Below are 56,411 nucleotides of genomic sequence, written 5' to 3' on the forward strand. Positions count from 1 at the left end.
CCGCCCAGATCGCCGTCATGGGCGCCTCGGGTGCGGTCGGGTTCGTCTACCGCAGCCAGCTCAAGGACGCGGCCGCCAAGGGCGAGGACGTCGACGCACTGCGTCTGCAGCTGCAGGAGGAGTACGAGGACACCCTCGTCAACCCGTATGTCGCGGCCGCCCGCGGATACGTGGACGCGGTGATTCCGCCGAGCCACACCCGCGGTCAGATCGCCACCGCGCTCAAGCTGCTCGAGCGCAAGATGGTCAACCTGCCGCCCAAGAAGCACGGCAACATCCCCCTGTGACACCAGCGGTCAGTTCCGAGAGCGAGAATTCCGTGAGCGAAGACTCCACCAAGTCCGAGCGTCCGTTCCTGACGGTCGTCGGCGGCAATCCGACCGACGAGGACCTCGCCGTGCTGGTGACCGTCCTCGCGGGCGCGGGTTCGGGTGGCGGCGCCGCCGAACCCGAGACCCGCGACAACTGGGGCCATCCGATCGACCGGCTGCGTCCCCAGTGGGGCGGCCCGGGAAGCTACACCAACCTGCGCTACTGAGCGTGACTCCCACATCCGAGATCGGGCCGGGTCCGACCGGCCCGATCTTCGTACTCGGGTCGGCTTCCCCGGCCCGGCTTCGCATCCTGCGGGCGGCAGGCGTCGAGCCGGTCGTGCGGGTGTCGGATGTCGACGAGGATGAGCTCCTCGCCGCACTCCCCGATTCCACGCCGGCCGATGTGGTGGTCGCCGAACTCGCCCGCGCGAAGGCGGAAGCCGTTGCGGCACTTCCGGAGATCGCCGAACTCGCCGGGTCCGGCAGCCCCGTGGCCGTCATCGGCTGCGACTCGATGCTCCATCTCGGCGGCCGGCTCCTCGGCAAACCCCACACCCCCGAACGAGCCGTCGCGCAGTGGTCGGACATGCGCGGTCGCAGCGCCGACCTGCTGACCGGTCACCACCTGATCCGCGTCGACCGGCCCGCGACCGCCGGCGGGACGAGCTCCACCACGATCCATTTCGCCGACGCCGACGACCACGTCGTCGAGCGGTATGTCGCCAGCGGTGAACCCCTGCAGGTGGCCGGCGCCTTCACCCTCGACGGTCTGGGTGGCTGGCTGGTCGAGCGCATCGAGGGCGACCCGTCGTCGGTCATCGGTATCGGCCTGCCGCTGGTCCGCACCCTCCTACGGGACGTGGGCCTGTCGGTCACCGACTTCTGGCGCCACTGACCACGGCTCCCTGCGGTGAGGCATCAATCCCCTCCGCTCCCTGAGCTGAGGAGCGCCCGGAGCTTGCGGAGGGCGCGTCAACCCCCTCCGCTCCCTGAGGAGCGCCCGGAGCTTGCGGAGGGCGCGTCACGAAGGGTCACTCCACCTCGAAGAACTCCGGCCAGTACCGCTCGATGCAGTCGACCGGCTGACCCTGGCGGTTGAACTGCGGGCCGGTCAGTCCGACCGTCAACGCCACCGCACGTTCGCGCGCCGAGCCGTGTCCGGAGGCGCCACCGGTGTCGCCGATGATCGGCAGCAGTGTCGCGACCTGCAGGATCTCCCGCGCGCCGAGCGCATCACGCTGGTAGGCGGTTGCACCCCAGTTCGCGGCCAGGCAGTCGGCGATGAGCTCGCTGTTCTTGCCGGCCGGGAGACGGCTGTCGGGGATGTCGAACGCCTCGGCCATCCGGAACACGACGTTGTGGCCGTATTCGTGCGCGACCACGATCGCCGCGGTGAAGTCGCCGACGATCGGCGACGGCACCCCGAAGACGTTGCCGTCCCAGATGGCCGCGAAGGTGTCGACCGGGAGCACGATGCTGCCCTCGGTCGGGGTGCCCTCCCCGTTCGGTTCGGTGTCCACTCCACAGAAGAACGCGTTGGCCTCGTCGGACGGGATCGGTACCGGGTTCGAATCCTCGTCGCCGGCAATGCACTCCGTGGCGAAGGAGCTGCCGGACTCGATCAGCACGCGTCCCGGTGCCGGGTCGCCCCAACCCAGTTCGTCGAACCACCCACCCCATGTCTGGTCGAGGTCGTCGAGGAGCGTGGTGAGGTAGTCGGGCACCGCGGTGTCCACGTTGGCCGGGGTGACCCCGCTGGTCATGAGTTCCGCGGTCGGCGTCGGCAACTCCGGGCAGTCGTCGGGCCGGCACTGCGCCGCGTCGGCGTCGCCGGTCGGGTCCGCTGAGCGCGACGGCGTCGGACTCGGTGCGCTCCTCGTCGACGCGGACGACGGACGGGACTCCCCGGAATCCTCGGACGGGATGAGTGCGCATCCGCTTCCGACTGTCAGTGTCACCACGGCGGCCAGAGCGACCGCCCACCGCATCGCGAGGGGCCCGCGTCGATCGATCATTCGGCGAACGTAGCAGGCGGGACCCGCTTCACCTGGGGTTTGTCGTCTGATCGAAGCACGGTCCGGCCGATGCCCTACGCTTTATCAGCGGGACCGCAGATGGTCCGCGCGTGATCCACGCGGAACGTCCGAACAGCGAGCTGGAGAGCACCGTGAGCGTTGACACCGACCCGAATCCGGCCTTCGCCGACTACGCCCACCCCGAGCGGCTGGTGACGACCCAGTGGCTGTCGGCGCATCTCGGCGCCAAAGGACTCAAGATCATCGAGTCCGACGAGGATGTGCTGCTGTACGACATCGGCCACATCCCGACCGCTCAGAAGATCGACTGGCACCTTCATCTCAACGACCCGGTCACGCGCGACTACATCAACGGCGAGCAGTTCGCGGAACTGATGCGCAGCAAGGGAATCGAACGCGACGACACCGTCGTGGTCTACGGCGACAAGAGCAACTGGTGGGCCGCCTACGCGCTGTGGGTCTTCACCTTGTTCGGCCACGAGGACGTCCGCCTGCTCGACGGTGGCCGCGACGCCTGGATGGCCGAAGACCGTGACACCTCCTTCGACGTCCCCGATTACCCGCGGTCGGACTACCCGGTGGTCGAGCGCGACGACGCCAAGATCCGCGCGTTCGCGCCGCAGGTCCTGGAGGCCCTGGGCACCGAGCCCCTCGTCGACGTCCGTTCCCCGCAGGAGTACACCGGCGAGCGCACGCACATGCCGGACTACCCGGAGGAGGGCGCGCTGCGCGGCGGGCACATCCCGACCGCCATCTCGATCCCGTGGGCGAAGTCCGCTGCCCCCGACGGGCGTTTCCGCAGCCGCGCCGAACTCGACGAGATCTACGCCGGGCTCGACCCGAAGACACCCACGATCGCCTACTGCCGCATCGGTGAGCGGTCGAGCCACACCTGGTTCGTGCTGACACATCTGCTGGGGCACACCGCGGTCCGCAACTACGACGGATCGTGGACCGAGTGGGGCAACACGGTGCGCGTGCCGATCGCCGTCGGCGAGGAGCCGGGCGCCGTTCCCGGCACCGAGTGAACCCGACCGCACGATGAGTCTGCCTCCAGCCCTGGCCGAGATCGTCGACGACTTCGGCGCACTCGGCGACTCCGACAAGGTCACGCTCCTGCTCGAGTTCGCCGGCGAATTGCCGGACATACCGGCGCATCTCGAGCAGGATGCGATGGAACCGGTACCCGAGTGCCAGTCGCCGGTCTTCCTGTCCGTCGACGCCGCGGACCCGTCATCGGTGCGGCTGTATTTCAGCGCTCCGCGCGAGGCGCCGACGACCCGCGGTTTCGCCGCCATCCTGCATCAGGGGCTCGACACCGCGTCGGCGCGCGAAATCCTCGACGTGCCATCGGATTTCTATTACGACCTGGGACTCGGCAGCGCCGTGAGTCCGCTGCGCCTGCGGGGTATGGCGGGCATGCTGGGCCGCATCAAGGCGCAGGTTCGCGCCCAGGTGCCCGACACCCCCGGGGCATGAAGTTCATCCAGATCCGCGACGAACCCATCGCGCCCGGCGGTCTCGTCGAGTGGACGCCGTATGTGCCGGGCGGACTGGGCAATTGGGACTACGACTCGCGCCTGACCTCGCACAATCACGAGCAGCATCTGCGGGCGGCGTTCGAGTACCGGGTCCGCACGCGTCGCGAAGGCGGCCGTGAGGCCTGGCTCGGGTTGAGCATCGAGTTCGACGAGCCGCTGTCGATCCCGGCCATCCGGTCGGTGCTGACCCAGTGGATCGACCGGCACGAGGTGCTGCGTAGTCACGTCGTCATCAAGGGCTCCGGCCTGCAGCGGCTGACCACCGCGCCGGGGACCGTGAAACTCAAGATGGGCCGGGTCGGCTGGTACGCCGAGTCGGGTCCGCTCGTGGAGCAACTGGCGGGCTCGTTCGATCGAGCCACCGCGCCGCTGCACTGGCCGGCCTACCGGTTCGCGACGGTCGGACGCGAACGCTCGTTCACGCTCCTCTTCGCCGCCGATCACTCGCTGGTCGACGGGTACTCGCTGATCATGGCCCAGCAGGAGCTGGTGTCGATGTACCGGGCGGCGCGGGAGCATCGCGGCGCGAATCTGCCCGAGGTCGGCAGTTATGTCGACTTCAGCGCCGAGGAACGCCGGCTCGCCGACCAGACCGGGCGCGATCATCCGGCCGTCGGCCTGTGGTCGGAGTTCCTGGCCGCCGGCAACGGTGACATGCCCGGCCTGCACACGGCCGATCCGGCCACCGGCCACCGCACCCCTGACGATGCCGCCCCCGACGATGCCGACACAGACGCGGCACTCCCCCAGGAGTCCCTGTGGGGTGTGGTCGCCGACGACGCGACGGCCAACCGGTTCACCGCGATCTGCTCGGAGGCCGGCGGCACGCTGACCGCCGGAGTGCTGGCGGCCTTCGCCGTCGTGCACCACGAACTGACCGGCGATCGGCAGTTCCGGTGTGTGCTGCCGCGACACACGCGCGACGACGCCCGCTGGCTGACCTCCCTCGGCTGGTTCGTCGGGGTCGCCCCCTTCTGTCTGGACATGTCCGACTCCCCGACGTTCGACCAGGCCGTCGTCCGATCCACCGCCGCGCTCAAGCACGGGCGTCAGGGCGCTTCGCTGCCGTTCCTGCGGGTGGCCGACCTGATCGGGCACGAGGGCGGCCCGCGGTTCGTCATCTCGTTCATCGACACGCGCTATGCACCGGGCGCCGGGGCCGCCGACGCGGGGCGTGCGAAGGTCCTCCGCAGTCACAGCTACTCGCCCGACGAGGTGTACATCTGGATCAACCGCACCCCGTCGGGGCTGCGGTACTCCGCCCGGTTCCCGCGCGAGTCGCCGCTGCGTGAGCTCGGCGTCGCCGCCTCGGCGAACACCCCGGGTGCACAACATGAGGGAAACGTCACATTTCCCGACGCCGAGGCCCGTTCCGAAGACGGTTGGGCGATCGACCCGACAGGTGGTCCCGTCCACGCCTACCTGCGTGCTTTCGCCGAACTGGTCCGACGCCTCGGTGATGCGAGCACGTTCTCTCCGGCGTTGTGACCCAGGGCTCCACCGAACGATTGCTCGGTGGGCTAGGGTATTGCCCGGAAGGTCGCGACACCTGCACCGCGAAGGTGTCGCATCGCCCTCGCCGTCCGCATCCCGGCCGGTGACGGCGGGCCGCCAGACTTGACCGACGTCCGCCAAACGTGTCGCGTGCGCTACCGCGTCGTGCACCTGAGTACGAGTAAGGCCCAGGAGAACAAGTGCCCAGTACCTCTGCGAACACTCCGTCCGCAATCAGCAAGGTCCTCATCGCCAACCGTGGCGAAATCGCTGTCCGCGTGATCCGCGCCGCCCGGGATGCAGGCATCGCGAGCGTCGCGGTGTACGCCGAGCCCGACGCGAACGCACTGTTCGTCAAACTCGCCGACGAGGCTTTCGCACTGGGCGGGCAGACATCGGCGGAGTCGTACCTGGTCTTCGACAAGATCCTCGACGCGGCCAAGAAGTCCGGCGCCGACGCGATCCACCCGGGTTACGGCTTCCTGTCGGAGAACGGCGACTTCGCGCAGGCCGTCATCGACGCCGGGCTGATCTGGATCGGTCCGTCCCCGCAGTCGATCCGAGACCTCGGCGACAAGGTGACCGCGCGCCACATCGCGCTCAAGGCCGACGCTCCGATGGCCCCCGGCACCAAGGATCCGGTGAAGGACGCCGAGGAGGTCGTCGCCTTCGCCCAGGAGCACGGCGTGCCGGTCGCCATCAAGGCGGCGTTCGGCGGCGGTGGACGTGGCATGAAGGTCGCGTACACGATCGAGGAGATCCCGCACCTGTTCGAGTCGGCCACCCGCGAGGCCGTCGCGGCGTTCGGTCGCGGCGAGTGCTTCGTCGAGCGCTACCTCGACAAGGCCCGCCACGTCGAGGCCCAGGTCATCGCCGACCAGCACGGCAACGTCATCGTCGCCGGCACCCGCGACTGCTCGCTGCAGCGTCGATTCCAGAAGCTTGTCGAGGAGGCCCCGGCCCCGTTCCTGACCGACGAGCAGCGCACCAAGATCCACGAGTCCGCCAAGGCCATCTGCCGCGAGGCCGGCTACTACGGCGCCGGCACGGTCGAGTTCCTGGTCGGCAGCGACGGGCTGGTCTCGTTCCTCGAGGTCAACACCCGCCTGCAGGTGGAGCACCCGGTCACCGAGGAGACCGCGGGCATCGACCTGGTGCGTCAGCAGTTCCGCATCGCCAACGGCGAGAAGCTGGAGATCACCGAGGACCCGACGCCGCGCGGCCACGCCTTCGAGTTCCGCATCAACGGTGAGGACGCCGGCCGCAACTTCCTGCCCGCCCCGGGACCGATCTCGGTCTACAAGGAGCCGACCGGCCCCGGCGTCCGCGTCGACTCCGGCGTCGTCGAGGGTGACGTCATCGGCGGCCAATTCGACTCGATGCTGGCCAAGCTGATCGTCACCGGCGAGACCCGCGAGCAGGCGCTGGAGCGTTCGCGTCGTGCACTGGCCGAGTTCGAGGTCGAGGGCCTGGCGACGGTCATCCCGTTCCACCGGCACATCGTCTCCAACCCCGCCTTCATCGGCGACGGTGAGAAGTTCGACGTCTACACCAAGTGGATCGAGACCGATTGGGACAACCCGATCGAGCCGTACACCGGCGGCGAGCCCATCGAAGACGACGAGGCCGCCCCGCGGCAGAACGTCGTCGTCGAGGTCGGCGGCCGTCGCGTCGAGGTGTCGCTGCCCGGCGATCTCGCCCTCGGTGGCGGTGGCGGCTCGGCCAACGGCGTCGTCCGCAAGAAGCCGAAGGCACGTTCGCGCAAGAAGGGCGGCGGCGCAGCCGTTTCCGGCGATGCCGTGGCCGCTCCGATGCAGGGCACCGTCGTCAAGGTCGCCGTGGAGGAGGGCCAGGAGGTCGCCGCCGGTGATCTGGTCGTCGTCCTCGAGGCCATGAAGATGGAGAACCCGGTTACCGCCCACAAGGACGGCGTCGTCACCGGCCTCACCATCGAGGCCGGCGCTGCCGTCACCCAGGGCACGGTGCTGCTCGAGCTGAAGTGACTTCCGCCGCTCCCTGAGGAGCCCCGGAGCTCGCGGAGGGGCGGGGCCTCCCCTGCTCCCTGAGGAGCCCCGGAGCTCGCGGAGGTGCGGGGCCTCCCCTACTCCCTGAGGAGCCCCGGAGCTCGCGGAGGTGCGGGGCCTCCCCTGCTCCCTGAGGAGCCCCGGAGCTCGCGGAGGGGCGGGGCCTCCCCTGCTCCCTGAGGAGCCCCGGAGCTTGCGGAGGTGCGGGGCCTCCCCTGCTCCCTGAGGAGCCCCGGAGCTCGCGGAGGTGCGGGGCCTCCCCTGCTCCCTGAGGAGCCCCGGAGCTCGCGGAGGTGCGGGGCCTCCCCTGCTCCCTGAGGAGCCCCGGAGCTTGCGGAGGGGCGTCACGAAGGGTCAACGCGACAACAACACGATGCAACCAGTCGAGATCAACGCCGGGACGTGGTATCTGCGTGCGCTTCGTGCGGACGAGCGGATCACCGACGTCCCGGCGTTGTCTCATCTCGAGGTCGACGACCCCGCCGCGTACGTCGCTGCGGCCCAGCGTGACTGGGAGTCGGAGACACAATTCGTCTGGGCGATCTGCATCCCCACCACCGGTGAGTTCATCGCCCTGATCGGGGTCACGCCGGACGGCTCGTCGGGCCGCCTGTGGGGCCAGGCCCGCGACGGCTACGACGAGGCGCTCGACGCCGCCGTCGGTCCGGTCTCGAGGTTTGCCGAGGGTGCGCTCGGGCTGGTTGTCGGGCAAACGCTGTCGCGCGGGATCGGCTGAGACGCGGAGTCAGCACACGACCATTCGTCGTACCCGGGGCGATCTTCGTCCATTCGGCGATCTGCGCGCCGCTTCAGATGACCCAGGTCTTGCTCACCACCGAACGTTTACGGTCAGCGATCTCCGCAGGTCGTCTTGACCCAGGAAAGGTCGTACCGGGTTTCTCCTCGGTTGCCGCAGAATTCGCATACGGTGCGTGACTCGTCGGTTGTCGCGTCGACCAGGAGCTCGCAAAGGCTCCAAGTGAAATCGTCGACCGAGTCTCCGTAATTGAGGTAGCAGCGCAGAACTCCGAACTTCTCCTTGATCTGCGCGTAGGTGAAGTCGTCGGTGACGGCTGAGAGCCGGCGATGGAGGCGAACCAAGAGTGGATACCAGCCGGCGTTCACGGAGCAGTCGACTGCCGGGGGCGCCATCGCGGCGGGGAGTCGGACGGGTTCGGGCGCCATCAGGCGACGCCTCGCTCGGCCTCCGCGGGCCCCTCGGAATCCACGTCCGTCAGTGCGCTCATCGAGTCGATCGCAGACCATCGATGGCGGTGTCGACGGAACGGCACATCTCGCCGATCTTGCGCACGAACCCCGCGCGGGCACCGGCCTCGGCCGAATCACCGGTTTCTGCGCGGGCTTTCGAGTTCATCATGTCGCTTCCTCTCTGTTCGACCAACTTGACGTGTCGGCTTCCGTCACCAGAATGCGACGCCGCACCGACATCCACCACAACGATCGCCGTACGATTGCGACGAGTCACCCCACGATTGATGTCACTGGTCCCGAGTAGGTTCTCGGCGTAGGAATGGACGACCGGGACAGAACGTCAGGGAGGAGGTGACCGCGTTGGGCACGTTGACGACCGATCACTGGATCGATTCGTCCTGCGAAAGCTCCGACCGGTTCACTCGGATCATCACCGAGTTGCAGAAGCAGTCGTTGCTCCCGCACTCGACATACGCGGAAGCAACGAGAGCATTCGCGTGGGAGTTGGTCGACCGGCGCGATCGGATCGCCGCCGAGTTGTGGGACTGCCGGACATCGGGAGTTTCTGTGCCGGATGGGAAGACGGCGCTCTGCTTGGCATCCGGAGCGCTCTACGACGCCGAGCAAGTGGTTGTCGACGAACTCGTCTCGCGAATCCCGGCGAGAGCAGTTCATGAGCGGATGAACTCTGCCGCTTACCTGGCAGCGGACATCGACGCTGCGACAGCCGATGTCGCAGCGATCGACACGCATGAATCCGTCGGTCGAGCAACGCAACACGTTGCCACCTATACCGAACTGCTCGGCGATCCCGCCGACTACGCCGGAATCGACCCCATCGAGGATGTGGCGATTCCACCCCAGATCGAATGGACCGAAGCCGACCGCAAGGCCGCGCTCGACAGGGCCGTCAGTACGTACGCCATCGCCCCTGGCGAGTGGTACTCAATCGAATGGCCGCCAACCGAGGGCTCCCTGTGGGACCCCGGATACCTCGTCACCTCGGACTGGGAGCCATGCGACGAACACGCCGACGATCCGGACAGTGATGCAGCGCTGGACTGTGTTCGATGCGAAGACTCGGTCACCACGGAGGTCGAAGAGATGGCCGTCTGGAAGTTCACGACCAGAGTGACCCATCACCGAATCGGGTTCGACGGCAATGGTTTCCTGATCGTCGATCGGGTGGCGGAGGAGATCGACCCGGCGTTCGAGGTACACGAGATCACGCAGGACCCACGCCTGATCCGCATCGGCCTGCCACGCGGACATCGCTGACCTCGATCTGAGGATGACCTATCGGTGCGTCGTGGATGCATCAGCGGATGTTCGAAGGAGAAACAAAATCCACCCTTGACTCGAACATATATTCGAGTACTCTGGTGTCATGTCATCAGGGGCGGGGGACGGATCCAGTACATCGGTGGACCCATCACAGCATTCGGTAGAACCACGACTGCGCCCTGACCACGAACTCTCCGCTTCTGAACTCGTCGAGGTCCTGAATCACTGCGCCGGCTTGGCAGCAGCGTCCGCGCATCGAATGATGGTCGTGGCCAGTCTCATCCACGACGAACGCGAGATGGACTACGCACAGCGGCGCGCCGAGACGCACAGCGGCGAACTCGACTCCATCGAAGCCTTCGAGCACCTGTCCGCACGAGTAGCCGCTGGCGAGAACCCCTACGAGCAGTTCGGGCCCAACGGTCTCGAACAGGCCATCGCCGAAGTCGGTGCCACCCTCACCGTGACACCGGCCGAGGCGAAAGACCTCATCGAAGCCGGCGACGCACTGCGCTACCGACTCTCCTTCACCGGACACGCACTCGCGTGCGGTCGAATCGACAAGCGCCGCTTCCTCATCGCTCTCAAGCGCACCGACCTCATCACCGACGACGAAGAGATGCAGACCGTCGACGCCCATCTCGCCGAAGCGATCTTCGCCCGCGCACCGATGTCGACGGCCCGGTTCACCGCCATGGTCGATTCCATCGTCGCCAAGTGGGCGCCCGACGCGATCCGCCGCCGCAAGGAGCGAGTGAAATCCGACCGCAAGGTGACCATCACCCCCGACCGCTTCACACCCGGGCAGTCCCGGATCTCCGGCACGCTGCCCAATGCTGATGCCGCCGAGTTCGACGCACGCCTGACGGCGATGGCCACCGCCGTACATTCCGGTGACCCGCGGATGTTGGCCAATCGCCGAGTCGACGCCCTCAAAGCGCTCGCTCGCGGTGAAGCCGCCATCACGTGCCTATGCGACGACTGCCGACCTGCCGCAACCGAACCCGACACAGCACCAGACTCCGACGCCACGACAGTGGGGTCCGTAGAGCCGCCTGCACCAACTGCTGCGATGGTGGAGGCGGACACCATCGTCGACCCGTCAGCCGACGTCGTTGTCGATGACCCGGCCGAGCCGGCCGCCTCGGCGTCGGATTCGGCTGCGCCGCGCGCGACCTTTCACATCGTGGTGAACCTGTCGACCCTGATCGGTCTCGACGACGACCCCGCATTCCTCGACCGCCACGGCGTCATCGACGCCGACACCGCCCGAACACTCCTCGCCGAAGCCCGCCGCACCTACATCCATCCCACTCCTGCCGCACCCGACGGTTCACCGGCTCCCGACGCGGACAGTTCGACGACGCGGTACACCCCGTCGAAGAAGCTGCAGGCCCTGGTTCGTGCCGGCGAACTGTGCTGCACCTTCCCGGGCTGCAACGCGCCGGTCTGGCAGATCGACCTCGACCACACCGAACCCTTCGACCACACCGACCCGCGGCGCGGCGGCCCGACCGATGCACGTAACCTCAAACCGCTGTGCCGGTTCCATCACCGCATCAAGACCTTCACCAGCTGGCAGGACCACCAAGACGAATTCCAGACCGCGTGGTTCACCACACCCACCGGACACATGTTCGTCGGCAACGCCTTCAGCGGACGCGACCTGTTCAACAAGCTCTTCCCCAGACGGTCACCCGATCACCCCGCCCGCGACAGACTCAACACGCAGCGCGACAACGATTTCCGACGTCACCAACGCGCCGAGAAGCGCTGGAACGACGCCAACCCGCCACCCTTCTAGACACCGCCACCGCCCATTTCGCCGGTCAGGAACACTCTGACAAGGCGGGTGACGTCATGCGACGAATCTCGATCCGCGCGACTCGCCCGCTCTTCACCGCGATGTCGATGACGGCGAGCGGGTGTCCGCCCGGTGCGATCACATGAACCACCCGGTCACCCAGCCACATCGGCGTACTCGCCCGGATGCGGTCGACGAACAACCTGGTCTCCTCTGCGACCGCCCGGGCGCCTCGGACCACGGTCGGTGTGCCCGGCGGGACCAGTGACCGGTCAGCGACACGGACGCAATCATCAGCCAGCAGCGCGACCATCGCATCGAGATCGCCGCCGCGCGCCGCGGCCAAGAAGGCGTCCACGACCCGGGTCGCGGCGGCCGACGGAAGCTCGGATTTCGACTCGGAGTCCAGCTGCGTCAACGCGATCCGGCCGCGTGCCCGGCTCGCATGCTTCTTCGCACCGTCCACGCTGGTGCCGAGGATCGTTGCGACCTCACCGAACGGAACCGCAAAGAGGTCATGCAGCACATAGGCCACGCGTTGCGACGGCGTCAACCGATCGAGGACCACCATCAGCGCGCGCGACACATCTTCGCGCTGCAGGTGGAGCTCGTCGGCCGCGACCGCCTCCGCGGGGAGGGCATCGGCGAACAGCGGATCTTCCTGTCGTCTGCCGCGGGCGCGCAACTGATCGAGACACACCCGGGTGAGTGTTGTCGTCAACCATGCGGCAGGGTTGCGGATCTCGGTGCCGTCGACACGCACCGAGTTGAGCCACGTGCTCTGCACGGCGTCCTCGGCGTCGTGGATGGAGCCGAGCATCCGGAACGCCATGGCGGTCAGCTGCGGTCGTAGATTTTCGAACTCTGAGGTCGGTACCACCGGATGTCACCTTTTCGTAGGGCAGGACGTCGGTACGGATGAGAGCACCACACTCACATCCGACCTTCCGACAACCCACCTCCGAGGAGGACACACATGTCGACCGTACCGACCCGGCCATCGCGCGGCGGAACCCGACCGGCGAAGGGCTCCCGGCGATGACCACCGCCCTGTTCGTCGCCACGATCGTCTGCATCGTGGCCAATGCCGGTATCGCCGTCGCCGACTTCGCCCGCGCCGACTTCGTGCTGGCCAATTCGGCCGAGGTCCACGTCCCACCTCGGTTCCTGCCCCACCTCGCGACACTCAAGGCCGCCGGAGCAACAGGGCTTGTCCTCGGGTTGACGATCGAACCCTGGATCGGCGTCGCCGCCGGAACCGGGCTCACTCTGTTCTTCGTCGGCGCGGTCATCGCCCATGTGCGGGCCCGCGTCTTCTACAACATCGCGTTCCCGGGCGCCTTCCTGCTCCTCGGCGTGGCGGCTACGGTCTACATGATCCGGCTGACCACAGGCGCGTGACCCGTCACCGGCGTCGAACGCCTCAGCCCATCAACACCGACGCCGACGGGTAGCTCTCGGCGAATCCGTCGGGAAGCGGCGCGATGAAGACGTTCTCGGTGCGGGTACGAGTGATCAGCCACCGGCCGTCGTGCTTGCGGAAGGCGTTGTTCAGTCGACTCGACCGCAACAGGGCCGAGCCGTCGCCGAAGAGCCACGGCTGCATGTGAATCCACTGTCCCTCGGCGTCATCGCCGTCGACATGGAGCTGCTCCGACGTCAGGTAGTGCGCGTTGAGCACCAGTGCCGGGTCCCGCTTCGCACTCCAGAAGCGCTGGAAGTGTTCGCGGATCGCCTGCTTGCCCTCGGCACGCCCGAACTGTCCGTCGTAGTACTCGCCGACGCCCTCCCACACCGCGTCGTCGGTGTAGAGGTCCAGGATGCGCTCGATGCGCTCGGCGTCGTCGGCGAGACCGGGTTCGGGACACGGGGTGTCACAGAGGAACATGTATCGAGCCTGGATTCGCCGGATCTCGGCTTCGGCCTCCAGGGTCTCGACCCGCGCGACGAGCGCCGAGATCCTGGCATCGACATCGCTCATCGTCCGAGCACCTCGACCACCGCACGCGCCTCCGAGATCCAGGCCTCGACCTCAGAGCCGTTCACGCCCAGCGGCAACTGCGACAACCGGAGCGTCATCGAGTAGCCGCCGCGTGCGTCCCGGATCGGCAGGACGACGGAACCGACGTCATAGGACTGATCGGGTCGCACCTCGCGGAGGCGATAGTCCACGGCCGACTTCCCGATGGACTCGCAGATCTCGCGTTCCTGCGACGGCGTCAACCGGCCCCGCTCATAGGATTTCGTCGCCTCCCGCATCTCCTCGTACGCAGTCGACGAGGCATCGGGCAGGAAGGACACCAGGTATCCGTGCCGCCGCACGAAGTCGAGACGGTCGCGATGTACCTGCCGCACTTCATCATCGGCATGCCGGAGCTTCGCCAGCCACCGCTCCCGGGTCTCGTCGTCCTGGTCGAACACGTACGTGTCCCCGATGGGCGGCACCATCGGGATGCGGTACGCGAGGCCTTCCTCACGGTCGACGCCCGGCGCGGTGGCCGACAACACGACGGCCATCTCGTCGCGGCTGACCGCGGTGAGGACCGACACCTCGCAGCCGACGGACGTCGCCAATGCCTCCACCTGCGGGCGCGCCGCGTGCGCGGCATGGATCGTCGGCAGGATCTCGTGGTCCATTCGGGCCATCAGCGACGTCGACACGAAGCTGCCGTAACCACCCTGGAAGAAGATCAGCGGCGACACCGGGTTGGTCACGGCCAGATCCCGCACCTCACAGAGCGTTATCCAGTGATCACCCGCTTCGACGACGTTGCTGATGCGGGTGTCGATCCAGGCCACCGAGTCCGCGAGAACCGGATCGCCCGACGGCGAGGGAAACCAGTCGATACCCGCGAGCTTGTCCTCCCAGCGCTGCGCGATGGTGAGGACGACGTCCTCCTGTTCACCGCCGAGGATGTTGATGCACAGCGACTCGCAGGCCCGCATCTTCTCGAAGGTGCGCGAGGTCTTCATCGGCATGAAGGACACCAACGGCGGGTCCATCGACACCGAACTGAAAGTCCCGACGACCATGGCCAGCACGGAGCCGTCGTCACCGCGTCCCGTCACCACGACCACGCCGGTGGGATAGTGCCCCATCACATTTCGGAAGATGCCTGGGTCGATGGCACTGATCACGTTGTCGGACATGTCTTCTCCTGGGATCGAATCGTCGCGGTGGTCGTGCACTCAGGCGGACCGGGCCTCGACCGGCTCCTGGACGTAACGCTTCTGCAGAATGGCACCGAGTCGCTCCGGCCGGAGGAAGGCGATGCACAGAGCGCCGCCGACCAGCAGGACGATGCCGGTGATCGTGAACGCCTGGTGCACGCCGGCCGCCATGTTGCCGGCCATCTCCGCGCTGGGCTTCTCACCCTTCGGCGGCGACACATACCCCGCGTCGGTCATGAGCCAGCCGACCAGGATCGGCGAGATGACCGCGCCGAACGACGCCACGCCTCCGAGGGTGGCCATGAGGATCGGTCGCTGCCGGGCGCCGACCGCATAACCGATCGCGGTGGCGGTCATCGGGAACGCCAGGCTGCATCCACCGGCGAGGCACAGCAGCGCGACCGCGGTGATCCCCGACGACGCCTGGATGGCGATGAAGCACAACCCGGCCAGGACCGCGGCGCAGCCGAACGGGACGGCGATTGCCCGATGTGCCGAACTCCCCCGGTGCAGCATCCGGTGCCCGAGCGCACCCAGTCCGAGCAGGACGAGCGCGCCGACCACCCACGGCACGGTGGTCACCGCACCGACCTCACCGAGCGACAGCCCGACCACGGTGCCCAGGTACTGGGGCAGCCAGGTCGTCAGGAAGCCCTGCACCCAGAAGTTCGACGCCCCGCCGATCACGGCGGAGATGAACGCCAGGCTCAGCAGCGCACGCCAGATCTTGACCGGCTTCTGCTCGTCGACCGCGGAGGTCGCGACCTCCTTCGCATCGGCAACCGTCTCGTCGGTGTCGAGTGCCGGCTCGTCCGGCGACGAGGCCTTCTTGGGACGGTAGGGACCGTCCGCGCCGATCGCCCACCAGGCGATCACCCACACCAGGCCGATGATGCCCAGAACACCGAACGCCCAGCGCCAACCCCACACGGCGATGACCCAGGCTAGCAGCGGCGCCGCGAAGACAGGACCCAGCGTGGAGCCGGCGGCGATCAGGTTCGACGGCAGCGCACGACGGGTGGGCGAGAACCAGGTGTGCGCGGAGGTGAGCGACATGGCGGTCGCGGGTCCCTCGGCGCCGCCGAGGATGATCCGCGTCACCAGCAGGATGGCGGCTCCGCCGCCGAGCAGCATCGGGAACTGCAGCACCGCCCAGGTGACGCCCATCGCGAACAGGATCCACTTCACCGAGATCTTCGACGCCAAGAACCCGGTGACGACCGAGACGATCGCGTACAGGAAGAAGAAGGCACTGCCGATGAATCCGAATTCCGTTGCGGTCAAGCCGAGTTCGGGCATCGCGTCGGCCGAGACCAGGCCGAGCACCGCTTTGTCGGCGAAGGCGATGATCTGGAACAGCACGAGCATGCCGGTGACGATCCAGGCCCGTCTCGACATGCGGCCGAAGTCGATTCGTCGATCGGGGGCGGTCGGCGACGACGGCGTCGTCGTCACCATGGTTTCTCTGAGGCTCATTGGGTTTCCTTGGACTGGCGGGCGCGAAGACACCGGGCTGTCGGGGGCTGGCACCGACGTTATTGCCACCCGTCCCTACGGGGATACGAGGGAAATCTTTACTGTCGCCGCGATGCGCGAGAGGGCAGACTGGTCCCAGCACATGAAGGAGGAACGGTGAGCTCGGCCTACTGGAAACAGCCCATCAGTGAGCAGGCGACCGCGGTCCACGAGAAGGTGGTGTCGGCGGAAATCCTCGCGGAACAGGTCCGTGAGGAGATCGTCCGCACCGACACCGATCTGCGCGCGTGGGTCGAGCTGTCCCCGACCATCGTCGACGACGCCCGCCGCCAGGATGCGATGCCGGGTCGCCGGCCCCTGCGAGGCGTCTCGCTCGGGGTCAAGGACCTCATCGACGTCGAGGGCCTGCCGACCCGTGCCGGTTCACCCGTCACGTCGTCGTCGCCGGCAGCGTCGGACGCGCCCTGTGTCAGTCGTTTTCGCGATCTGGGCGCGGTGATCCAGGGCAAGACGGTCACTACCGAGTTCGGCTACTTCTCGCCTGGGCCGACGCGCAATCCGCACCACCCCGGGCACACGCCGGGCGGGTCGTCGAGCGGTTCGGCGGCCGCCGTCGGCGCGGGCGTCATCCCGGTGGCGCTGGGTACGCAGACCGCCGGCTCGTTGACCCGGCCGGCCGCCTACTGCGGCGCCGCGGGCATGGTCCTCGCGCACGGCTCGACGGATCTGTCCGGCGTCACCGGACTCTCGGAGTCGCTGGACTCGCTGGGCATCCTCACCCGCGACATCGCCGACCTGCAGTACGTGTACACAGCTTTCACCGGCCGCTCGCCGATCGTTCCCGGTCGCTCCACCGTCCGGACCGTGGTGGTGTGGGGCGGCAGCGACCTGCACCCGATCGACCCGGCGATGGCGGACCTGGTCGACCGGCTGCCGGACCTGCTCGAGCGAGCCGACGTCGAGACCCGCGTTCTCGAATACGACGATCATGTCCGCACCCTGGCCGACGACCACGTGACCGTCATGTCCCATGAGGCGTCCGAGACGCTGGACGATGTCGTCCGGGACCATGCGGCCGCGCTCAGCCCCGCGCTGCTCGACCTCGTCGACGCCGGCCGCGCGGTCCGGCCCGCCGACCACGCGGCCGCCCTCATCCGCCGCGACCGCTCCCGGGATCTGCTGGCCGAGACGCTCGGCGATCACACGGTGATCGTCGGTCCCGCCGCACCCGGACCGGCACCGAGCGGCCTCGCCGCGACCGGGTCGCCGGTCCTGAGCCGACCGTGGCAGCTGCTCGGCTGCCCGGTTGTCGTCGTGCCGGGGGCGGCCACGGACTCCGGGATGCCCCTCGGACTACAGGTGATCGGATTGCCGGGGCGGGAATCGGCCCTGTTCGAGGTCGCCGCGGTGCTCGAGAACGAGCTCCGGCCCCATCCGGTCGTCCCGGCCTGATCCGGTTGCGAGAGAGAAGATCTGCATGACAATCAAACCCCGTCCGGAGACGCACCACCGGATGTTCCTCACGTGCTACGAGGACACCTTCAACTACGGCTGGCACCATGTCGACCTGTTCGTGCACGACGAGTACGGCCGGGAGGTCAACTGGGTGCACTGGACCGTCGAGGCCGACGGCCCGGAGGCGGCCGACGAGTCGGTCCGGCGCGAGGAACCCTGGCTGAACCGGACCTCCGAGTGGCGCCACCAGGTGAGTGCCGTCGGGATGAACTACTGGACGGCCGACGCGGCGTGGACGTGACCGCATCGGATGCGACCGCGACGGTGTACGTCGTCGACGACGACCCGGAACTCTGCGAATCGGTCGACTGGCTGCTCGGCAGCATCGGGATCTCGCCGCGGATCTGCCACAGCGCCGACGACTTCCTCGCGCAGTACTCCGGGGACACCCCCGCGTGCATCGTGCTCGACGTCCGCATGCCGACGATGAGCGGCCCGCGGCTGCAGGAGAAGCTCAACGAGTTCGCACCGCACGTCGCCATCATCTTCGTCTCCGCGCACGGAGACATCCGGATGTCGGTGTCCACCCTGCAGGCCGGCGCGATGGACTTCCTGGAGAAGCCCTACGACCCGCAGCGGCTGCTCGACGCCGTCCAGGCGGGGATGGAGAAGGCGGTCGAGCGCTTCCGCACCCACGCGCAGAAGCGGTGGGTGGAATCGAAGGTCGCGTTGCTGACCCCGCGGGAACGCGAGATCCTCGCGCTGGTCGTCGAAGGTCTACCCAGCCAGAACATCGCCCGCCGCCTCGACATGAGCGTCAAGACGGTGGACGTGCACCGTGCCCGGATCAAGAGCAAGACCGATGCCGACAGCATCAGCACGCTGGTCCGGGACATCCTGCGGTTCGACGTCGAGGTGCCGACCAACCCCTAGGGAAACGGCACAGGGGTTGGTCGGCGAGCTCGGGTCAGTAGTAGTCGAGCACGATCTTCTCGCCGGTGGTCCGCGAGACACAGACCGCCATCACCTCTCCGGACTCTCGCTCGGCCTTGGTCAGCACGTTGTCGCGGTGCTCGGGCTCACCGGAGAGGACCTGCATGATGCAGGTACCGCAAATGCCCTCCTGACACGAGGTGTCGACGTCGCAGCCGTTCTCCTCGAGGACCTCGACAATGCTCCGGTCGGCCGGGACGCGATAGGTCTCGCCGTCGAGTTCGACGTCGAAGGGCGTGTTCTCCGACGCATCCGGCTGATCGGTGGCGTGGAAGTTCTCGAAGTGGACCGCGTCGACCGGGATGAACTGTTCCGCCAGTTCGCGGACCTTGGTCATGAACCCGTCCGGGCCGCAGACATAGACATGCGAGCCCTGCGGCGCCGATTCCAGCGCGGCGGACAGGATCGGACCATGGGCCTCACGACCGACGCCGACATGCGCGTGCAGCTTGTCCGGGCAACGCTCCCGCAGCAGCGGCAGGAACGCCGCGTCATCGACCGTCCGGGCGAAGTAGTGCAGTTCGAAGCTGATCCCGTGCACGTCCATGTAGCGCGCCATGCTGAGCATCGGGGTGATCCCGATGCCGGCCGCCACCAGGACGTGATGCGTTGCCGTGTAATCGATCCCGAGCAGGTTCCGCGGCTCGCTGATCTGCAGCCGGTCGCCGACGCGCAGTTCGTGCAGAGCGGCCGAACCACCTCGGGACTGATCCTCGCGCTTGACGGCCACGGCGAAGGACTCCCGCCCGTCGGGCCGGCTGCACAGCGAGTACTGGCGGGTGATGGCGGTCGGCCCGACGACATCGATGTGCGCTCCGGGCGTGTACTCCCCCATCGTCGAGCCGTCGGGCCTCGACAGGTAGATGGTCTTGATGCTCGGGGTCTCCTGGACGATCGCGGAGACGACGACGTCGGTGAGGGCCATGGCGGTGCTCCTGGTGGTGGCGAATGGTTCTCGAGGTGCGATCAGCGGACGAAGAGCCCGCCGTTGACGTCCCAGCACGCACCCGTGACGAAGAAGGCGTTCTCGGCGGTCAGCAGGCCGACCATGTCCCCGATGAACTCGGGGCTGCCCAGCTTCCCGACGGGGATGCCGGCGATCACGGCGTCGAGTTTCTCCGGCGGCACGGTCGCCTTCACGACGGGCAGGTCGTGGGGCCCGGGCGCGATCGCGTTGACCGTGACGCCCTTGGCCGCAAGCTCTTTGGCGAAGATCTTGGTGACCGTCAGGATCGCACCCTTGGACGTGGCATAGTGCGCGCCGGTGGCGGTGCCGCCGTTCTGACCGGCCAGCGACGCCATGTTGACGATGCGGCCGTACCCCTCGTCGGCCATCGCGGCCCCGAAGACCTGGCAGCCGAAGAAGATGCTGTTGACGTTCGTGTTCAGCACGCGGGTGAAATCCGGCTCGTCGAGCGTCATGAGCTCCGCCGCCTGGGTCAGTGCCGCGTTGTTGACGACGATCGTCGGTGTACCCCAGACGGATTGCACATGCGCCAGCGCGTCGACGAAACCCTGCCGGTGCGCGACGTCGAGGACGGCCGCCCGTGCGGTCGACCCGTCGGGCGAGAGTTCTTCGGCGATGCGCTGGGCCGGATCGAGGGCGATGTCGGTGAGCAGGACGCGGTGACCGTCCCGGTGCAGCCGGCGGGCGACGTGCGAGCCCATGCCGCCGGCGGCACCGGTGACGACCGCGATCCCCTTGTTCGTCGAAGTCATGTCCAGGTCCGTCCTCACACCAGATACCCGGAGGCGCTGACCGCGTCCTCGCTGTCGATGAGGCGGGCGACCTTCAGGCTGATCCGGTCGTTCCCGTCGGAACCGAGGCTGATGGTGTGGGTGAGCTCGGCGCCGATCGTCGAGAAGGCGTCGCGCTTGAACGCGTTGAGGATCTGCGCGGACCGCAGGATGACGGTGTCGTCGCTGACGTCGGACACGGTGAACCGCGAGATGACCCGGACCGTGCGGGCGGCGGCGACCGCCGACGGTGCGTAACCCTGCATCATCCGTTCGACGCGCAGGCGCCGCATCCGCTGGTCGTCGTACACCATGTTCAGCGACGAGTCGAAATCGTCGGTGTCGGGATCGATCGGGATGACGTAGTGCGCGTCATCGGTGTAGAGGGCCTCCCACGCCGGATAGTCCTTGGCGTCGAGGAGTTCGGCCTCCTTCCACACGAGCGCGATCGCGCGCAGGACGCGCGGGTCGTTGAAACTGTGCAGTTCAGTCATCGCTCATCATCCTCTTCCACATGGCGTAGGACTCGCGCATCCCCGTCTCGTCGGTGACATGCGATGTGGGCCAACCCTCTTCGGTCGTGTACTCGCGGTTCTCCCCGCGGTTGACCAGGATCGGCATGTTCGGGTTGCCACCGGCGCCGATCTGGACGCGATCCCATCCCTCGGCGTCGTCGGGGCTGCCGAAACCGAAAGGGCCCTGGAAGTGCTCGTGGATCCGCAGGCGCTCGCGGTTGATGCTCTCCGGCCCGCCGTCCATGCCGATCGCCATGTGCCACACCTCGGTCACGTCCACGCTGATCGGGATGAGAACCCGGAAGAACGACGACGACATGGCGATGTTCGGGAACATGTTGAGGTTGAACCCACAACCGTGCATCGAGCGCATGTAGCGACGGATGCGTTCGGGACTCTCCCCCGCCTCGACGAGTTCGTCGACGAGATGCTGGAACCGCGGCTGGACCTCCTCGGAGCCGTCGTCGATGTCGAGGTCCGCGTGCGCGGCCGCCATGATCGCGACGCTGTGACCGTTGCCGAGTGCGTGCGTCTCGGCGGCCGGGTCGTCCATGAACGACATCATGTTGGCGGTCTCGGCGTCGACGGAGGCCATCCACGACTTGTGCACCATCGGGAAGTGGTAACCGTCGGTGGTGTTCTCGAGCTGGATCTTCCAGTTGCCCTTGAACCGGAACTTGTGACTGCCGAGGACCTTCGTGGGGAATCCGTTGGACTGCTTGAGGAATCGCTCCATCCAGATCTTCGCGTCACCCAGGTGGTCCTCGAGCGGCTCGATCTCGGTGTTGAACGTCGCGAAGATCATGCCGAGATAGCTCTCGGTGCGCAGCTTCTGCAGGGGGAAGTCGTTCTTCTCGACGACGCCCTCGTAACCGTCCGGGTACGGGATGCCGCGCAGTCGACCGTCCAGGGTGTAGGACCAGTTGTGGTACGGGCAGGTGAACCCGTTGGCCTTGCCGCTGCGCTGATCGCACACCGTCGCGCCGCGATGCCGGCACCGGTTGAGCAGGGTGTTGAAGTTGCCCTTGCGATCCCGGGTCACGATGACCGGTTGATCGCCGACCTGGGTGGTCTTGAACGAGCCCGCCTCGGGGACCTCGCTCTCGTGCGCGACCCACACCCAGGTGCGGTAGAAGATCTTGCGCATCTCCTCGGCGAAGATGTCGGGATCGGTGTACAGCTGACCGGCGACGCGGTCCTTCTCGGCGAGGTCCGCGAAGCCGCGGGTCGGCCGCTCGATGGTGGTCATCGATGTTCCTTCGTGTGTCGACCGCGCCGGGGCGCGGAAAGGGGCTGTCGGTGCGCGAGAGTTCAGGAGGCGGTGCTCATGAGGGGACGTCGTCGCGGATCGTGAGGGCTCGGCCCATCCGCGCCTCGACCTTGAAGTACTTCCAGAGCGCATGCTCACCGACCATGATGGTGCGCAACAGATTGCAGGCCGCCCGGACGGTCGGCTGGTCGCGCACGTCGGCGAGGACGTAGAACGTCCACGGCCAGCCGTCGGACGGCCCGACCATGTGGGCGTCGTCGTCGAAGGTCCCGATGATCTCGACACCGTCGAGGTTCTTCAAGCTCGTGAGGAACTCCATCGTCGCCTCCCACACCGGACCGATGTCGGACTTGGGCAGGTCGAAGAAGTTCTGGTTGTTACCGACGCAGAACAGCGTGCGCAACGGTTCGTCGGACATGAGTGATGCTCTCCTCGCGGTCGTGACGTCTGGGCTGGATGGCGGGTGGGTCAGGGGAAGCTGGGGATACCGGCCTCGAGGCCGAGGAGAAGCGCACCGGCGGCCTCGTAGGTGTTGGTCTGCAACATCGCGTGCTGCGCGGGCACCAGCGCATCCTGCAGGAACCGCTGCAGCGGATGCGTCTCGTAGATGGCCCCGGTTCCGGCGAGGTCGAACACCTGCAGCACGACGCTGCGCCCGACGTGTGCGGCGTGGGTGGCACTCAACCGCAACAGGGCCTGATCGTCGGTCGAGATGTGCTGTCCCGCGATGGCCTTGGCCCACACCCGGTCGGTGCTGTCGTAGAAGAACGCACGCGCCGAACGCAATTCGGCCTCGGCGACCGCCAGGCCGCTCTTGTACGCCGGCCGGTTGCCCTTGCTGGCACCCCCGGTGATCGAGGTCCGCGCCGCACCGACCTCGATCGCGTAGTCGAGCGCGCCCCGGGCCGCGCCGAGGGTCACCACCGCCAGGACCTGCGCGGCGTAGGCCAGCGCCGGGTACCGGGTCAGGGGTTCGTCGATCTGCGGGGCGCCGCCTCGCACGAAGGTCATCTCCTCGGGCACGAACACGCGGTCGGCGCGGATGGCATGGGAGCCGGTCGCCTTCATCCCGGCGACATCCCAGTTGTCGACGATTTCGACCTCGGCCGGGTCGACCAGCGCCGTCAGCGGTTTGCCGCCGGTCTCGGGTCCGCCGGCCAGACCGATCCCGAGGAGGTCGGCGCCGCGACATCCGCTGGCGAACTGCCAGACCCCCGAGCACAGGTAGCCGCCGTCGACCCGCTGTGCCTCCTGCATGGGGAACAGCCCGCCCGCGTAGGCGACATCGGGACCGTGCGCGTAGATCTTCTGCTGGGTCTCGGCCGGCAGCGCGGCGAAGTACACCAGCGACGATCCGAAACTGGACACCCACCCGGTGGCGGGGTCGACGGCGGAGATGCGTTCGACCAGCGACATGAAATCCGACGGTGCCATCGGCTCGCCACCGAACGCCGCCGGCGTCGAGGCCCGGTACATGCCGGCGCGCTTCAGCAACGCGATGAAGTCGGCGGGCACGTAGCGCTGCGAGTTGAACTCGTCCCGACGATCCCGGAGCACGTCGAGCGCGTGGTCGAACGCGGCGTCGCGCGCCGCCCCCGCCGGTTCCGCACACACCCGTTCGGTCAGGCTCTCCGCGGTCATCATTGTCTCCGTTCGGAATCGACTCTCGATCTCGAGTCCGACACTATGGACGCGGGACCCGACGCGGTATCGGGATTTCCCGCGTCGCGGGTAAGCAATTCCTTACTTGCGTGTCCTCACCCGCGTGGCATCGTGGCGGGGGCGAAGATGAGAACTCGGCGAAGGTGAGGTGATGGCGATGTTCCCCGCGCGTCGGGACTTCGAGCAGATGATCCTGCACACCGGCACCGGAATCCTCATCCACGAGGCGAGTTCGAAGAACATCCTGTGGGCCAACCCGGCCGCCTGCCGCATCTTCGGGTTCACCCTGGAGGAACTCAAGCCCCTCAAGGCACACCACATGAGCGCCCAGGAGCGTCAGTACCGCCGCGAGGTCGGCGTGGCGTGGCTTCAGTCCGCCGTGGTGCACGGGTCGAGCCGCAAACAGTGGAAATACCGCGCCAAGGACGGCACCGAGTTCCTCACCGACGCCCGCGCGACCCTGGTGCGCTGCGAGGACGGGCCGGTCGTGATGGTCGAGTTCCGCAACATCTCCGACGAGGTCGAGTTGCAGGAAGAACTGACCTGGGTGTCGGAGTCATTGCAGCGCATCATGACCCACACGTCGGCCGGGATCGTCGTGCTCGACGACGACAACTGCATCGACGACATCTCCCCACTGGCCGCCAAGCTGTTCGGCCGCACCCCTGCGGAGCTGTCGGGCGTCCACCTGGAAGACCTCGGCCGGTGTGAGCCCCGGCTGACCAGTGACCCCGTCGTCGAACGGCTGACGGACGGAGCGGGCTCGGTCGAGATCCAGCAGGAGATCATCAAGGACGACGGCAGCACCGTGTGGCTGGCCGGCGAACTCGAGATCGTCGCCCACGACGGCATCTCCTCGCGGGTCCTGACCGTGCGCGACGTGACCGACCGCGTCGAATGGGAACGCCGCAACGCCTACCAGGAGGCCAACCTCCAATATCTGAGCCGGTACCACGCGATGGGCGACATGGCGATGATCCTGGCCCACGAGCTCGGGCAGCCGCTCGCGGCGTCGACGAACTACCTGAGCGGACTCAAGGCCCGCGTCTCCGCCGAGACCGTCGACGCCCGCAGCCTCGCCTACGGCATCGACCAGATCGAGAAGCAACTCCACCGCGCCGCCGACATCGTGGCCTCGGTCCGCCGCTACGTACGACGCATCGAGAGCACCTCGACGCTCATGGATCTCAACGAGACCGTCGAGGAGAGCCTGTACTTCGTGCGACTACGCGCGGCCGAGCAGGGCGTGCGCGTGTACGCCGAGATCCCCGACCGTGACCTGCCGGTCCAGGGCGAGAACGTGCTCATCGGACAGGTCATCATCAACCTGTGCGTCAACGCACTCGACGAGATCGTCCGGCCGACAACCGAGGTGAAGGAACTGACGATCCAGACCGGCGAGGCCGACGGACTGGCCTCGGTGTGGATCCGCGATCAGGGACGCGGCATGACCGGCGACGTACCGGCGGACCGCCTCGCGTCCGGAGCGTTCTCGTCCAAGCAAGACGGTTCCGGAATCGGGCTCATCATCTCCGAACACATCGTGGAACGTCACGGCGGGACGATCCGGTACCTGCCGAACGAACCGTCGGGCACCACCGTCCAGGTGACTCTCCCCCTCGCGACGATCGCCGAGGACGGCGCCGGCCACTCCCCAGCTCCCGCGTCGCCGTTTCCGTCCCGCTGACTGAATCCGATAAGCGGGACGGAAACGAGGCCGCGCGAATCTGCCCCCGACTAGGCGTTCGCGTTGGCGAACGAGTCCAGGCTGCTCGTGGCGTCGATGTACTCGGTGACCCACCGCTCGATCACCGCGGAGGTCTTCTCGACCTTGCGGAACTGCCCGACCACCTGCCCGACCGGGTTGAAGGCGACGTCGATGCTCTCGTCGGGGTACTTGTGCGTCGCGGCCACCGCCATCCCGGAGACCATGTACTGCAACGGCATCCCCAGCGGATCGGGATTCTTCGGATCCTCCCAGGCCTCGGTCCAGTCGTTGCGCAGCATGCGGCACGGCTTGCCGGTGAACGATCGGCTCCGCACGGTGTCCCGGCTGGAGGCGTCGATGTAGGTCTGCTGCTGGACCGGGGTGTTCTCGGCCTCCTCGACCATCAGCCACTGCGATCCCGTCCACGCGCCCTGCGCCCCGAGGGCCAGCGCCGCCGCGATCTGCTCACCGCTGCCGATACCGCCGGCCGCCAGAACCGGAACCGGCGCAACCTCTTTGACGACCTGCGGCCACAGCACGATGGAACCGACCTCGCCGCAGTGACCGCCACCCTCGCCGCCCTGGGCGATGATGATGTCGACACCTGCATCGGCGTGCTTGCGGGCCTGCTTCGGCGACCCGCACAGCGCGGCGACCTTGCGGCCGGCGGACTGGATCTTCTCGATCATGTCGGCGGGCGGAGTCCCCAGGGCGTTCGCGATCAGGGTGACCTTGGGGTGCTGGAGCGCGATCTCGACCTGCGGCGTGGCGGTGGCCTCGGTCCAACCGAGAAGCTGCAGGGAGTTGTCACTGTCCTCGTTGAGCGGCACGCCGTGGTCACGCAGGAGCTTGCGCCCGAAGTCGAGGGTCTCCGCCGGCACCATCGACTGCAGCATCTTGGTGAGTTCTTCGCCCGACATGTTCGAGTCCATGCCCTCGTACTTGTTCGGGATGACGATGTCGACGCCGTAGGGACGGTCGCCGATGTGCTCATCGATCCAGTTGAGTTCGATCTCGAGCTCTTCGGGGGTGAAGCCGACCGCGCCGAGCACCCCGAAACCGCCCGCCTTGCTCACCGCGACCACCACGTCCCGGCAGTGGGTGAACGCGAAGATCGAGAACTCGATACCGAGCTCATCGCAGATCGGGGTGTGCATGGAGGACTCCTCGCCCGTCAGAAGAACAACCAGAATTAGAACGTGTTCTACTCTGAATACCAGGCGAGGCGGTCACGGACAAGCGAGCGGGCCGAATCCACCCGGTCACTGCCCGTAGGGCTGCCTCGCCGTCTCCGGGCTGCCGTAGGTGATGGCGCGCTCCCGCCGGCTGTCGGTGAGCAGCGTTGCGCCCCACGTCATGACGGTTCCCATCCGGTTGCGGACACCCGCCAGGAAGGCGATGTGGATGACGCCCCAGGCCACCCAGCCGAGGAACCCCGACAGCTGGAGCGGGCCGGACTGGACGATCGCGTGGCGGCGGGCGATGTAGGCCGCGGTGCCCAGATCGCGGTATCTGAACGGGGTTCTCTCCCGTTGGCCGGCAACAGTTTCCGCGATCACCGCGCCGGCATGCCGGCCGCCCTGCATGGCCACCTCGGCGACCCCGGGCAGGTCTCGGTAGGAACTCATGTCGCCGCACACGAAGATGTCGGGATGGCCCGGGACCGAGAGATCGGCCTCGACCGGTATCCGCCCGCCGCGGTCCTGTTCGACACCCAGCGACCGGGCGAGTGTGGCGGCGAATGGGACGGCCTCGACGCCGGTCGTCCACAGTGTCGTGCGCGCCGGGTAGACGTTCTTGGTCCCGTCGGCCTTGCGGGTCGTCTCGACGTGGTCCGCCCCGACGCCGGTGACGTGCACGCCCAGGTGGGTCTCGACGCCGAGGTTGTCGAGCGTGCGCTGGGCGCTGGCCGAGAGCCGCGTCGAGAACGACGGCAACACGCGGTCGCCGCCGTGGAGCAGCAGCACCCGCGCCTGCGCCGGATCGATCGCGTCGAACTCGCGCTCGAGCGCCAGGGTCGCGACCTCCCGGATCTGTCCGGCGAGCTCGACGCCGGTCGGGCCGCCGCCCGCCACCGCGAAGGTGAGCCAGGACCGCTGCTCTTCCGGGTCGGTGATCGTCTCGGCCATCTCGAACGCGGCCATGATCTTGCGGCGGATCGACAGTGCGTCATCGAGCGTCTTCATCCCCGGCGCGAACTCCGCGAACGCCTCGTTGCCGCGGTAGGCGGTGCGCATCCCGGCGCCGACCACGAGGTAGTCGTAGGCGAGACGGAACGACGACCCGTCGATGCGGTCGACCGTCACCTCACGGGCGCCGACATCGATACCCGACGCCTCGCCGAGGACGACGTCGAGGTTCTTGTGCCGACGGGTCAGATGCCGAACCGGGCTGGAGATCGCGCCCTCGGACAACAGACCGGTGGCGCACTGATACAGCAGCGGCTGGAACAGATGGCTGGTCCCGCGGTCGACGATGGTGACGTCGACCGGCTCGTTCTTGAGCCTGCGGGCGCAGTGCATACCCGCGAATCCGGCACCGATCACAACAACTCTGGGTCTCGAGGGGGCCATTCGACCGATTGTTCCAGACATTTCGCGGTTCTCGGCGGGTGTTTACCGCCTCTACGAACGGGTATGCCTCGCGACGTGGAAGCCAAAGTCTCCTTGACCGTGAACGGTGCCGAACACGACGTCGTCGTGGACACGCGAACAACACTGCTCGACGGTCTGCGTGACCGGCTGGGCATCTTCTCGCCCAAGAAGGGCTGCGATCACGGTCAGTGCGGTTCGTGCACCGTGCTGGTCGACGGCAGGCGCATCGTCAGTTGCCTGTCCTTCGCCGTCTCCTACGAGGGCAGCGACATCGTCACCGCCGAGGGCCTGGGCGACGGTGACGAGCTACACGACATGCAGCAGGCGTTCATCGACGAGGACGCCTTCCAGTGCGGCTACTGCACACCCGGCCAGCTGTGCTCGGCCATCGGGATGCTCGACGAGGCGAAACAGGGGTATCCCAGCCACGTCACCGAGGACCTCGACCCGTCGTCGAGCGGCGACGCGAGTCCGCTGAGAGACGACGAGATCCGGGAACGGATGAGCGGCAACCTCTGCCGATGCGCGGCGTACCCGAACATCCTCGCGGCGATCCGACAGGCGGCCGATCGATGATCCCGTTCACCTACGAGCGTGCGACCGACGTCCGCACCGCCGTGGCCTTTCTGCGGGATCACGACGGCGCGAAGCTGATCGCCGGCGGCACCAACCTGGTCGACCACATGAAGCTGGGCGTCGCCGACCCGCCGGCGCTGCTCGACATCTCCCGCCTGCCGCTCGACGACATCACCGAACGCCCCGACGGCTCGCTCCGGCTCGGCGCCACCGCCCGCAACGCCGACACCGCCGCCCATCCCCTCGTCCGACGCCGCTACCCCGTCCTGGCCCGCGCCCTGCTCTCGGGCGCCTCGCCGCAGTTGCGCAACCTCGCGACCAATGCGGGAAACCTGTTGCAGCGCACCAGATGCGTCTACTTCCAGGACGTCACGACCCCGTGCAACAAGCGGACGCCGGGCTCGGGCTGTTCGGCCGTCGGCGGATACACGCGGTATCACGCCATCCTGGGTGCATCCGAGACCTGCGTCGCGACCCACCCCTCCGACATGGCGGTGGCCCTCACGGCGCTCGACGCGCGCATCGTCGTGCAGGGCCCCGACGGTGAGCGCGTGGTGGACATCAACGACTTCTACCGCCTCCCGGGTGAGCATCCCGAACGCGACACGGTGCTCGAGCCGCACGATGTCATCGTGGCCATCGACGTGCCACCGCCCCTGCCCGACTCGTCGTCGACCTACCGCAAGGTGCGGGACCGTGCGTCGTACGCCTTCGCGCTCGTGTCCGTCGGGGCCGAGGTGAGCATGGACGGTGACGCCATCGGCGCGACGCGGATCGCGTTCGGCGGTGTCGCGCACAAGCCCTGGCGGGCCGCGCGGGCCGAAGAGGTGCTGCGTGGTCAGCGCCCCTCGCCCGAATTGTTCGCCGCGGCAGCCGATGCCGAACTCGGCGAGGCCCGTGTACTCGAGGGCAACGAGTTCAAGGTGCCCCTCGCACGCCGCACCCTGATCGCCACCCTGCGGGAGTTGAGCACTCGATGACCGCGATCGGTACCTCCCACGCCCGCATCGACGGCACCGACAAGGTGCGCGGCACCGCGCCTTATGCCTACGAGCACCTCACCGACGCCGCGTACCTGTGGCCGATCACCGCGACCATCGCGCGCGGACGCATCACCGGATTCGAGACGGCCGCAGCCGAATCGACGCCCGGCGTGCTCTACGTACTCACCCCGGAGAACGCACCGGAATTGGCCGACACCTCCAGCGGCGACCTCACGATCCTGCAGTCGCCCGAGATCGCCTACCGCGGGCAGCTGATCGGCGCCGTCGTCGCGGAGAGTCCCGAGACGGCGCGCGAAGCCGCCTCGGCGGTGACCGTCACCTACGACGAGGACGCCCACGACACCGAGTTCCGCGTCGATCACCCCGACAGCTACCGGCCCGAACAGGTCAACGGCGGGTTCGAGCCCACCTCACAGGACGGCGACCCCGATCGAATCCTGGACGAGGCGGCCAGTACCGCCGGCGGGGACACGGTCACGGTCGACCAGTGGTACTCCACCCCGGAGGAACACAACAACCCGATGGAGCCGCACACCGTGGTGGCCACCTGGGATGCGGATGCAGCTGTCCTCACGCTCTACGACTCGACCCAGTCGACCCAGGGCGTGGTGTCCTCGCTGGCGCCGGTGCTGGGTCTCGAACCCGAGCAGATGAGGGTGATGGCGCCGCACGTCGGCGGTGGATTCGGGTCGAAGGGCTCGCCGCACTCGCACGACGTGCTCGCGGCCATGGCCGCCATGCGCCTGCCCGGCCGTCCGGTGAAGTTCGCGGTGACCCGACAGCACATGTTCGTCTACGTCGGACACCGCGCGCCCACCCGATCCCGTCTGCGGGTGGCCGCCGATCGGGACGGCCACATCACCGCGATGGTGCACGAGGCATTCACCCACAGCGCACACGCCGGGGAGTTCGCCGAGCAGGCCGCGGTCACCTCACGATCGATGTACTCGGCCGACCATCGGCGGACCGATCACCACGTCGTCCCCCTCGATGTCCCGGTCCCGTTCTGGATGCGCGCGCCCGGCGAGGCTCCGGGGATGTTCGCCGGCGAGGTCGCCATGGACGAACTGGCACATGCCCTCGACCTCGATCCGATCGAGTTGCGTGTGCGCAACGAACCGCCCGAGGACCCCGAGACAGGCAACCCGTGGTCGTCGCGGCGGCTGCTCGACTGTCTCCGCGAGGGAGCCCGACGATTCGGCTGGGAGCGGCGTGTGGCGGAGCCGGCGGCCCGCCGGAACGGTCGGCAACTGGTCGGCCTGGGGGTCGCGTCGTCGACCTATCCCCACATGGTGCAACCGGGCAACGCGGCGTCGATCACCCATCGCGACGGGCGGTACACGGTCCGGATCGCCGCCACCGACATCGGCACCGGTGCGTGGACGACCCTGAAGATCATCGCCGCCGACGCGCTCGACGTACCCACCGACGTCGTCGACATCGAGATCGGCGACAGCGCGCTGCCCAGCGCGACCGTCGCCGGCGGTTCGTCGGGCACCTCGTCCTGGGGATCGGCTATCGTCACCGCCGCGCATCAGTTCCGTGCACGTTTCGGCGACGATCCGCCGCCGGACGCCGAACTCAGCGCGGAAGCGGCGGACAACCCCGATCTCGAGAAGTTCACCGTGGCCTCGTTCGGCGCGCACTTCGTCGAGGTCGGCGTCGACATCGACACCGGCGAGATCCGGATCCCGCGCATGCTCGGGGTGTTCTCCATCGGCCGCGCCATCAACCCGCGCACCGTCCGTTCGCAACTCATCGGCGGCATGACCTTCGGTATCTCGATGGCGTTGCACGAGGAGAGCGTCCGCGATCACCGGTTCGGGCACGTGGTCACGCAGGATCTCGCCGAGTACCACATCCCCGTGCACGCCGACATCGCCGACGTCGACGCGATCTGCCTCGACGACCGCGACGAGCACGCCACCCCGATGGGTTCGCGCGGTGCGGGCGAGATCGGGATCGTCGGCAGTGCCGCCGCGGTCATCAACGCGATCTACAACGCCACCGGGGTACGGATACGGGACCTGCCGGCGCACCTCGACGATCTGCTCGGCGGACTGCCCGACCAGTAGTCGGCGCCCTGGCGGTGCGGAGTCAGGCCGCGCCCGGGTAGCTGGACCACCCCGGTACCGGCTGCTGGGCCGGCCACGGCTCGGTGTCGGCCATCGGCAGCCAGTGCGGCATTCCGTCCGGAGTCATTGCGGCGCACGCCTTCTGATCCGGGGTCGGCGTCGGGTACAGGGCCGCGAAGTCGTAGCGGGAGGTGTACCAGCCGCCGAACACGTCGGCGCCGGGGGTCCGCTCGCCCCCGCGTGGTGCGGCCGCGGGATCGGTTCCCACGCGGCGGATGTCGATCTCCACCGGCCGCGGGGTGTCGTATCCGACGGTCCACGCACCGTTCTGCTGCACCGACCGATACCCGTGACGGCACATCACGATTCGCGCCCAGCCGTTGTCGTCGACGCGGCGCAACCCCTGATAGAAGGCGGTGCCGACCTCGCGGCCCGAGGTCGACTGGATCGTGGGGTACGCCGTCACCATCTGGTCGATGTTCGACGGCGCGGCGTCGGCGAAACCGGGGTAGCCCCACCGCGCCGACCGTCCGGCGTTGGCGAGTTCGAAGGACTCGGTGAAGGCTCGGACGAAGGTGCCCTCGGCGGATTGCGGATCGAGGACACCGGTCGCGGTCCAGCGGAAGGTGGTGTCGAATCCGGGCGGCAGATGCGCGTCCTGCGCGGCCCGGGCCGGCGGTGTTCGCTCCGGTCCCTCGGGTCCGGTGGCGCATGCCGCGAGGCCGGCTCCCACGACGAGCGCGGCGAGAATCGCGGTGAGGCGTCGACGACGATCGTGCGCCACGGTGATCACCCGCTTCGGCGAGAGTGCGGTCCGTTACCCGGCTATGTGTGCACCCTAGACATGGACGCTTGTCCCACGTGGGATCACCGTGCACCGGAACGGCGACGAGAAGGTCTCGAAACGGGCACGCTGATCCCCGGTCACGGCTGCTCGTCGATGTCCACCCCGGACGCCAGATCCCCGCACTCGACGCGGGTCACCGCCCGGGACCGGAGGTACACCTGAGCACCCACGTCACCATCGACCACACGCAGAGCCGGTCCGAAATGGTCGGCACCGATGTACACCGGGTGCCCCGGACTGCCGTCGAAGACCGCTCGCGCGAGAAGGGCGCGGTCACCCGATGCCGCGCCCAGGACGCGGGCGACGACGTCGGCGCCCGTGGCCGGGGTGTCGACCACGTGCACCGTCAGCCCCGCCGCGCCCGGTCGTGCCATCGCCCACCGCAGGGCCGCCGCCACCGTGGCACCGACGCCGTCGGACCAGTCCGCGACGACCAGCGCCTCGGCGCCGGCGGGCGGTTCGACGACCGCGGCGCCCATGGCGACCGCCACCTCGGCGCAGCCGCCGTCGCGCAACGCCGCGACCGCCCGCTCGAGCCACTGGCCGTCGTGCGCGAGGATCTTCGGCATCCCGTACCTGGTCCCGGCTCCGGCGGCGAGTACCACACCGAGCACCCGTCCCGCGGGGTCGTCCGGGGGCGCTGCCCCGGTGACGTCGTCCATCGCTCCATCTTCCACGCGCCGACCGCGCCCACGCCTCCTAGGCTGGTCATCATGCGGCTCACCGAGATGGACGACGACGACGAAGCCCGTGCAGCGCTGCGCAGCTGTTGCGCATCGACGACCTGGATCGAGCGCATGATGCTCGCGCGGCCCTTCGGCGATGTACCCGCTGTGCTCGACACCGCCGATCGAGCACTGGCCGAGATGAGCGACGACGACCTCGACGAGGCGCTCGCCGGGCATCCGCGGATCGGAGACCGGCCCGACAACGCCTCGTCGGCGCGCGAACAGTCCGGGGTGGCGGGCTCGTCGGCCTCGGTGCTCGCCGAGCTGAGAGACGCCAATGTCGCCTACGAGGCGCGGTTCGGACACGTCTACCTGGTCTTCGCGAACGGGCGGCCCGCCGACGAGCTGCTCGCCATCCTCCGGGCGCGGATGACCAACGACGCCTCCACCGAACGCCGGGTACTGCGTGCGGAACTGGCGAAGATCAACCGCGCCCGCCTGCTCCGTATGCTGTCGGGCGAGCACGCCGCCGACGAAGGGATTTCGAGATGACCGGTCTGTCCACGCACGTCCTCGACGCGGTGTCGGGTTCACCCGCCGTCGGCCTCGAGGTGTCCCTCCAGGATGCGTCGGGGACCGAACTGTCCAGCGGCAGCACTGATTCCGACGGTCGCATCACCGCAGTGAACACCGAGGCGCTCGTCCCCGGGATCTACCATCTCGTCTTCGACACCGGTAACTGGTTCGCCGACAACGACATCAAGGGTTTCTATCCCGAGATCGACGTCTGTTTCGAGATCGACGATCCCGGGCGACATCACCACGTACCGATCCTGTTGAGCCCCTTCGCCTACTCGACGTACCGGGGCAGCTGAAGCGGCGGCGGGGCGAGGTGCCCCGCCGCCGATCTGCTCAGCGGATCTCGATCAGCAGATCCCCCGGCGTGACCTGCGTCACCTGTCCGATGGCAAGTCGGGTCACGGTGCCCGCGACCGGGGCGGTGATCGCCGCCTCCATCTTCATCGCCTCGATGGTGCCGATCGTCGCGCCGACGGCGACCTCGTCGCCGACATCGACCGACAGCGACACGACGCCCGCGAACGGGGCACCGATGTGGTGCGGGTTGGAGCGGTCCGCCTTCTCCGCCGACGCGACAGCCGAGTCGACGGAGTGGTCGCGCACGGCGATCGGACGCAGCTGACCGTTCAGGACGCACATGACGGTCCGCATGCCCTGCTCGTCCGGTTCGCTGACCGCCTCCAGCCCGATGAGCAGATCGACACCGGGTTCGAGTTCGACGCGGTGTTCCTCGCCGTAGCGCAGTCCGTAGAAGAACTGGTTGGCCGAGAGCCTCGACGTGTCACCGTAGGCCTCGTAGTGCTCCTCGAACTCCTTTGCCGGACCGGGGAAGAGCAGGTGGTTGAGCCGGACCTGACGGTCACGACCCGGCTTGTCGAGGATGGCCTCGTCGTCGGCGGTGAGCGGGGTGACCTCGGGGGCCGGCGCGCGGCCCTGCAGCGCGAGGGTGCGCAGCGGTTCGGGCCAGCCACCGGGCGGGTCGCCCAACTCGCCGCGCAGGAAGCCGATCACCGAGTCCGGGATGTCGTAGGACGCCGGGTCGGCCGCGAAGTCCGAGGCGGTGATGCCACGGCCGACCAGCGCGAGCGCGAGGTCGCCGACGACCTTCGACGACGGGGTCACCTTGACCAGTCGCCCGAGCATCGAATCAGCGGCGGCGTACGCCTGCTCGACGGCCTCGAACCGGTTGCCCAGCCCGAGGGAGATGGCCTGCTGCCGCAGGTTCGACAGCTGCCCGCCCGGGATCTCGTGCGAGTAGACCCGCCCGGTCGGCGCCGGGAGACCGGACTCGAACGGCGAGTACACCTTTCGCAGCGCCTCCCAGTACGGCTCGAGGTCGCACACCCGCGCGAGGTCGATGCCGCTGTCCCGCTCGGTGTGGGCGGTCGCGGCGACGATCGCCGACAGCGGCGGCTGGCTCGTGGTGCCCGCCAGCGCGGCACTGGCGCCGTCGACCGCGTCGGCACCCGCCTGCCACGCGGCCATGTAGGTCGCCAGCTGTCCGCCCGGGGTGTCGTGGGTGTGTACGTGGATCGGCAGATCGAACTCACGCCGCAGCGCCGACACCAGGGTGGTCGCCGCGGGAGCGCGCAGCAGACCCGCCATGTCCTTGATCGCCAGGACGTGCGCGCCCGCCTCCACGATCTGTTCGGCCAGCCGCAGGTAGTAGTCGAGCGTGTAGAGGTCCTCGCCCGGATCGGACAGATCGCCGGTGTAGCTCATCGCCACCTCGGCGACCGCCGTGCCGGTCTCGCGGACCGCGTCGATCGCCGGTCGCATCGCATCGATGTTGTTGAGCGCGTCGAAGATCCGGAAGATGTCGATGCCGACGTCGGTCGCCTCGGACACGAACGCGGTCGTCACCTTGGTGGGATACGGCGTGTAACCGACCGTGTTGGCGCCGCGCAACAGCATCTGCAGACAGATGTTGGGGATCGCCTCCCGCAACTGCGCCAGGCGATCCCACGGGTCTTCTTTCAGGAAGCGAAGCGCCACATCGTAGGTCGCCCCGCCCCAGCACTCGACGGACAGCAGTTCGGGGGTCAGCGCGGCCACGTACGGCGCCACGTTGAGCAGCCCATTGGTGCGCACGCGAGTCGCGAGCAGCGATTGGTGCGCATCGCGGAACGTCGTGTCGGTGATGCCCAGCCGCGGGTTCTCCCGCAGGTCGCGCGCGAACCCCTCGGGTCCGAGCTCCAGCAGACGCTGCCGCGAGCCGTTCGGCGGCGACGTGAGCACCGAACGCTCGACGGTGGGCAGCTTGTCGCGCGGGTACACCGTGGTGGGCCGCTCACCGTGCGGCTTGTTCACGGTGACATCGGCCAGGTACGACAGGATCTTGGTACCGCGGTCGGCCGACGAGCGCGAGGTCAGCAGGCCGGGACGCTCGTCGATGAACGAAGTCGTGACGCGCCCGGCGCGGAAGTCCGGGTCGTCGAGCACCGCCTGCAGGAACGGGATGTTGGTCGCGACGCCACGGATCCGGAACTCGGCCACCGCACGACGCGCGCGGCGCACCGCAGTCGGGAAATCCCTTCCGCGACAGGTCAGTTTGACGAGCATCGAGTCGAAGTGACCACTCACCTCGGCACCGAGGTTCGCACCGCCGTCGAGCCGGACGCCGGCACCGCCGGGGCTGCGGTAGGCGGTGATGCGCCCGACATCGGGCCGGAAGCCGTTGGCGGGATCCTCGGTGGTGATCCGGCACTGCAGCGCGGCGCCGCGGATGCGGATCGTGTCCTGGGTCAGTCCGAGATCCGCCAGCGACTCCCCCGATGCGATGCGCAGCTGCGCGCTGACGAGGTCGACATCGGTGATCTCTTCGGTCACCGTGTGCTCGACCTGGATGCGCGGGTTCATCTCGATGAACACATGGCGACCCTGTTCGTCGAGCAGGAACTCCACCGTGCCCGCGCATGAGTAGCCAATGGACCGTGCGAAAGCCACTGCGTCCGAGCAGATCTGCTCGCGCAACTCGTCGGACAGGTTCGGTGCGGGCGCGAGCTCGATCACCTTCTGGTGGCGGCGCTGCAGGCTGCAGTCGCGCTCGTAGAGGTGGATGACGTTGCCGTAGGTGTCGGCGAGGATCTGCACCTCGATGTGCCGCGGGTTGACCACGGCCTGCTCCAGGAACACCGTCGCGTCGCCGAACGCGGCCTCGGCCTCGCGCGACGCGGCCGCGATGGCCTCGGCGAGGTCGGCACGCTCGTCGACACGGCGCATCCCCCGCCCGCCGCCACCCGCGACCGCCTTGACGAAGACCGGGAACCGCATGTCCTGCGCCGCGGCGAGCAACTCGTCGAGATCCGACGACGGCTCCGAACTCGCGAGCACGGGGATGCCCGCCGCCTTCGCCGCGGCCACCGCGGTCGCCTTGTTGCCGGTCATCTCCAGGATGTCGGCGCTCGGGCCCACGAAGGTGATGCCCGCCTCCGCGCACGCGGCGGCGAGACCCTGGTTCTCCGACAGGAATCCGTAACCGGGGTAGATCGCATCGGCGCCACACCGGACCGCCGCGCCGACGACCTCGTCGACCGACAGGTAGGCCCGCACCGGATGTCCCGGGACCCCGATCTGGTAGGACTCGTCGGCCTTCAGCCGGTGCACGGAGTTGCGATCCTCGTACGGGAAGATCGCGACCGTGCGCGCACCGAGTTCGTAGGCGGCGCGGAATGCGCGGATGGCGATCTCGCCGCGGTTGGCGACCAGAACCTTGTCGAACATCGTGGTGTTCTCTTTCTCTCACGCCTGCGCCGGTCCGGCGCGTGCTCAGCGACTCGCACAATCGCGGTGGAGATCGCGCGAACAAACTCCCGGCGGGCACGGATCGACGCGAATGTCCCGACGACGCCGACCCGTTTCCACGGGCAGTTCACGTCGTGATCCTACTCACCGAGACCGGCCGTTCGGCCACCCCCTCACACCGCCTTCGACCCCCTCGGAAACCGTGCTCCACGACGCGGTCCACCGCGTCGGAAAGGCGGCGGCACGGCACTGCGGCGCCTCGGGAGAGGTGATCGAAAACACTTGCCGCGCAATGTACGTGGCACTCATTGCCGCAGTGTTGAGAAATACTCTCCAGCAGGATTCGACAATGAGAGATCCGCGGCGTCGGGAATTCGCGAATGCCGATCGATCGCTCCGTCGGAATGCCGACCGATCGCTCTGTCACGGGCTCGCTTTGTCGGCCGACGGCGCACGGGATTAGCGTCGTCGGAACCACTCCGATCCGACCGGAAGGCGTTGCCGTGGGCTTCACCCGTTACGTCGCCCTGGGCGACTCGTTCACCGAGGGAGTCGGCGATCCGGACCCGGCCCGACCCAACGGGGTACGCGGGTGGGCCGACCGTGTCGCCGAACAACTCGCCGTCGCGGCGCCCGCCGAGGGCGGCGCGGGCTTCGGCTATGCGAACCTGGCCATCCGCGGCCGGTTGCTCGACGAGGTGATCGCCCAGCAGATCGGTCCGGCGATCGCCCTGGAGCCCGACCTGGTCACCATCTACGCCGGCGGCAACGATCTCATGCGCCCGTCCCTCGACCTCGACGCGATGATCGCGCGGTACGACGCGGCCCTGCGCGACCTGACCGCGACCGGCGCCACCGTCGTCGTCTTCACCGCGTATGACACCGGATGGGCTCCGGTGTTCCGGATGCTGCGTGGACGGGTCGCCATCTACAACGAGCTCGTCCGGGCGGTCGCCGAGAAGCACGGTGCACTGATCTGCGACTTCTGGCGGATGGCCGGTTATGACGACTACCGCATGTGGGACACCGATCGCCTGCACATGTCGCCGCTCGGTCACGCACAGATGGCCGGCCGGGTCCTCGACCTGCTCGGCGTCGACCACCACATCACGCCCGAGACGCTCGCCGACGCCGCGGTCGCCACCCGCCGGGAGCAGCGGCGACAGAACGCGGAGTGGGCCCGCACCTTCCTCGGCCCCTGGGTGGTGCGCCGCATCCGCGGTGTCTCGTCGGGCGACGGACTCACCCCGCGCTGGCCCCATCCCGTCGGCCTCGCCGACCTCGCGTAGCCCTGACGCCGGGGCTTCCCGCCGGGTGCGAACGTTTGCACCCGCGGCCCGCCGGATATCCTGGTCGTTCGGAGGTGTGCACAATCGATGAGCGGAACCAGCGGGATGACGGCGTGACCAGCCGCACCGACGCCGACGGAACGACGGACAGGACTCCGGACCTCCCGCCCCCCGATCCCACCGCCGAGAAGCCCCACCCGCGGCTCGCGGTGGCCGTGCTCTGCCTCGCCGGAATCGTCGTCGCGCTGATGCAGACGATCATCGTGCCGCTCATCCCTCAACTCCCCGCGCTGCTGCACGCCGACGCCTCCGACACCACGTGGGCGATCACCATCACGCTGCTGCTCGGCGCGGTCGCCACCCCCATCGGGGGGCGGATCGGCGACATGTACGGCAAACGCCTCGCCATCCTGGTCAGTCTCGGCTTCGTCGCAGCGGGTTCGGTGGCCTGCGCGGTCGCGACGTCGCTGCCGCTGTTCATCATCGGCCGCGGTCTCCAGGGGCTGGGTTTCGGCATCGTCGCCCTCGGCATCAGCGTCATGCGCGACATCGTCCCGCCCCGCCACCTCGGCTCGTCGGTGGGAACGATGAGCGCCTCACTCGGCATCGGCGGGGCGCTCGGGCTCCCGGTCGCCGCCCTCATCGCCCAACACGTGAGCTGGCACGCCCTGTTCTGGTCGTGTGCGGGTGCCGCGACGCTGGCCGGTGTCGGCGTGGCCCTCACGGTCCGCTCCACCGCCGAGCCCTCCGGCGGCCGGTTCGACGCGCTCGGCGCCCTCGGTCTGACCGTGCTCCTCGTCTGTCTGCTGCTGCCGTTGTCGAAGGGCGCCGAATGGGGATGGGCGAGTCCACTCACACTCGGCCTGTTCGCCGGCTCCCTCGTGTCGCTGGGCGTGTGGGTCCTCGTCGAACTCCGTCGCGACAGTCCGTTGATCGATCTCCGCATCCTGGGCAAGCGCCCGCTCCTGCTGACGAACCTGGCCTCGATCGCGACCGGCTTCGCCTTCTACGCGATGCAACTCATCCCGATCCAGTTGCTGATGGCCCCGACCAACAGCCCGGACGGATTCGGGTACGACATGGTTCACGCGAGTCTCATCCTCGCGCCCAGCGGCCTGGTCATGTTCGTGTTCTCGCACATCAGCGGACGCATCAACGCCGTCTTCGGCGCCCGCATCTCCCTCGCCCTGGGCGCGGTCATCATCGGCATCGGCTACGTGATCTTCATCGTCGGCATCGCCGGCCCCTGGGACCTGACCTGGATCCACATGCTCGTCATCGCCTGCTGCATCGGCGCGGGCCTCGGCATCGCCTACTCGGCGATGCCGGCCCTCATCATGCAGTCGGTCAGCGTCGAGCAGACCGGCGAGTCCAACGGTGTCAACGCCCTCATGCGGATCATCGGCACCTCGACGGCTGCCGCCGCGGTCGGCATGCTGCTGACCTGGTCGATGACCTCGGTTCCTGTCGCCGACGGCACCGCGATCGAGGTGCCCACCGCCGAGGGCTACCTGTGGGCGTCGGCCATCGCCCTCGTCATGAGTGCGATCGCCGCCGTGGTCGCCTTCGCGATTCCCGCGCACGGCCGCAGCACCGAGACCCCGGTCTGACGCCCCGGGCACCTGCGGGCCCGCTCGCCGGCCCACGAGATGCGGACCGTACCGGATGCACGTAGCGTGACGCCGTGCTTCTCTCGACGTCGATCTCCGCGATCCGCTCCGACGGGCGCATCGGCCTCGTACGGTGGGAGCCACCGACCGCCGCATCCCGCCTCCTCGACAAGGCACGCTGATGGACCTCACCGCCGTCTCCCACTACCGGTTCGCCCGCACGCGGGATGAGGCGTTCCCCGTCCCCGGCGAACAGATCGTCGCCGGTGGCACCTGGGTGTTCTCCGAGCCGCAGCCGGCGACCACGGGACTCGTCGACCTCAGTGAGATGGGTTGGGCACCTGTCGAAGACCTCCCGGGAGGTGGTCTCCGGATCGCGGCCACCTGCACGATCGCCGAACTCGTCGCACTCCCCCCGCGCCCCGGCTTCGTCGCCCACCCGATGTTCGCGCAGTGCGCGAACGCGCTGCTGGCGTCGTTCAAGATCTGGAACATGGCGACCGTCGGCGGCAACATCTGCCGGTCGTACGCCGCCGCGTCGATGGTCTCGCTGGCGGTCGGGCTCGACGCAACGGCGCACGTATGGAATCCCGATGGCGCCGACCGCGATCTACCCGTCGCCGAGCTGGTCATCGGCAACGGGATCAACCTCCTCGCACCGGGAGAAGTGCTGCGCGCCATCGACTTCCCCGCCCACGCGTTACGCGCCCGCACCGCCGTGCGCAAGATCGCCCTCGCCGAGCTCGGTCGCTCGGGGGCCGTGGTGACCGGCCGGGTCGACGACGACGGCGCCGCCACCTTCGGGATCACCGCGGCCACCGAATGGCCGACGGTGCTGCGCTACAACGGGTTACCGACTCGCGACGCGCTGCACGATGACATCGTCGCGGCAAGTGGCTATTACACCGACGCGCTGGGCTCGGCCGACTGGCGCCGCGGCGTCTCGGCGGTGCTGGGCGAGGAGATCCGGACGGAGTTGTCGCCGGCAATGGGCGGGACCAAGGACGTGGGATTCGGAGCCGGCGCATGAGATTCGAGGTCAACGGCGAGTCGCTCGACGCCGAACCCGCTGCGGGACAGTGCCTTCGGATGCTGCTCCGCGAACACGCCCACTACGAGGTCAAGAAGGGCTGCGACGCCGGCGACTGCGGGGCGTGCTCGGTGCTCGTCGACGGACAACCCGTGCACTCCTGCATCTATCCCGCTCACCGCGCCGCCGGGAAGTCGGTGACGACGGTGGCCGGGCTCGGCACCCCCGACGACCTGCACCCCGTCCAGCAGTCCTTCGTCGACAACTTCGGGTTCCAGTGCGGTTTCTGCACCGCGGGAATGATCGTGACCGCCTCCACCGTCACCGCCGAGCATCTCCCCGACCTGCCGCGGCGGATGAAGGGAAACCTGTGCCGCTGCACCGGTTACCGCTCCATCCGGGACGCGATCACCGCGGCCGCCACCGGCACCGCGTCCCCCGCTGCGCCCGCGCAACGGCCACTCGTGGGCGAATCGGTCGCTCCGCTCGCCGCCCGGCGCGTGGTGACCGGAACCGAGCCGTACACCTTCGACGTCCCCACGCCCGGGACGTTGCACATCCACGTACTCGGTTCGCCGCACGCGCACGCACGGATCACCGCCATCGACACCACCGACGCCGCCGCGCTACCCGGCGTCGAGCTGATCCTCACCCACGAAAACGTCTCCACCCCGCGGTTTTCCACGGGACGCCACGAGAGCCGCCTCGAGGACCCCGACGACACACTCGTCTTCGACCCGGTCGTGCGATTCGTCGGTCAGCGGGTCGCCGCGGTGGTCGCGTCGTCCCCAGCGGTCGCCGACCAGGCCCTGGCGCTCATCGACGTCACCTACGAAGTGCTCCCCGCGGTCTTCGACCCGGAAGAGGCCAGAGGCCCCGGAGCCCCACTGCTACATCCCGATCGCACTCCCGCCGACCGGGTCGCCGAGGCCCATCGCAACGTCATCGCCACCTTTCACGAGGGGTTCGGCGGTGACGTCGACGCCGCACTCGCCGCATCGTCGGCGACCGTGCACGGTACCTGGTCCAGCGGTCGGGTCTCCCACGCCCAGTTGGAGACCCACGGGTCGATCGGGTGGTTCGACGACCACGGGCGCCTCGTCATCCGGACCAGCACCCAGGTCCCGTTCCTGGTCCGCAACGAGCTCGCGCTCCTCGTCGACCTGCCGCCGGAGCGCATCCGGGTCTTCAGCGCCCGGGTGGGCGGTGGGTTCGGCGGCAAGCAGGAGATGCTGACCGAGGACCTCGTCGCCCTGGCCGTGCTCCGCACCGGCAAACCCTGCGCCTACGAGATGAGCCGCACCGACGAACTGACCCGGACCACGTACCGGCACCCGATGCGGGTCACCGTCGACGTCGGAGCCGACGAGGACGGCAAGCTCACCGGGCTGCGCGTGAACCTGTTGTCGGACACCGGCGCCTACGGCAACCACGCGATCGGCGTGATGTTCCACGCGTGCGCGGAATCGGTGTCGGTGTACAACTGCCCGGTGAAGCGCCTCGACGCCGAGGTCGTCTACACCAACAACCCGCCGTCCGGCGCGTTCCGGGGCTACGGTCTCGGCCAGGTGGTCTTCGCCGTGGAGAGCGCGATGGACGAACTCGCGATCGAACTCGGCATCGACCCGTTCGAGTTCCGACGCCGCAACGCCGTCGCCGACGGCGATCCCCTCCTCATCGCACGCGCCGAACCCGAGGTCGACCTGGTCTACGGCAGCTATGGACTCGACCAGTGTCTCGATCTGGCCGAGCATGCATTGCGCGCCGGCAACGGGGTCGAGGCACCGTCGGGGGACCGCTGGCGCGTCGGCGAGGGTATGGCCATCGCCGCGATCGCCACCATGGCCCCGCGCGGGCACTTCGCCGACGTCACCGTCGCGGTCGACGCCGCCGGCACGTACCACGTGGGCGTGGGCACCGCCGAGTTCGGCAACGGCACCACCACGGTCCACGCCCAGATCGTCGCCACCGCGCTGTCGACCGGACTGGACCGGGTCTCGCTGTGGCACGGCGACACCGACGCCGTCGTGCACGACACCGGGGCGTTCGCCTCGGCGGGCACGACCGTGGCCGGGAAGGCGCTGCACTCAGCATGTCTCGCATTGCGTGACGTCCTCGTCGATGCCGCGGCGCGGCTCACCGGAACGGACCCGGCACGGGTCGGACTCGGCGCGGAGGGCGCGCTCGTCGACGGCCGGATCGTCGGGTTCGCCTCTCTCATCGGCGTTGTCGATCCGTCGAACCGGGTCGAGCACCCCGCGGGACCGCGCGCCGTCGCCGCGGGCGCCGAACGCGGTGAGATGCGATCCATCGCGTTCAACGTGCAGGCCTTCCGCGTCGCGGTCGACATCGAGACCGGCACCGTTCGCATCCTGCAATCGGTCCACGCGGCCGACGCGGGCACCGTGATGAACCCCGAGCAATGCCGCGGTCAGGTGGAAGGCGGTGTCGCGCAAGGCATCGGCACCGCACTCTACGAGGAGATCATGATCGACGAGGCCGGACGGCCGATCACGAACGTGTTCCGGGTGTACCGCGTCCCGCAGATGGCCGACATCCCCGTCACGGAGGTCTACTTCGCCGAGACCAGCGACGAACTCGGCCCGTTCGGCGCCAAGTCGATGAGCGAATCGCCCTACAACCCGGTCGCGCCGGCGCTCGCGAACGCCATCCGTCGCGCACTCGGGAACCGGCCCGGTGAGACGCCGATGTCACGCGACCGCATCTGGCGACTCGCTCGAGGGGACTGAACCCCAAATCGTTAGCAAGGCATATTGGTCTGCGCCGCAACGGCATCGCGTTTCGGCGCATGGTCACAATTCTGGGTCCGCTCTCGCCGAAACGGTTGCGGGGCGGTATGACTCGTAGGACACTCCTCCTCGTACGTGTAGTCCACAGTCAAGGTTGTCCAGAGAAGGGCGTCATCATGACTCACACCGCACCCACCCACGAGAACAACCGTCCATCCACCTCACAGAGCATCGCCGCGGGGACCTCCATCGGCGCCGCGATCATCCTCATCGTCCTCGGTGTCATCCAACTCTTCCAAGGCATCGCCGCGGTGGCCGAGGACGAGGTCTTCGTCCGCGGCGTCGAGTATGTCTACAAGCTCGACTTCACCACGTGGGGCTGGATTCACATCGCCCTCGGAGTCGTGATGGCCGGCGTCGGCATCGCACTCGTCACCGGCGCGACCTGGGCACGGTTCACCGCGATCGTGATCGCCGGCCTGTCCATCATCGCCAACTTCCTGTGGTTGCCCTACTACCCCTGGTGGTCGATCCTGATCATCGCTCTCGACATCGTGGTCATCTGGGCCGTCTCGACCTGGCAGCCGAAGGCCGACTACCGCTAGATCCCGACCCACGCTCCACCGTCGCGGCACCCCTCGGCGGTGGAGCGCGTTCTGTCGGCACCGGAACCCCAGACGATCAGCGGCCGGGAGGGCGGCGTCGCGATGACCACGGACACCAACGGACAGAGCGCGGAGCCGAGCGTCGGCATCACCGACTCCGAGCGCGCCGAACTCGAACGACTCCGGGCCGAGGTCGCGCGCCTGCGCGACTTCGCCGGCGCCGGGCCGGCCACCAAGACCCCCGACCCGACCCGGCGGAACCGGTGGCGCTGGTTCGCGGTCGCGGTCCTGTGCATCCTCGTCGCCGTACTCGCCATCACCTCGGTGACATCGCGGTTCGTCCGTGGCGAGATCCTCGACACCGACCGCTACGTCAGCACCGTCGCTCCGCTCGCCTCGGATCCCGCAGTGCAAGCCGAGATCTCGAACACGATCACCGACGAGATCTTCAGTCGCATCGACGTCGAGGGACTCACCGCGGCGGCCCTGACGACCCTGACCGACGCGGTTCCGGCCACCGAGAACGCACCACGCGTCGACCGGGCGGTCGAGGGCCTCGCTCCCGTCCTGGCCGGCCAGGCCCGCGGGTTCGTGCAACAGACCGTGTCGTCGTTCGTCGCCAGCGATCAGTTCGAATCCCTGTGGCTGCAGGCGAATCGGGCCGCACACACCGCCCTGGTCGCGGTCGTGACCGGCGACGTGGGACCGTCGTCGGTGACCGTGGACGACTCCGGCACCGTCAGCATCTCGCTCGGCACCGTGATCGACAACGTCAAGGCACGCCTCCTCGACCGCGGCTTCACCTTCGCCGAGAAGATCCCCGCCGTCGACAAGCAGTTCGTCCTGTTCCGCTCACCCGAACTGGTCCGCGCCCAGCGTGCCGTCTCGGCACTCGACACCGCCGCCGACGTCCTGCCCTGGCTGACGATCGCGCTCGCCTTCGCCGCCGTGGCCGTCGCACCCCGCGGTCGGCGTCTGCGGGCCCTCTCGCTCGCCGGACTGTCACTCGTCCTCGCCATGCTCGTCCTCGCCATCGCGTTGCTGATCGGCCGAGCGCTCTATCTCGACGCGATGCCGCCCGACATCCTCGCCCCGGATGCCGCGGCCGCCACCATCGACACGGTGCTCGATCCGCTGCGGTTGGCGCTGCGTGCCGTGGCGGTCCTCGGGCTCGTGGTCGCTGTCGGGGCCTACCTGCTGGGCGGGTCCGCCTCGGCCACGGCCGTCCGGTGCGGATTCGGCCACGGACTCGACTCGGTGCAGCGGATACGACGCTCGCGGCCGCCGAATGCCTTCGAGGAGAGCCTGTTCCGCGCGCGAATCGCGTTGCGCAGCGCGATCATCGGCATCGCGGCGCTGCTGCTCGTCTTCTGGAGCTATCCGACCGGTCTGGTGGTCCTCCTCATCGCCGTCTTCGGACTCCTCGCACTCCTGATCCTCGAACTCGTGATCAGGCCGGCGAAGGACTGGGCCGCGAAGGACCGGAGCGAGGAGTCGGACCCACCGGATCAGCAGACGCCCGGCGCGCCGACGCCGGTCGTCGAGACGGTATGAGTCAGGCGTCGGTCGCCGCCGAGGTCGCGCCGCCCACGACACGCAGATGGTGGGCGCGCGCTGCCATGGCGCTGGCCGTCGCCGCGATCCTGCTGCCGGTGGCCGCCGCCGGCCTCCTCCGCCTGCTGGGCCTCCTGGCGATCTGTGGTGTCTGTGCCGTCGTCATCGTCGCCGCGGTGTACTGGTTCCTCATCAGCCGTGGTGTCCTCCGCATCGTCTCGGCCGCTCTCGCCGTTCTGCCGGTGGCGGTTCTCGTGGTGTTCCTCCTTCGCGAGCGACAGCTCTGGGTCGTGATCGCCGCGGCGCTGCTGGCGGCCGCCGCGGTCGGATGCGGTCGGCGCGCGCTGCGGCCGTCGCGCATCGACTCCCTGATGCCCGAACACCCGGCGCCGGACGTCCACCGCCCGTTCATCATCATGAACCCGCGTTCGGGTGGCGGGAAGGTCGTCCGATTCGATCTGCAGCGCAAGGCCGAATCCCTCGGCGCCGAAGTCGTACTGCTGGACGGACCGGTGGAGATCGACGTGGAGCAATTGGCACGGGACGCGGTGGCGCGCGGGGCCGACCTGCTCGGTGTCGCGGGAGGTGACGGCACCCAGGCCCTCGTCGCCGGAGTCGCGGCCGAGGCGGGCGTACCCTTCCTGGTCATCAGTGCCGGCACCCGAAACCATTTCGCTCTCGATCTCGGGCTCGACCGCCAGGACCCAGCCCGGTGTCTCGATGCGCTGCGCGACGGCGTCGAGTTCCATGTCGACCTCTGTCATATCAACGGTCGGCCGTTCGTCAACAACGCGTCGTTCGGCATCTACGCCGAGGTGGTCCAGAGTCCGCAGTATCGAGATGACAAGACACGCACGGTGTTACGCATGCTTCCCGACCTCCTGGGCAGAGGGACGAGGTCGGGTCTGCGGGCCGTCGTCGGCAGCGAGACCATCGCCGATCCCCAGGCCGTCCTCGTCAGCAACGGCCCCTATGCCACCAACGACGTGGCCGGGCTCGGTCGCCGCACCCGCATCGACGAGGGACGGCTCGGGGTCGTCACCGTCTCGGTGTCCGACACCCGGCAGGCCGTCGGCCTCCTGCGGCGCACCCACGACCGCGGACTCGTCCAGCGCATCGCCACCGAGGTGACCGTCGACGCCGACGCCGAGGTCATCCCGGTCGGGGTCGACGGTGAATCGTTGCAGCTCACGACGCCGGTGCGGTGCACCATCACGCCCGGGGCGCTCCGCGTACGGGTCCCCCGGCACCGGCCCGAGACCCGGGTCGCGCCACCACAACTGGACTGGCTGCAGTTGTGGTACCTGGCGTGGAACCCACACCGGGCCTCGTAGCCGCCCGTTCGGTCAGCGAAGAGCTCGCCGGGGTGCCACCGCTTCCACGGCCGAGATCGCGGACACCGCCGGACTCCGGCGACGTCGCACCCACTTCTCCGCCTCCACCACGACGGGGATGATCAGCGACCATCCGATGCAGGCGAGCCACTGGCCGCCGGTCAGCGAGGTCGTCTGCAGCAGGTCTTGCAGAAATCCGAGCTCCACCGCGAGCACGGTGACGATGATCGGGATCGACAGGATCTTCACGGCGTTGACGATCGGCGGTGTGAGGCCCGACTCCGGATCGCGCCGCATCACCAACCCGGCGAACACCGAACCCAGGGACAGCACCACGAAGCCCATGGTCATCGGGACGTTCGGTTCGGTCGGGCTCATCGGACCGGGCGCCACCATCATCGCGACGAAGGTCACCGCGAACTGCAGGACCCCGTAGGCGAACCACTGCACGAACGACGCGCGATTCGTGATCGGCTGTTTCGGGTCCCGTGGTGGTTTGGCCATCAGATCCGGTGCCGGCGGGTCCTGCATGATCACGATCACCGGGAACAGGGTGATGAAAAAGTGCTGGAAGACCACCATCAGCGGCGCCAGCGCGACGCCCTCGTTGATGTCGAAGATGCTCGCGACCAGGAACAGGAGCACCAGTGAGAACAGCTTGGACATCTGGTAGCGGATGTAGGCGACGATCTTGTCGTAGACGCTGCGCCCCAACCGGATCGCGGTGATCAACGTCCCGAAGTTGTCGTCGGTGAGGATCAGCTTGCCGGCCTGCTTGGTGACCTCGCTGCCCGAGCCCATCGCCACCCCGATGTCGGCCTTCTTCAGCGCGGCCGCGTCGTTGACCGCGTCGCCGGTCATCGCGACGACCGCGCCCTGGCGCTGCATCACGTCGGCGAGCCGGAGTTTGTCCGACGGCGTGACACGCCCGAACACATGCAACCGCGGAAGCGCCTCGGCCAGTTCCTCGTCGGACATCGCGGCGAGTTCGGTACCGCTGATGGCCCCCGGCCCGAGTCCCAGCTGCGCACCGATCGCCGACGCGGTTCCCGTGTGGTCCCCCGTGATCATCCGCACATCGATCCCCGCGGCGTGCGCCGTCCGGACGGCGTCGACGGCCTCGGCACGCAACGGGTCGATGATCCCGACCATCCCGACGAAGACGAGATCGTCCACGAACGCCATCGGGTCGGCGGTCACCTCGTCCTCCCGGCCGTCGAGCACGCGCGCGGCGAAGGCCAGCACACGTAGGCCCTCGGCCGACATCTGCTCGTTGGCCGCCTCGATCTCGGCCCGGACCTCCGCCAGCTCCACCCTCTCCCGTCCGGGGCGGAACGCCCAGCGGCAGCGGTTCAGCACGACATCCGGACCGCCCTTGACCATCTCGACGAAACGGACGGTGCCGTCCACCGGCAGCCGGTGGAACGTCGCCATGAACTTGTAGGCCGAGTCGAATGGAACCTCGGCGAGACGGGGATAGGTCTGGCGGGTGAGCGGCGCGTCGACCCCCATCTTGGCTGCCAGCACGATCAGCGCCGCCTCGGTCGGATCGCCGATGACGGCGCCGGCGTCCGACACGGTGGCGTCGCTGTCGAGGCACAGTCCGTACGCGAGCATGGTGAAGTCGGGAACCGGCTCGCCCGCCGCCTGGGTGATGCTCCCGGTCTTGCCGTAGCCCTCACCGTCGACGGCGAACCACTGACCGTGGAAGTACAACGAGCGCACCATCATCTGGTTCATGGTGAGCGTCCCGGTCTTGTCCGAGTTGATCAGACTCGTCGCGCCGAGCGTCTCCACGTCGGTGAGGTTCTTGACGACCGCCTTCGCATCCGCGAGCTGCCGGGCCCCGAAGGCCAGCATCGCCTGCACGAAAGTGGGCAGACCGGAGGGTATCGCCGAGATGCCCATCGAGATACCGAGCAGCATCACCGTCGCCAGGTCTTGTCCGCGCACCAGCCCGATCACCACGATGATCGCCACGGCGGTCCAGGCGATCACGCCCAGGATCTTGGTGAGTGAATCCAGCTCGCGCTGCAGGGGTGACCGCTGTGGGGCGATCGCCGACAGCATCGACGCGATCTGTCCCATCTGCGTCCGCATCCCGGTCTCGGTGACGACCATCGTCGCCGTGCCGCGGGTGACCGAGGTGTTCTGGAAGAGCATGTTGCTGCGGTCACCCAGGGCCAGCTCGACATCGGTGAGCGCGGCGGGGTCCTTCGGGATCGGCGCGCTCTCGCCGGTCAGCGCCGCCTCCTGCGTCTCCAGCGTGGCGGCCCGCACCAGACGTCCGTCGGCCGGCACCAGGTCGCCGGCCTCGAGCTGCACGATGTCCCCGGGAACGAGTTGCGCCGCGGGAACTTCCACCAGGACTCCACCCCGGACCACGCGGGCCTGCGGAACCTGAATCCGCGCCAGGGCGTCCACGCTGGCCCGGGCCTTCAGCTCCTGCCGAGTGCCCAGCACCAGGTTGAGCACCACCAGGGCGGCGACCACCAGCGCGGTCGAGACCTCCGCGATCACCAGGCTGACGATCACCACGGCGATCAGCATCAGGTTCATCGGATCCTTGAGCTGCAGCAGCACCAGTGCAGCCACCGACGGGGCCGGTTCCGCGGCGATCACGTTGTCGCCGAACCGCGTCCGTCGGTCGTCGATCTCGGCCGACGACAGTCCACCGGTGCTGTCGGACTCGAGCGCCGACACGACGGATTCGACGTCCTGGACGTGCCAGGCCGGTGCGGGGGCGTCGTCCTCCCGACGTTCCGGTGACGACGGCGGGCGTGCGATGGCCATACAACTCTCCTGCCTCGGGCTCGGGCGGTGTCGTGACTACTCGACTGCGGTTCGGTTTCGGGTCGTCAATACGGGGTCGGGATCCAGTGCAGGGCCTGCTCGGGTGGCCGATAGTCCTTGGCCTTCTGCCGCTTCGGCAGTTCGATCCGGGGACGTTCGAGCGGCGTGTAGGGAACCTGACCGAGAAGGTGCTCGATCACATTCAACCGACCCCGTTTCTTGTCGTCGGTGGAGACGACATACCAGGGCGCCCAGCCCGTGTCGGTGAACCGGAACATCTCGTCGCGGGCCCGCGAATAGTCGTACCAGCGGCTGTAGGACGCGAGGTCCATGTCGGAGAGCTTCCAGATCTTCCGCGGATCGTCGATCCGGCTCTGCAGGCGAAGGGTCTGCTGTTCCTCGCTGATCTCCAGCCAGTACTTGAGCAGGATGATCCCCGACTCGACCATCGACCGTTCCACCGTGGGCACCTGTTCCAGGAACTGGTGTGCCTGCTTCTCCGTGCAGAATCCGAGCACTCGTTCGATGCCGGCCCGGTTGTACCAACTGCGGTCGAAGATGACGACCTCGCCGGCCGCGGGCAGATGCGGGATGTACCGCTGGAGGTACATCTGCGACTTCTCCCGTTCGGTGGGCGCGGGCAGCGCGACCACGCGGAAGACCCGCGGGCTCACCCTGGCCGTGATCGCCTTGATGACTCCGCCTTTGCCCGCCGTGTCCCGGCCCTCGAAGACGATGCAGACCTTCGCCCCGGTCGCACGGACCCATTCCTGCATGGCGACCAACTCGGCGTGCAGCGGTTCGAGATGCTTGCGGTACTTCTTGCCCGACATCGGGCCCGACGGGCCGTCGTGATCCGGTCCTCGGAGTTCACCCGAGGACGATGAGAAATCAGGCATGGCCGTACGCTCCCGTGGCTGGACCGAATGACTAACTGGTCATTCTGTGCCACGTCCGAGGCATCCGCGCGGTAACCGACGAAGAGGACGCGCAATTGTCGTGGCCGGTACGGGGCACACCGTCGCATGCTCGATCGTGACCAGTCGTTTCCCCGATGAGCCTGCAGCCGCAAAGGTTTTCCCGCAGAATGTCCCAATGGCTCGGGTTGAGGAGATGCTCGAAGTCGAACAGGTGATTCGACGCCTGATCGCACGGTTTCCGGTTATGGCAGTCGACGACATCGACGCACGTGTGCACGCCGTCTACGGACGATTCGCCGACTGCAAGGTCAGGATCTTCGTGCCGTTGTTGATCGAGAAAGCGGCTCGACGCGACATCGAGGACTTCCTGGCACAGCCGGACCACCTGACGCTCGTGTCGCCGACGCCCGGCACCACGCCGCAGACGGTCGAGGTCCGGGCCGACGAGGTCGCCTGAACCCGGCCCGATCGTGTCGGCATGGTCCGACACGATCGGGCCTGTTCGTCAGCCCCGCAGCAGCCCCTTGGCGACGTGGGTCACCTGGATCTCGTTGCTGCCGGCGTAGATCATCAGCGACTTGGCGTCGCGCGCAAGCTGCTCCACGCGATACTCGGCCATGTAGCCGTTGCCGCCGAACAACTGCACCGCCTCCATCGCGACGTCGGTGGCCGCCTTCGACGAGTAGAGCTTCATCGCCGACGCCTCGGACAAGCTCAGCGGCTTGCCCGCCTTGCCCCGCTCGAGGGCACTGAAGAGCATGTTCTGGACGTTGATGCGCGCGACCTCCATCTCGGCCAGCTTGAGCTGGATGAGCTGGAACTGTGCGATCTCCTGGCCCCACAGCTTGCGGTTCTTCGCGTAGTCGATCGAAAGCCGTTGCGCCTCGTTGATGATGCCCAGCGACAGGGCCGCGATCCCGACCCGCTCCGCGGTGAAACCGGCCTTGGCGCCTTCGGATCCGCGCGCGTCCGAACCGGTGTCCTCGGTCTCGCCGAGCAGGCGGTCCTTGCCGACGCGCACGTTGTCGAAGAACAGCTCGCCCGTCGGCGAACTCATCATGCCCATCTTCTTGAACGGCTTGCCCTGGGTCAGTCCCGGCATCCCCTTGTCGAGGACGAACGACAGGACCTTACGGTCCCGCATCGGGGTGCCGCTGCCGTCGTCGAGCTTGGCGAACACGACGATGGTGTCGGCGTAGGGGCCATTGGTGATGAAGGTCTTCTGCCCGTTGAGGATGTAGTCGTCACCATCGCGACGGACCGTTGTCTTCATACCGCCCAGCGCGTCCGATCCGGAGTCGGGTTCGGTGATCGCCCAGGCGCCGACCTTCTCCATCGTGACCAGTTCGGGCAGCCACCGCTTCTTCTGGGCGAGCGTGCCCTTGCCGCGGATGGTCGAGGCGGTCAGGCCCATGCTCACGCCCAGGGATGCGACGAGACCGAGACAGACCCCCGCCAGTTCGATGTTGACCATCATGAACATCGAGCCGCCCATACCGCCGCCGTCGCCCGAGGGCTTCTTCTTCTCCCCGTTGGCCTCGGCCTCGAGTTCCTTCTCGAGAGCGTCCTTGGCCATCGCGTCGACACCGAAGCTCGACAGCAGTTTGCGGGTGATGTCGTAGGGCGGCAGCGTGCCGGATTCGAGTTCGTCGAGATGTGGCCGGATCTCCTTGTCGATGAACGCCCGCAGGGCGTCCCGAACCATCAGATCTTCTTCGGACCACTCGAACATCGTCACACTCCCAGACCGGTGTCCGCGCAGGGGCGAACACGTTTCAGTTTTGTCGTCCCCAACTGTGTCAGGAGTCACTGCCGATGTCTAGGTACGTCGTCGCAGATCTGTTCCTACCGAGCATCGGTGCAGGTGTAGAGGGTGGCCGGGCGCACCTCCCGCGCGAAGAACCCGTCCGCATCGACGCACAGCAGGGCCTGCGCCACCGGCATCGCGACCACCACGTAGCCATCGCCGTGCTCGGCCTGCCCGGCACGCCAGGCATGGACTCGGTCGACGAACCGCGCGACACTCTCACCCCCGTGCGGGCGGGCCTCCGGGTCGGTGAACCACCCGCCGAGGTCGACGGGGTCGATCTCCTCCGGGGACAGGCCCGACCACGCACCGACATCGAGCGTCCGCAGCGCGTCGTCGACGATGAGGCCGCGTGTCGCGCCGAGTATCTCGGCGGTGGCGCGGGTCGCCGCCTCCGGGCCGCAGATGTCGATCGGGCGCGTGAGCGACGCGCTCAGAGCGAGCACGTCGCGTCGACCCCGCTGATCGAGAACCGGGTCACCGCCGAATCGCACCGACCGGTTGGGGCCGGTGCGACCGGCGGTGATGATCTGCATGCCGTGCGGTGATCGCCTCAGTTCGGCGCGGAGACCGCGCGAGCGCGGTCAGTCGCCTGCGACCGGGCCATCGCCCCCACGATCAGTGCGAACGAGACGGTGAGAACCGTCCACAGAATGACCTGGTTGGCGATCGCATACACCCGGAAATCCCCGATCACGTCACCGGGGAAGCCCGGGAACACGATCTGTCCGGCGTCGTCGCGGACCGGGCCGGGGACCTCGCTGAACGACGGCAGGAAGGCGAGCACGATCGCGATGCCGGCCAGATAGGCGACCGTGGCGGCGACCGCCGAGACCAACCCACCGATGCGCGGGCGCAACCACGACGCCAGGACCACCGCCGCGATGGCGAGGATCACCGACGACACGGTGATGGTGAGGAAGGCACCGGTTCGTTCGCCGATGGTGTCGTCGTCGCCGACGGCGGGTGGGTTCGCCGGGTAGGCGAAGAACGGGACGGCGAAGACGGCGACGAAACCGATGCCGCCGAGCACGCCGGCGACCGCACGGGGATCCGTGGCCGGATGACGGCTGCCGACGTGGCTCCACAAGACCGTGAACGCCACCGCGAAGAACGCGCCCATGCACACCGCGAACACGACGTTGCCGATCCCCGCGCCGAGGTTCTCCTGCATCGCGCGGGTGAACAACTCTCCGCCCTCACCATGGGTGTGACCACCCGGTTCGGCGGCATGGGCCAGGGCCTCCTCGGCCGCCGAGCGGGCGCTCTCGTAGTCGATGGCCTTGCCCACGACGGGTTCGAGGTGGAACCGCGCGAACACGAACGAGACGATGCCGGCGATCAGACCTGCGAGCAGGCCGGCGCCGATGAACTTCTTCTCCATGTCGACTCAGTGGCAGGGGAAGCCGAGGAAATGGCGGGCGTCGTGCACGAACTCGTGCACGTGGGTGTCGGAACCGAAGACCGACACGACTCCCTGATCGTAACCGAGGAAGTAATACGCCAGCCCGCCGAGCAGCACGGTCAGGCTGAGCCAGAGCGCCGCGCTCGCGACGGAGATGTTCGGTACGGGCAGGGCACGGGCCGGGGCGACCGGTGATGCCGACTGGGTACGGGGAGCTGTCATGGTGGGTCCTTTCGCCGATCTCGCGTCGGAGAGTTCACGGGTGGTGCACGCCGGCACGGCATCCTGACTCACGCATGCCCCGTCACGTCGACCGTGTCGATCTGGGCTGCGTTCACAGTGGCGCGACCGTTCCGGACTCTCACCGGATTCCCCGTACAGGCGTGAGGAGACTGTATACCGCGTTCTGTCGTACGCGTGCGACATAGTGGAGAGATGCCCCGCCCCTCGGTGCTCGACCGCTTCACCGCCCCCACCCGGCGGTGGTTCTCGGGTGCGTTCACCGCGCCCACCGCTGCGCAGAAGGGCGCCTGGACCTCCATCGCCGACGGCGCGAACACCTTGGTCATCGCACCGACCGGGTCCGGGAAGACCCTCGCCGCGTTCCTCTGGGCCCTCGATCGGCTCGCCGCCGACGCCGGCAACCGTCCCGCCGGCACCAAGGTCGTCTACATCTCGCCGTTGAAGGCGCTGGCCGTCGACGTCGAGCGCAACCTGCGCGCACCGCTGACCGGCATGACCCGGGCGGCCCAGGAACTGAACCTGCCGGAGCCCAACATCACCGTGGGCGTGCGGTCGGGCGACACCTCCGCCGCCGATCGGCGTGCGCTGGTCAAAACCCCACCCGACATCCTCATCACCACCCCCGAGTCGCTGTACCTGATGCTCACCTCGGCCGCGCGGGAGAGTCTCACCGGCGTGGAGGCGATCATCGTCGACGAGGTCCACGCGGTCGCCGCGACCAAACGAGGTACCCATCTCGCGCTGACCCTCGAGCGCCTCGACGAACTGCTGGACAAACCCGCCCAGCGGATCGGCCTCTCGGCGACGGTCCGCCCGCCCGAGGTGGTCGCGGGGTTCCTGTCCGGCGCCGCGCCGTGCCAGGTGGTCAAACCGAAGGCCGACAAGACATTCGACCTGCGCGTCGATGTCCCCGTCGAGGACATGGCCAACATCCCGCCGCCGGTGTCCGATGCCGATCCCGCGGCGCTGGACGACGCGTTCTCGCCGACTGCCGGTTCGTTGTGGCCGTACGTCGAGGCCTCGATCGTCGACCAGATCGAGGCGAACCGCGCGACGATCGTCTTCGCCAACTCCCGACGCCTCGCCGAGAAGCTCACCGCCCGGCTCAACGAGATTCACGCCGAGCGCCACGGCGAGCCTGCCGAACCGACCGGCAATCCGTCGGTCGCGGGCGGCGCCCCGGCGTTCGTGATGGGCAGCGGCGCGAGCTCCGGTGCCGAGCCGGTTCTCGCCCGCGCCCATCACGGCTCGGTCAGCAAGGAGCAGCGCGCCCAGATCGAGGACGACC

At 68.3% G+C, this 56,411-nt stretch carries 53 protein-coding genes and 1 riboswitch (2 of these 54 only partly in view); of the genes, 29 read left to right on the top strand and 24 right to left on the bottom strand.

What is annotated here, in order from left to right:
* The 3 genes in view from ACFVHY_RS11885 to ACFVHY_RS11895 are tightly spaced (at most 32 nt apart) and all read left to right on the top strand, a layout consistent with a single transcriptional unit that may run on beyond the window.
* Positions 1-287, top strand: partial view of an acyl-CoA carboxylase subunit beta gene (locus ACFVHY_RS11885; protein ID WP_390271951.1) — the 3' end only. It extends 1,342 nt beyond the left edge of the window; only the last 287 of its 1,629 coding nucleotides appear in the window; the start codon falls outside the window, past its left edge; it ends in the stop codon at positions 285-287.
* A gap of 32 nt (positions 288-319) precedes the next feature.
* Entirely contained in the window at positions 320-538 is a 219-nt protein-coding gene (locus ACFVHY_RS11890; RefSeq protein ID WP_390271953.1) for an acyl-CoA carboxylase subunit epsilon, read from the top strand.
* 2 nt (positions 539-540) lie between these two features.
* Positions 541-1,209, top strand: coding sequence for a Maf family protein (locus ACFVHY_RS11895; protein ID WP_390271955.1), 669 nt, complete (start codon positions 541-543; stop codon positions 1,207-1,209).
* A 136-nt stretch (positions 1,210-1,345) separates the two neighbouring features.
* Here the strand turns inward: ACFVHY_RS11895 and ACFVHY_RS11900 are convergent, their stop codons facing one another.
* Positions 1,346-2,329 (bottom strand): metalloprotease, encoded by a 984-nt coding sequence (locus tag ACFVHY_RS11900; protein WP_390271957.1) that lies wholly within the window; start codon positions 2,327-2,329, stop codon positions 1,346-1,348.
* A gap of 152 nt (positions 2,330-2,481) precedes the next feature.
* Here ACFVHY_RS11900 and ACFVHY_RS11905 point away from each other — a divergent pair, with 152 nt between their 5' ends.
* The 5 genes from ACFVHY_RS11905 to ACFVHY_RS11925 all read left to right on the top strand — a co-directional run bounded on the left by ACFVHY_RS11905 (position 2,482) and on the right by ACFVHY_RS11925 (position 8,145).
* Positions 2,482-3,378, top strand: a complete 897-nt coding sequence (locus ACFVHY_RS11905) for a sulfurtransferase (RefSeq protein ID WP_390271958.1) — start codon at positions 2,482-2,484, stop codon at positions 3,376-3,378.
* A 13-nt stretch (positions 3,379-3,391) separates the two neighbouring features.
* Positions 3,392-3,829, top strand: coding sequence for a SufE family protein (locus tag ACFVHY_RS11910; protein WP_058252692.1), 438 nt, complete (start codon positions 3,392-3,394; stop codon positions 3,827-3,829).
* The gene (locus ACFVHY_RS11915) at positions 3,826-5,379 is read left to right on the top strand and encodes a condensation domain-containing protein (RefSeq protein WP_390271961.1); all 1,554 of its coding nucleotides are present in this window, start codon (positions 3,826-3,828) and stop codon (positions 5,377-5,379) included. The genes ACFVHY_RS11910 and ACFVHY_RS11915 overlap by 4 nt, the downstream gene beginning before the upstream one ends.
* Positions 5,380-5,585: 206 nt before the next feature.
* Positions 5,586-7,388, top strand: coding sequence for an acetyl/propionyl/methylcrotonyl-CoA carboxylase subunit alpha (locus ACFVHY_RS11920; protein ID WP_390271963.1), 1,803 nt, complete (start codon positions 5,586-5,588; stop codon positions 7,386-7,388).
* A gap of 394 nt (positions 7,389-7,782) precedes the next feature.
* Positions 7,783-8,145, top strand: coding sequence for a GNAT family N-acetyltransferase (locus ACFVHY_RS11925; protein ID WP_390271965.1), 363 nt, complete (start codon positions 7,783-7,785; stop codon positions 8,143-8,145).
* A 113-nt stretch (positions 8,146-8,258) separates the two neighbouring features.
* On the opposite strand, the gene ACFVHY_RS11930 is transcribed toward ACFVHY_RS11925, so the two are convergent.
* Both ACFVHY_RS11930 and ACFVHY_RS11935 read right to left on the bottom strand, forming a co-directional pair.
* Positions 8,259-8,594, bottom strand: a complete 336-nt coding sequence (locus ACFVHY_RS11930; protein WP_390271967.1) for a hypothetical protein — start codon at positions 8,592-8,594, stop codon at positions 8,259-8,261.
* Between the two features lie 58 nt (positions 8,595-8,652).
* Positions 8,653-8,787: a hypothetical protein gene (locus ACFVHY_RS11935; protein ID WP_390271968.1), complete on the bottom strand. Its 135-nt coding sequence runs from the start codon at positions 8,785-8,787 to the stop codon at positions 8,653-8,655.
* 338 nt (positions 8,788-9,125) lie between these two features.
* Between ACFVHY_RS11935 and ACFVHY_RS11940 the strand changes: the two genes are divergently transcribed.
* Complete coding sequence (locus tag ACFVHY_RS11940; protein ID WP_390271970.1) at positions 9,126-9,899, top strand: hypothetical protein; 774 nt, start codon at positions 9,126-9,128, stop codon at positions 9,897-9,899.
* A 109-nt stretch (positions 9,900-10,008) separates the two neighbouring features.
* Positions 10,009-11,709 (top strand): DUF222 domain-containing protein, encoded by a 1,701-nt coding sequence (locus ACFVHY_RS11945; protein WP_390271972.1) that lies wholly within the window; start codon positions 10,009-10,011, stop codon positions 11,707-11,709.
* Between the two features lie 25 nt (positions 11,710-11,734).
* On the opposite strand, the gene ACFVHY_RS11950 is transcribed toward ACFVHY_RS11945, so the two are convergent.
* The gene (locus tag ACFVHY_RS11950) at positions 11,735-12,589 is read right to left on the bottom strand and encodes a sigma-70 family RNA polymerase sigma factor (RefSeq protein ID WP_390271974.1); all 855 of its coding nucleotides are present in this window, start codon (positions 12,587-12,589) and stop codon (positions 11,735-11,737) included.
* 158 nt (positions 12,590-12,747) lie between these two features.
* Between ACFVHY_RS11950 and ACFVHY_RS11955 the strand changes: the two genes are divergently transcribed.
* A complete protein-coding gene (locus ACFVHY_RS11955) occupies positions 12,748-13,110 on the top strand; it encodes a DoxX family protein (protein WP_390272232.1) in 363 nt (120 codons plus the stop codon).
* Between the two features lie 22 nt (positions 13,111-13,132).
* Here the strand turns inward: ACFVHY_RS11955 and ACFVHY_RS11960 are convergent, their stop codons facing one another.
* From ACFVHY_RS11960 to ACFVHY_RS11970, 3 genes are read right to left on the bottom strand one after another with little or no spacing between them, the layout of a single operon-like run.
* The gene (locus ACFVHY_RS11960) at positions 13,133-13,690 is read right to left on the bottom strand and encodes a nuclear transport factor 2 family protein (RefSeq protein ID WP_390271976.1); all 558 of its coding nucleotides are present in this window, start codon (positions 13,688-13,690) and stop codon (positions 13,133-13,135) included.
* Entirely contained in the window at positions 13,687-14,859 is a 1,173-nt protein-coding gene (locus ACFVHY_RS11965; protein ID WP_390271978.1) for a flavin reductase family protein, read from the bottom strand. The genes ACFVHY_RS11960 and ACFVHY_RS11965 overlap by 4 nt, the downstream gene beginning before the upstream one ends.
* A gap of 39 nt (positions 14,860-14,898) precedes the next feature.
* Complete coding sequence (locus ACFVHY_RS11970; RefSeq protein WP_390271980.1) at positions 14,899-16,356, bottom strand: MFS transporter; 1,458 nt, start codon at positions 16,354-16,356, stop codon at positions 14,899-14,901.
* Between the two features lie 156 nt (positions 16,357-16,512).
* Here ACFVHY_RS11970 and ACFVHY_RS11975 point away from each other — a divergent pair, with 156 nt between their 5' ends.
* The 3 genes from ACFVHY_RS11975 to ACFVHY_RS11985 are packed head-to-tail and all read left to right on the top strand — an operon-like array spanning position 16,513 to position 18,744.
* Positions 16,513-17,808 carry an amidase gene (locus ACFVHY_RS11975; protein ID WP_390271982.1) on the top strand — a complete coding sequence of 432 codons (1,296 nt, stop codon included), beginning with the start codon at positions 16,513-16,515 and terminating at the stop codon, positions 17,806-17,808.
* Between the two features lie 25 nt (positions 17,809-17,833).
* Positions 17,834-18,112, top strand: a complete 279-nt coding sequence (locus ACFVHY_RS11980) for a hypothetical protein (RefSeq protein ID WP_390271983.1) — start codon at positions 17,834-17,836, stop codon at positions 18,110-18,112.
* Entirely contained in the window at positions 18,109-18,744 is a 636-nt protein-coding gene (locus ACFVHY_RS11985) for a response regulator transcription factor (RefSeq protein ID WP_390271985.1), read from the top strand. The genes ACFVHY_RS11980 and ACFVHY_RS11985 overlap by 4 nt, the downstream gene beginning before the upstream one ends.
* A 34-nt stretch (positions 18,745-18,778) precedes the next feature.
* On the opposite strand, the gene ACFVHY_RS11990 is transcribed toward ACFVHY_RS11985, so the two are convergent.
* From ACFVHY_RS11990 to ACFVHY_RS12015, 6 genes are all read right to left on the bottom strand, one after another.
* Positions 18,779-19,729 (bottom strand): PDR/VanB family oxidoreductase, encoded by a 951-nt coding sequence (locus ACFVHY_RS11990; protein ID WP_390271987.1) that lies wholly within the window; start codon positions 19,727-19,729, stop codon positions 18,779-18,781.
* 41 nt (positions 19,730-19,770) lie between these two features.
* Positions 19,771-20,523: an SDR family NAD(P)-dependent oxidoreductase gene (locus ACFVHY_RS11995; protein WP_390271989.1), complete on the bottom strand. Its 753-nt coding sequence runs from the start codon at positions 20,521-20,523 to the stop codon at positions 19,771-19,773.
* 14 nt (positions 20,524-20,537) lie between these two features.
* Positions 20,538-21,035, bottom strand: coding sequence for an aromatic-ring-hydroxylating dioxygenase subunit beta (locus ACFVHY_RS12000; RefSeq protein ID WP_055475081.1), 498 nt, complete (start codon positions 21,033-21,035; stop codon positions 20,538-20,540).
* Positions 21,028-22,305, bottom strand: a complete 1,278-nt coding sequence (locus ACFVHY_RS12005) for a Rieske 2Fe-2S domain-containing protein (RefSeq protein ID WP_390271991.1) — start codon at positions 22,303-22,305, stop codon at positions 21,028-21,030. Before ACFVHY_RS12005 ends, ACFVHY_RS12000 begins: the two co-directional genes overlap by 8 nt.
* A 76-nt stretch (positions 22,306-22,381) precedes the next feature.
* On the bottom strand, positions 22,382-22,744 hold the full coding sequence (locus tag ACFVHY_RS12010; protein WP_390271993.1) for a hypothetical protein: 363 nt from the start codon (positions 22,742-22,744) through the stop codon (positions 22,382-22,384).
* Positions 22,745-22,794: 50 nt separating this feature from the next.
* Positions 22,795-23,970, bottom strand: coding sequence for an acyl-CoA dehydrogenase family protein (locus ACFVHY_RS12015; RefSeq protein ID WP_390271995.1), 1,176 nt, complete (start codon positions 23,968-23,970; stop codon positions 22,795-22,797).
* 175 nt (positions 23,971-24,145) lie between these two features.
* Here ACFVHY_RS12015 and ACFVHY_RS12020 point away from each other — a divergent pair, with 175 nt between their 5' ends.
* On the top strand, positions 24,146-25,675 hold the full coding sequence (locus ACFVHY_RS12020) for a PAS domain S-box protein (protein ID WP_390272234.1): 1,530 nt from the start codon (positions 24,146-24,148) through the stop codon (positions 25,673-25,675).
* Positions 25,676-25,725: 50 nt separating this feature from the next.
* Here ACFVHY_RS12020 and ACFVHY_RS12025 read toward each other — a convergent pair whose 3' ends face one another.
* Together ACFVHY_RS12025 and ACFVHY_RS12030 are read right to left on the bottom strand one after the other, a co-directional pair.
* Positions 25,726-26,853 carry a nitronate monooxygenase gene (locus tag ACFVHY_RS12025; protein ID WP_390271997.1) on the bottom strand — a complete coding sequence of 376 codons (1,128 nt, stop codon included), beginning with the start codon at positions 26,851-26,853 and terminating at the stop codon, positions 25,726-25,728.
* Between the two features lie 105 nt (positions 26,854-26,958).
* Positions 26,959-28,269: an NAD(P)/FAD-dependent oxidoreductase gene (locus tag ACFVHY_RS12030; protein WP_390271999.1), complete on the bottom strand. Its 1,311-nt coding sequence runs from the start codon at positions 28,267-28,269 to the stop codon at positions 26,959-26,961.
* Between the two features lie 75 nt (positions 28,270-28,344).
* Between ACFVHY_RS12030 and ACFVHY_RS12035 the strand changes: the two genes are divergently transcribed.
* Genes ACFVHY_RS12035 through ACFVHY_RS12045 form a run of 3 tightly spaced genes read left to right on the top strand, consistent with a single transcriptional unit; the run spans position 28,345 to position 31,945 of the window.
* Entirely contained in the window at positions 28,345-28,866 is a 522-nt protein-coding gene (locus tag ACFVHY_RS12035; protein WP_390272001.1) for a 2Fe-2S iron-sulfur cluster-binding protein, read from the top strand.
* Positions 28,863-29,846, top strand: coding sequence for an FAD binding domain-containing protein (locus ACFVHY_RS12040; protein WP_390272003.1), 984 nt, complete (start codon positions 28,863-28,865; stop codon positions 29,844-29,846). Before ACFVHY_RS12035 ends, ACFVHY_RS12040 begins: the two co-directional genes overlap by 4 nt.
* Positions 29,843-31,945 carry a xanthine dehydrogenase family protein molybdopterin-binding subunit gene (locus ACFVHY_RS12045; RefSeq protein WP_390272005.1) on the top strand — a complete coding sequence of 701 codons (2,103 nt, stop codon included), beginning with the start codon at positions 29,843-29,845 and terminating at the stop codon, positions 31,943-31,945. Before ACFVHY_RS12040 ends, ACFVHY_RS12045 begins: the two co-directional genes overlap by 4 nt.
* Positions 31,946-31,967: 22 nt before the next feature.
* Here ACFVHY_RS12045 and ACFVHY_RS12050 read toward each other — a convergent pair whose 3' ends face one another.
* Positions 31,968-32,738, bottom strand: a complete 771-nt coding sequence (locus tag ACFVHY_RS12050; protein WP_390272006.1) for a hypothetical protein — start codon at positions 32,736-32,738, stop codon at positions 31,968-31,970.
* Positions 32,739-32,869: 131 nt separating this feature from the next.
* Positions 32,870-33,454, bottom strand: a complete 585-nt coding sequence (locus ACFVHY_RS12055) for an NTP transferase domain-containing protein (RefSeq protein WP_390272008.1) — start codon at positions 33,452-33,454, stop codon at positions 32,870-32,872.
* Between the two features lie 51 nt (positions 33,455-33,505).
* On the opposite strand from ACFVHY_RS12055, the gene uraD reads away from it, so the two are divergent.
* Positions 33,506-34,012: a 2-oxo-4-hydroxy-4-carboxy-5-ureidoimidazoline decarboxylase gene (gene uraD / locus ACFVHY_RS12060; protein ID WP_390272010.1), complete on the top strand. Its 507-nt coding sequence runs from the start codon at positions 33,506-33,508 to the stop codon at positions 34,010-34,012.
* Positions 34,009-34,335 carry a hydroxyisourate hydrolase gene (gene uraH / locus ACFVHY_RS12065; RefSeq protein ID WP_055475092.1) on the top strand — a complete coding sequence of 109 codons (327 nt, stop codon included), beginning with the start codon at positions 34,009-34,011 and terminating at the stop codon, positions 34,333-34,335. The genes uraD and uraH overlap by 4 nt, the downstream gene beginning before the upstream one ends.
* Before the next feature lie 37 nt (positions 34,336-34,372).
* On the opposite strand, the gene ACFVHY_RS12070 is transcribed toward uraH, so the two are convergent.
* Positions 34,373-37,762, bottom strand: a complete 3,390-nt coding sequence (locus ACFVHY_RS12070) for a pyruvate carboxylase (RefSeq protein WP_390272013.1) — start codon at positions 37,760-37,762, stop codon at positions 34,373-34,375.
* Positions 37,763-38,286: 524 nt separating this feature from the next.
* On the opposite strand from ACFVHY_RS12070, the gene ACFVHY_RS12075 reads away from it, so the two are divergent.
* From ACFVHY_RS12075 to ACFVHY_RS12105, 7 genes are all read left to right on the top strand, one after another.
* Complete coding sequence (locus tag ACFVHY_RS12075) at positions 38,287-39,072, top strand: SGNH/GDSL hydrolase family protein (RefSeq protein WP_390272015.1); 786 nt, start codon at positions 38,287-38,289, stop codon at positions 39,070-39,072.
* 113 nt (positions 39,073-39,185) lie between these two features.
* Positions 39,186-40,682 (top strand): MFS transporter, encoded by a 1,497-nt coding sequence (locus tag ACFVHY_RS12080; RefSeq protein WP_390272017.1) that lies wholly within the window; start codon positions 39,186-39,188, stop codon positions 40,680-40,682.
* A 181-nt stretch (positions 40,683-40,863) separates the two neighbouring features.
* Positions 40,864-41,712 carry an FAD binding domain-containing protein gene (locus tag ACFVHY_RS12085; protein ID WP_390272019.1) on the top strand — a complete coding sequence of 283 codons (849 nt, stop codon included), beginning with the start codon at positions 40,864-40,866 and terminating at the stop codon, positions 41,710-41,712.
* Entirely contained in the window at positions 41,709-44,462 is a 2,754-nt protein-coding gene (locus ACFVHY_RS12090) for a molybdopterin-dependent oxidoreductase (RefSeq protein WP_390272021.1), read from the top strand. Before ACFVHY_RS12085 ends, ACFVHY_RS12090 begins: the two co-directional genes overlap by 4 nt.
* Positions 44,463-44,638: 176 nt before the next feature.
* A complete protein-coding gene (locus ACFVHY_RS12095) occupies positions 44,639-45,067 on the top strand; it encodes a hypothetical protein (protein WP_390272023.1) in 429 nt (142 codons plus the stop codon).
* Between the two features lie 102 nt (positions 45,068-45,169).
* Complete coding sequence (locus ACFVHY_RS12100) at positions 45,170-46,621, top strand: hypothetical protein (protein WP_390272236.1); 1,452 nt, start codon at positions 45,170-45,172, stop codon at positions 46,619-46,621.
* Positions 46,618-47,955, top strand: coding sequence for a diacylglycerol/lipid kinase family protein (locus ACFVHY_RS12105; protein ID WP_390272025.1), 1,338 nt, complete (start codon positions 46,618-46,620; stop codon positions 47,953-47,955). Before ACFVHY_RS12100 ends, ACFVHY_RS12105 begins: the two co-directional genes overlap by 4 nt.
* A 12-nt stretch (positions 47,956-47,967) precedes the next feature.
* Here the strand turns inward: ACFVHY_RS12105 and ACFVHY_RS12110 are convergent, their stop codons facing one another.
* Complete coding sequence (locus ACFVHY_RS12110) at positions 47,968-50,748, bottom strand: cation-transporting P-type ATPase (RefSeq protein ID WP_159370505.1); 2,781 nt, start codon at positions 50,746-50,748, stop codon at positions 47,968-47,970.
* Between the two features lie 65 nt (positions 50,749-50,813).
* Positions 50,814-51,647: a polyphosphate kinase 2 gene (ppk2, locus tag ACFVHY_RS12115; RefSeq protein ID WP_238995051.1), complete on the bottom strand. Its 834-nt coding sequence runs from the start codon at positions 51,645-51,647 to the stop codon at positions 50,814-50,816.
* A 196-nt stretch (positions 51,648-51,843) separates the two neighbouring features.
* On the opposite strand from ppk2, the gene ACFVHY_RS12120 reads away from it, so the two are divergent.
* The gene (locus ACFVHY_RS12120) at positions 51,844-52,125 is read left to right on the top strand and encodes a three-helix bundle dimerization domain-containing protein (RefSeq protein ID WP_203235912.1); all 282 of its coding nucleotides are present in this window, start codon (positions 51,844-51,846) and stop codon (positions 52,123-52,125) included.
* 48 nt (positions 52,126-52,173) lie between these two features.
* Here ACFVHY_RS12120 and ACFVHY_RS12125 read toward each other — a convergent pair whose 3' ends face one another.
* From ACFVHY_RS12125 to ACFVHY_RS12140, 4 genes are all read right to left on the bottom strand, one after another.
* Positions 52,174-53,400: an acyl-CoA dehydrogenase family protein gene (locus ACFVHY_RS12125; RefSeq protein ID WP_058250638.1), complete on the bottom strand. Its 1,227-nt coding sequence runs from the start codon at positions 53,398-53,400 to the stop codon at positions 52,174-52,176.
* A gap of 113 nt (positions 53,401-53,513) precedes the next feature.
* The gene (locus ACFVHY_RS12130) at positions 53,514-54,011 is read right to left on the bottom strand and encodes a histidine phosphatase family protein (RefSeq protein WP_390272029.1); all 498 of its coding nucleotides are present in this window, start codon (positions 54,009-54,011) and stop codon (positions 53,514-53,516) included.
* A 17-nt stretch (positions 54,012-54,028) separates the two neighbouring features.
* Entirely contained in the window at positions 54,029-54,859 is an 831-nt protein-coding gene (locus tag ACFVHY_RS12135) for a CbtA family protein (protein WP_390272031.1), read from the bottom strand.
* Between the two features lie 6 nt (positions 54,860-54,865).
* Entirely contained in the window at positions 54,866-55,102 is a 237-nt protein-coding gene (locus tag ACFVHY_RS12140) for a CbtB-domain containing protein (protein WP_390272033.1), read from the bottom strand.
* 35 nt (positions 55,103-55,137) lie between these two features.
* Positions 55,138-55,298, bottom strand: a riboswitch (cobalamin riboswitch).
* Positions 55,299-55,315: 17 nt separating this feature from the next.
* Here ACFVHY_RS12140 and ACFVHY_RS12145 point away from each other — a divergent pair.
* Positions 55,316-56,411, top strand: partial view of an ATP-dependent helicase gene (locus tag ACFVHY_RS12145; protein ID WP_390272035.1) — the 5' portion only. It continues 3,515 nt past the right edge of the window; the window shows 1,096 of its 4,611 coding nt (coding positions 1-1,096); the start codon lies at positions 55,316-55,318; the stop codon falls past the right edge of the window.

It is taken from the genome of Gordonia sp. NPDC127522, assembly GCF_042672305.1.
Taxonomy (GTDB): domain Bacteria; phylum Actinomycetota; class Actinomycetes; order Mycobacteriales; family Mycobacteriaceae; genus Gordonia; species Gordonia hongkongensis.

What these genes read in the sequence shown, in the direction of transcription:
- ACFVHY_RS11995 (WP_390271989.1), bottom strand. Translation starts at nt 20,523, where the DNA reads ATGACTTCGACGAACAAGGGGATCGCGGTCGTCACCGGTGCCGCCGGC.
- ACFVHY_RS11970 (WP_390271980.1), bottom strand. Translation starts at nt 16,356, where the DNA reads ATGAGCCTCAGAGAAACCATGGTGACGACGACGCCGTCGTCGCCGACC.
- ACFVHY_RS12005 (WP_390271991.1), bottom strand. Translation starts at nt 22,305, where the DNA reads ATGACCACCATCGAGCGGCCGACCCGCGGCTTCGCGGACCTCGCCGAG.
- ACFVHY_RS12105 (WP_390272025.1), top strand. Translation starts at nt 46,618, where the DNA reads ATGAGTCAGGCGTCGGTCGCCGCCGAGGTCGCGCCGCCCACGACACGC.
- ACFVHY_RS12000 (WP_055475081.1), bottom strand. Translation starts at nt 21,035, where the DNA reads ATGACTGAACTGCACAGTTTCAACGACCCGCGCGTCCTGCGCGCGATC.
- ACFVHY_RS12135 (WP_390272031.1), bottom strand. Translation starts at nt 54,859, where the DNA reads ATGGAGAAGAAGTTCATCGGCGCCGGCCTGCTCGCAGGTCTGATCGCC.
- ACFVHY_RS12140 (WP_390272033.1), bottom strand. Translation starts at nt 55,102, where the DNA reads ATGACAGCTCCCCGTACCCAGTCGGCATCACCGGTCGCCCCGGCCCGT.
- ACFVHY_RS11925 (WP_390271965.1), top strand. Translation starts at nt 7,783, where the DNA reads ATGCAACCAGTCGAGATCAACGCCGGGACGTGGTATCTGCGTGCGCTT.
- ACFVHY_RS12040 (WP_390272003.1), top strand. Translation starts at nt 28,863, where the DNA reads ATGATCCCGTTCACCTACGAGCGTGCGACCGACGTCCGCACCGCCGTG.
- ppk2 (WP_238995051.1), bottom strand. Translation starts at nt 51,647, where the DNA reads ATGCCTGATTTCTCATCGTCCTCGGGTGAACTCCGAGGACCGGATCAC.
- ACFVHY_RS11910 (WP_058252692.1), top strand. Translation starts at nt 3,392, where the DNA reads ATGAGTCTGCCTCCAGCCCTGGCCGAGATCGTCGACGACTTCGGCGCA.
- ACFVHY_RS12090 (WP_390272021.1), top strand. Translation starts at nt 41,709, where the DNA reads ATGAGATTCGAGGTCAACGGCGAGTCGCTCGACGCCGAACCCGCTGCG.
- ACFVHY_RS12070 (WP_390272013.1), bottom strand. Translation starts at nt 37,762, where the DNA reads ATGTTCGACAAGGTTCTGGTCGCCAACCGCGGCGAGATCGCCATCCGC.
- ACFVHY_RS12085 (WP_390272019.1), top strand. Translation starts at nt 40,864, where the DNA reads ATGGACCTCACCGCCGTCTCCCACTACCGGTTCGCCCGCACGCGGGAT.
- ACFVHY_RS12055 (WP_390272008.1), bottom strand. Translation starts at nt 33,454, where the DNA reads ATGGACGACGTCACCGGGGCAGCGCCCCCGGACGACCCCGCGGGACGG.
- ACFVHY_RS11990 (WP_390271987.1), bottom strand. Translation starts at nt 19,729, where the DNA reads ATGGCCCTCACCGACGTCGTCGTCTCCGCGATCGTCCAGGAGACCCCG.
- uraD (WP_390272010.1), top strand. Translation starts at nt 33,506, where the DNA reads ATGCGGCTCACCGAGATGGACGACGACGACGAAGCCCGTGCAGCGCTG.
- ACFVHY_RS12015 (WP_390271995.1), bottom strand. Translation starts at nt 23,970, where the DNA reads ATGATGACCGCGGAGAGCCTGACCGAACGGGTGTGTGCGGAACCGGCG.
- ACFVHY_RS11900 (WP_390271957.1), bottom strand. Translation starts at nt 2,329, where the DNA reads ATGATCGATCGACGCGGGCCCCTCGCGATGCGGTGGGCGGTCGCTCTG.
- ACFVHY_RS12045 (WP_390272005.1), top strand. Translation starts at nt 29,843, where the DNA reads ATGACCGCGATCGGTACCTCCCACGCCCGCATCGACGGCACCGACAAG.
- ACFVHY_RS11935 (WP_390271968.1), bottom strand. Translation starts at nt 8,787, where the DNA reads ATGATGAACTCGAAAGCCCGCGCAGAAACCGGTGATTCGGCCGAGGCC.
- uraH (WP_055475092.1), top strand. Translation starts at nt 34,009, where the DNA reads ATGACCGGTCTGTCCACGCACGTCCTCGACGCGGTGTCGGGTTCACCC.
- ACFVHY_RS12100 (WP_390272236.1), top strand. Translation starts at nt 45,170, where the DNA reads ATGACCACGGACACCAACGGACAGAGCGCGGAGCCGAGCGTCGGCATC.
- ACFVHY_RS11930 (WP_390271967.1), bottom strand. Translation starts at nt 8,594, where the DNA reads ATGGCGCCCGAACCCGTCCGACTCCCCGCCGCGATGGCGCCCCCGGCA.
- ACFVHY_RS11965 (WP_390271978.1), bottom strand. Translation starts at nt 14,859, where the DNA reads ATGTCCGACAACGTGATCAGTGCCATCGACCCAGGCATCTTCCGAAAT.
- ACFVHY_RS12020 (WP_390272234.1), top strand. Translation starts at nt 24,146, where the DNA reads ATGTTCCCCGCGCGTCGGGACTTCGAGCAGATGATCCTGCACACCGGC.
- ACFVHY_RS12030 (WP_390271999.1), bottom strand. Translation starts at nt 28,269, where the DNA reads ATGGCCCCCTCGAGACCCAGAGTTGTTGTGATCGGTGCCGGATTCGCG.
- ACFVHY_RS12130 (WP_390272029.1), bottom strand. Translation starts at nt 54,011, where the DNA reads ATGCAGATCATCACCGCCGGTCGCACCGGCCCCAACCGGTCGGTGCGA.
- ACFVHY_RS12010 (WP_390271993.1), bottom strand. Translation starts at nt 22,744, where the DNA reads ATGTCCGACGAACCGTTGCGCACGCTGTTCTGCGTCGGTAACAACCAG.
- ACFVHY_RS11945 (WP_390271972.1), top strand. Translation starts at nt 10,009, where the DNA reads ATGTCATCAGGGGCGGGGGACGGATCCAGTACATCGGTGGACCCATCA.
- ACFVHY_RS11955 (WP_390272232.1), top strand. Translation starts at nt 12,748, where the DNA reads ATGACCACCGCCCTGTTCGTCGCCACGATCGTCTGCATCGTGGCCAAT.
- ACFVHY_RS12120 (WP_203235912.1), top strand. Translation starts at nt 51,844, where the DNA reads ATGGCTCGGGTTGAGGAGATGCTCGAAGTCGAACAGGTGATTCGACGC.
- ACFVHY_RS12095 (WP_390272023.1), top strand. Translation starts at nt 44,639, where the DNA reads ATGACTCACACCGCACCCACCCACGAGAACAACCGTCCATCCACCTCA.
- ACFVHY_RS12110 (WP_159370505.1), bottom strand. Translation starts at nt 50,748, where the DNA reads ATGGCCATCGCACGCCCGCCGTCGTCACCGGAACGTCGGGAGGACGAC.
- ACFVHY_RS12025 (WP_390271997.1), bottom strand. Translation starts at nt 26,853, where the DNA reads ATGCACACCCCGATCTGCGATGAGCTCGGTATCGAGTTCTCGATCTTC.
- ACFVHY_RS12125 (WP_058250638.1), bottom strand. Translation starts at nt 53,400, where the DNA reads ATGTTCGAGTGGTCCGAAGAAGATCTGATGGTTCGGGACGCCCTGCGG.
- ACFVHY_RS11915 (WP_390271961.1), top strand. Translation starts at nt 3,826, where the DNA reads ATGAAGTTCATCCAGATCCGCGACGAACCCATCGCGCCCGGCGGTCTC.
- ACFVHY_RS11960 (WP_390271976.1), bottom strand. Translation starts at nt 13,690, where the DNA reads ATGAGCGATGTCGATGCCAGGATCTCGGCGCTCGTCGCGCGGGTCGAG.
- ACFVHY_RS11980 (WP_390271983.1), top strand. Translation starts at nt 17,834, where the DNA reads ATGACAATCAAACCCCGTCCGGAGACGCACCACCGGATGTTCCTCACG.